The organism is Herbaspirillum sp. 1130 (assembly GCF_017833835.1).
GTDB classification, from domain to species: Bacteria; Pseudomonadota; Gammaproteobacteria; order Burkholderiales; family Burkholderiaceae_D; genus Herbaspirillum; species Herbaspirillum huttiense.
On record NZ_JAFICQ010000001.1, the window covers coordinates 1609918 to 1666025 of the forward strand.

General features: G+C 59.8%; 54 protein-coding genes (1 of these 54 running past the window's edge). 27 read left to right on the top strand and 27 right to left on the bottom strand.

What is annotated here, in order from left to right; genetic code table 11:
• Nucleotides 1–629 precede the first annotated feature (629 nt).
• On the bottom strand, nt 630–1151 hold the full coding sequence (locus JOD78_RS07065) for a hypothetical protein (RefSeq protein WP_209566962.1): 522 nt from the start codon (nt 1149–1151) through the stop codon (nt 630–632).
• A 945-nt stretch (nt 1152–2096) separates the two neighbouring features.
• Here JOD78_RS07065 and JOD78_RS07070 point away from each other — a divergent pair.
• The 6 genes from JOD78_RS07070 (at nt 2097) to JOD78_RS07095 (ending at nt 11160) form a co-directional block, all read left to right on the top strand.
• The gene (locus JOD78_RS07070; RefSeq protein ID WP_209570744.1) at nt 2097–2633 is read left to right on the top strand and encodes a hypothetical protein; all 537 of its coding nucleotides are present in this window, start codon (nt 2097–2099) and stop codon (nt 2631–2633) included.
• Between the two features lie 12 nt (nt 2634–2645).
• A complete protein-coding gene (locus JOD78_RS07075) occupies nt 2646–5654 on the top strand; it encodes a hypothetical protein (protein ID WP_209566966.1) in 3009 nt (1002 codons plus the stop codon).
• A 124-nt stretch (nt 5655–5778) separates the two neighbouring features.
• A complete protein-coding gene (locus tag JOD78_RS07080; RefSeq protein WP_209567645.1) occupies nt 5779–7902 on the top strand; it encodes a type I secretion system permease/ATPase in 2124 nt (707 codons plus the stop codon).
• Between the two features lie 12 nt (nt 7903–7914).
• Nucleotides 7915–9336: an HlyD family type I secretion periplasmic adaptor subunit gene (locus JOD78_RS07085; protein ID WP_209566968.1), complete on the top strand. Its 1422-nt coding sequence runs from the start codon at nt 7915–7917 to the stop codon at nt 9334–9336.
• On the top strand, nt 9326–10795 hold the full coding sequence (locus tag JOD78_RS07090) for a TolC family protein (protein ID WP_348534252.1): 1470 nt from the start codon (nt 9326–9328) through the stop codon (nt 10793–10795). Before JOD78_RS07085 ends, JOD78_RS07090 begins: the two co-directional genes overlap by 11 nt.
• Nucleotides 10796–10947: 152 nt before the next feature.
• Nucleotides 10948–11160, top strand: a complete 213-nt coding sequence (locus JOD78_RS07095) for a hypothetical protein (RefSeq protein WP_209566970.1) — start codon at nt 10948–10950, stop codon at nt 11158–11160.
• Nucleotides 11161–11277: 117 nt separating this feature from the next.
• On the opposite strand, the gene JOD78_RS07100 is transcribed toward JOD78_RS07095, so the two are convergent.
• Both JOD78_RS07100 and JOD78_RS07105 read right to left on the bottom strand, forming a co-directional pair.
• Nucleotides 11278–11805, bottom strand: a complete 528-nt coding sequence (locus JOD78_RS07100; RefSeq protein ID WP_209566972.1) for a hypothetical protein — start codon at nt 11803–11805, stop codon at nt 11278–11280.
• An 88-nt stretch (nt 11806–11893) separates the two neighbouring features.
• Entirely contained in the window at nt 11894–12337 is a 444-nt protein-coding gene (locus JOD78_RS07105; RefSeq protein ID WP_209567649.1) for a helix-turn-helix transcriptional regulator, read from the bottom strand.
• Between the two features lie 85 nt (nt 12338–12422).
• On the opposite strand from JOD78_RS07105, the gene JOD78_RS07110 reads away from it, so the two are divergent.
• From JOD78_RS07110 to xth, 12 genes are all read left to right on the top strand, one after another.
• On the top strand, nt 12423–12623 hold the full coding sequence (locus JOD78_RS07110) for a hypothetical protein (protein WP_209566974.1): 201 nt from the start codon (nt 12423–12425) through the stop codon (nt 12621–12623).
• Nucleotides 12624–12638: 15 nt separating this feature from the next.
• Nucleotides 12639–12881 (top strand): hypothetical protein, encoded by a 243-nt coding sequence (locus JOD78_RS07115; RefSeq protein WP_006461600.1) that lies wholly within the window; start codon nt 12639–12641, stop codon nt 12879–12881.
• The gene (locus tag JOD78_RS07120; RefSeq protein ID WP_209566976.1) at nt 12874–13074 is read left to right on the top strand and encodes a hypothetical protein; all 201 of its coding nucleotides are present in this window, start codon (nt 12874–12876) and stop codon (nt 13072–13074) included. The genes JOD78_RS07115 and JOD78_RS07120 overlap by 8 nt, the downstream gene beginning before the upstream one ends.
• Nucleotides 13065–13310: an ogr/Delta-like zinc finger family protein gene (locus JOD78_RS07125; protein ID WP_006465440.1), complete on the top strand. Its 246-nt coding sequence runs from the start codon at nt 13065–13067 to the stop codon at nt 13308–13310. Before JOD78_RS07120 ends, JOD78_RS07125 begins: the two co-directional genes overlap by 10 nt.
• Nucleotides 13311–13413: 103 nt before the next feature.
• A complete protein-coding gene (locus JOD78_RS07130) occupies nt 13414–13635 on the top strand; it encodes a hypothetical protein (RefSeq protein ID WP_209566979.1) in 222 nt (73 codons plus the stop codon).
• 85 nt (nt 13636–13720) lie between these two features.
• Nucleotides 13721–14077: a hypothetical protein gene (locus JOD78_RS07135; RefSeq protein WP_245201993.1), complete on the top strand. Its 357-nt coding sequence runs from the start codon at nt 13721–13723 to the stop codon at nt 14075–14077.
• Nucleotides 14067–16118 (top strand): replication endonuclease, encoded by a 2052-nt coding sequence (locus JOD78_RS07140; RefSeq protein WP_209566981.1) that lies wholly within the window; start codon nt 14067–14069, stop codon nt 16116–16118. Before JOD78_RS07135 ends, JOD78_RS07140 begins: the two co-directional genes overlap by 11 nt.
• Complete coding sequence (locus tag JOD78_RS07145) at nt 16115–16261, top strand: hypothetical protein (RefSeq protein WP_008331387.1); 147 nt, start codon at nt 16115–16117, stop codon at nt 16259–16261. Before JOD78_RS07140 ends, JOD78_RS07145 begins: the two co-directional genes overlap by 4 nt.
• Entirely contained in the window at nt 16258–16653 is a 396-nt protein-coding gene (locus tag JOD78_RS07150; protein ID WP_348534253.1) for a hypothetical protein, read from the top strand. Before JOD78_RS07145 ends, JOD78_RS07150 begins: the two co-directional genes overlap by 4 nt.
• A 29-nt stretch (nt 16654–16682) precedes the next feature.
• Nucleotides 16683–16901 carry a hypothetical protein gene (locus JOD78_RS07155; protein WP_204725669.1) on the top strand — a complete coding sequence of 73 codons (219 nt, stop codon included), beginning with the start codon at nt 16683–16685 and terminating at the stop codon, nt 16899–16901.
• Nucleotides 16901–17110 carry a helix-turn-helix domain-containing protein gene (locus tag JOD78_RS07160; protein WP_245201994.1) on the top strand — a complete coding sequence of 70 codons (210 nt, stop codon included), beginning with the start codon at nt 16901–16903 and terminating at the stop codon, nt 17108–17110. Before JOD78_RS07155 ends, JOD78_RS07160 begins: the two co-directional genes overlap by 1 nt.
• Before the next feature lie 137 nt (nt 17111–17247).
• Nucleotides 17248–18015, top strand: coding sequence for an exodeoxyribonuclease III (xth, locus tag JOD78_RS07165; protein ID WP_088756982.1), 768 nt, complete (start codon nt 17248–17250; stop codon nt 18013–18015).
• 80 nt (nt 18016–18095) lie between these two features.
• On the opposite strand, the gene JOD78_RS07170 is transcribed toward xth, so the two are convergent.
• From JOD78_RS07170 to prpB, 6 genes are all read right to left on the bottom strand, one after another.
• Nucleotides 18096–18383, bottom strand: a complete 288-nt coding sequence (locus JOD78_RS07170; RefSeq protein WP_209567655.1) for a hypothetical protein — start codon at nt 18381–18383, stop codon at nt 18096–18098.
• Nucleotides 18383–18886 (bottom strand): arsinothricin resistance N-acetyltransferase ArsN1 family B, encoded by a 504-nt coding sequence (locus JOD78_RS07175; protein ID WP_134136096.1) that lies wholly within the window; start codon nt 18884–18886, stop codon nt 18383–18385. Before JOD78_RS07175 ends, JOD78_RS07170 begins: the two co-directional genes overlap by 1 nt.
• Nucleotides 18887–18998: 112 nt before the next feature.
• On the bottom strand, nt 18999–20885 hold the full coding sequence (locus JOD78_RS07180; RefSeq protein WP_209566983.1) for a propionate--CoA ligase: 1887 nt from the start codon (nt 20883–20885) through the stop codon (nt 18999–19001).
• A 320-nt stretch (nt 20886–21205) separates the two neighbouring features.
• Complete coding sequence (locus tag JOD78_RS07185) at nt 21206–21643, bottom strand: hypothetical protein (RefSeq protein WP_121042344.1); 438 nt, start codon at nt 21641–21643, stop codon at nt 21206–21208.
• A gap of 263 nt (nt 21644–21906) precedes the next feature.
• Entirely contained in the window at nt 21907–23061 is a 1155-nt protein-coding gene (gene prpC / locus JOD78_RS07190; RefSeq protein ID WP_039784877.1) for a 2-methylcitrate synthase, read from the bottom strand.
• 73 nt (nt 23062–23134) lie between these two features.
• The gene (prpB, locus tag JOD78_RS07195; protein WP_134224131.1) at nt 23135–24025 is read right to left on the bottom strand and encodes a methylisocitrate lyase; all 891 of its coding nucleotides are present in this window, start codon (nt 24023–24025) and stop codon (nt 23135–23137) included.
• A 318-nt stretch (nt 24026–24343) separates the two neighbouring features.
• On the opposite strand from prpB, the gene prpR reads away from it, so the two are divergent.
• The 3 genes from prpR to JOD78_RS07210 all read left to right on the top strand — a co-directional run bounded on the left by prpR (nt 24344) and on the right by JOD78_RS07210 (nt 29622).
• Nucleotides 24344–26017 (top strand): propionate catabolism operon regulatory protein PrpR, encoded by a 1674-nt coding sequence (gene prpR / locus JOD78_RS07200; RefSeq protein ID WP_209566985.1) that lies wholly within the window; start codon nt 24344–24346, stop codon nt 26015–26017.
• Between the two features lie 242 nt (nt 26018–26259).
• On the top strand, nt 26260–27543 hold the full coding sequence (locus JOD78_RS07205) for an MFS transporter (RefSeq protein ID WP_121042112.1): 1284 nt from the start codon (nt 26260–26262) through the stop codon (nt 27541–27543).
• Between the two features lie 447 nt (nt 27544–27990).
• Nucleotides 27991–29622, top strand: coding sequence for a methyl-accepting chemotaxis protein (locus tag JOD78_RS07210; protein ID WP_209566987.1), 1632 nt, complete (start codon nt 27991–27993; stop codon nt 29620–29622).
• 194 nt (nt 29623–29816) lie between these two features.
• On the opposite strand, the gene ntrC is transcribed toward JOD78_RS07210, so the two are convergent.
• The 3 genes from ntrC to glnA form a co-directional block, all read right to left on the bottom strand.
• Nucleotides 29817–31316: a nitrogen regulation protein NR(I) gene (gene ntrC, locus JOD78_RS07215; protein ID WP_121042117.1), complete on the bottom strand. Its 1500-nt coding sequence runs from the start codon at nt 31314–31316 to the stop codon at nt 29817–29819.
• A 137-nt stretch (nt 31317–31453) separates the two neighbouring features.
• The gene (gene glnL, locus JOD78_RS07220; protein WP_034331333.1) at nt 31454–32527 is read right to left on the bottom strand and encodes a nitrogen regulation protein NR(II); all 1074 of its coding nucleotides are present in this window, start codon (nt 32525–32527) and stop codon (nt 31454–31456) included.
• 196 nt (nt 32528–32723) lie between these two features.
• Nucleotides 32724–34139, bottom strand: a complete 1416-nt coding sequence (glnA, locus tag JOD78_RS07225; RefSeq protein ID WP_034331334.1) for a type I glutamate--ammonia ligase — start codon at nt 34137–34139, stop codon at nt 32724–32726.
• 500 nt (nt 34140–34639) lie between these two features.
• Between glnA and JOD78_RS07230 the strand changes: the two genes are divergently transcribed.
• The gene (locus tag JOD78_RS07230; protein ID WP_121042119.1) at nt 34640–35101 is read left to right on the top strand and encodes a rhodanese-like domain-containing protein; all 462 of its coding nucleotides are present in this window, start codon (nt 34640–34642) and stop codon (nt 35099–35101) included.
• Nucleotides 35102–35116: 15 nt separating this feature from the next.
• On the opposite strand, the gene JOD78_RS07235 is transcribed toward JOD78_RS07230, so the two are convergent.
• Entirely contained in the window at nt 35117–35845 is a 729-nt protein-coding gene (locus JOD78_RS07235; RefSeq protein ID WP_121042121.1) for a response regulator, read from the bottom strand.
• Entirely contained in the window at nt 35846–36571 is a 726-nt protein-coding gene (locus tag JOD78_RS07240; RefSeq protein WP_134136105.1) for a response regulator transcription factor, read from the bottom strand.
• Nucleotides 36572–36997: 426 nt separating this feature from the next.
• Between JOD78_RS07240 and JOD78_RS07245 the strand changes: the two genes are divergently transcribed.
• Both JOD78_RS07245 and JOD78_RS07250 read left to right on the top strand, forming a co-directional pair.
• Nucleotides 36998–38491 (top strand): DUF1800 domain-containing protein, encoded by a 1494-nt coding sequence (locus tag JOD78_RS07245; protein ID WP_245201996.1) that lies wholly within the window; start codon nt 36998–37000, stop codon nt 38489–38491.
• A 15-nt stretch (nt 38492–38506) separates the two neighbouring features.
• Nucleotides 38507–39826, top strand: coding sequence for a DUF1501 domain-containing protein (locus JOD78_RS07250; RefSeq protein WP_209566992.1), 1320 nt, complete (start codon nt 38507–38509; stop codon nt 39824–39826).
• Between the two features lie 86 nt (nt 39827–39912).
• Here the strand turns inward: JOD78_RS07250 and iscX are convergent, their stop codons facing one another.
• The 9 genes from iscX to iscR form a co-directional block, all read right to left on the bottom strand.
• The gene (gene iscX / locus JOD78_RS07255) at nt 39913–40107 is read right to left on the bottom strand and encodes a Fe-S cluster assembly protein IscX (protein ID WP_034331339.1); all 195 of its coding nucleotides are present in this window, start codon (nt 40105–40107) and stop codon (nt 39913–39915) included.
• A gap of 45 nt (nt 40108–40152) precedes the next feature.
• Entirely contained in the window at nt 40153–40491 is a 339-nt protein-coding gene (fdx, locus tag JOD78_RS07260) for an ISC system 2Fe-2S type ferredoxin (protein WP_013235088.1), read from the bottom strand.
• Between the two features lie 55 nt (nt 40492–40546).
• Nucleotides 40547–42412, bottom strand: coding sequence for a Fe-S protein assembly chaperone HscA (gene hscA, locus JOD78_RS07265; protein ID WP_121042129.1), 1866 nt, complete (start codon nt 42410–42412; stop codon nt 40547–40549).
• A 45-nt stretch (nt 42413–42457) separates the two neighbouring features.
• Nucleotides 42458–43084, bottom strand: coding sequence for a LysE family translocator (locus JOD78_RS07270; RefSeq protein ID WP_121042131.1), 627 nt, complete (start codon nt 43082–43084; stop codon nt 42458–42460).
• Between the two features lie 13 nt (nt 43085–43097).
• Nucleotides 43098–43613, bottom strand: coding sequence for a Fe-S protein assembly co-chaperone HscB (gene hscB / locus JOD78_RS07275; RefSeq protein WP_121042133.1), 516 nt, complete (start codon nt 43611–43613; stop codon nt 43098–43100).
• A 190-nt stretch (nt 43614–43803) separates the two neighbouring features.
• A complete protein-coding gene (iscA, locus tag JOD78_RS07280) occupies nt 43804–44127 on the bottom strand; it encodes an iron-sulfur cluster assembly protein IscA (protein WP_006712826.1) in 324 nt (107 codons plus the stop codon).
• Nucleotides 44128–44181: 54 nt separating this feature from the next.
• Complete coding sequence (gene iscU, locus JOD78_RS07285; protein WP_034331342.1) at nt 44182–44580, bottom strand: Fe-S cluster assembly scaffold IscU; 399 nt, start codon at nt 44578–44580, stop codon at nt 44182–44184.
• 81 nt (nt 44581–44661) lie between these two features.
• Nucleotides 44662–45915: an IscS subfamily cysteine desulfurase gene (locus JOD78_RS07290; protein WP_034331343.1), complete on the bottom strand. Its 1254-nt coding sequence runs from the start codon at nt 45913–45915 to the stop codon at nt 44662–44664.
• A 17-nt stretch (nt 45916–45932) separates the two neighbouring features.
• Nucleotides 45933–46427, bottom strand: coding sequence for a Fe-S cluster assembly transcriptional regulator IscR (gene iscR / locus JOD78_RS07295; protein ID WP_034331344.1), 495 nt, complete (start codon nt 46425–46427; stop codon nt 45933–45935).
• Nucleotides 46428–46765: 338 nt separating this feature from the next.
• Here iscR and JOD78_RS07300 point away from each other — a divergent pair, with 338 nt between their 5' ends.
• On the top strand, nt 46766–47533 hold the full coding sequence (locus tag JOD78_RS07300; protein ID WP_121042135.1) for a FadR/GntR family transcriptional regulator: 768 nt from the start codon (nt 46766–46768) through the stop codon (nt 47531–47533).
• Between the two features lie 276 nt (nt 47534–47809).
• Nucleotides 47810–48730 carry a 5-dehydro-4-deoxyglucarate dehydratase gene (kdgD, locus tag JOD78_RS07305; protein WP_088757000.1) on the top strand — a complete coding sequence of 307 codons (921 nt, stop codon included), beginning with the start codon at nt 47810–47812 and terminating at the stop codon, nt 48728–48730.
• A gap of 157 nt (nt 48731–48887) precedes the next feature.
• Here kdgD and JOD78_RS07310 read toward each other — a convergent pair whose 3' ends face one another.
• The 4 genes from JOD78_RS07310 to JOD78_RS07325 all read right to left on the bottom strand — a co-directional run bounded on the left by JOD78_RS07310 (nt 48888) and on the right by JOD78_RS07325 (nt 55143).
• Nucleotides 48888–50663, bottom strand: a complete 1776-nt coding sequence (locus JOD78_RS07310) for a methyl-accepting chemotaxis protein (RefSeq protein WP_121042137.1) — start codon at nt 50661–50663, stop codon at nt 48888–48890.
• Nucleotides 50664–50967: 304 nt separating this feature from the next.
• On the bottom strand, nt 50968–52077 hold the full coding sequence (locus tag JOD78_RS07315) for a beta-propeller fold lactonase family protein (protein ID WP_121042139.1): 1110 nt from the start codon (nt 52075–52077) through the stop codon (nt 50968–50970).
• 80 nt (nt 52078–52157) lie between these two features.
• The gene (garD, locus tag JOD78_RS07320; protein WP_209566994.1) at nt 52158–53726 is read right to left on the bottom strand and encodes a galactarate dehydratase; all 1569 of its coding nucleotides are present in this window, start codon (nt 53724–53726) and stop codon (nt 52158–52160) included.
• A 76-nt stretch (nt 53727–53802) separates the two neighbouring features.
• Nucleotides 53803–55143, bottom strand: coding sequence for an MFS transporter (locus tag JOD78_RS07325; protein ID WP_204725682.1), 1341 nt, complete (start codon nt 55141–55143; stop codon nt 53803–53805).
• Between the two features lie 344 nt (nt 55144–55487).
• Between JOD78_RS07325 and JOD78_RS07330 the strand changes: the two genes are divergently transcribed.
• Nucleotides 55488–56108: the 5' portion of a permease gene (locus JOD78_RS07330; RefSeq protein ID WP_121042145.1), read on the top strand. The gene runs 438 nt beyond the window's last position; 621 of the gene's 1059 nt are visible here — the first part of the coding sequence; its start codon is at nt 55488–55490; its stop codon lies off the right edge, out of view.

Below are 56108 nucleotides of genomic sequence, written 5' to 3' on the forward strand. Positions count from 1 at the left end.
GCCACGACGCGTCGCGCGCCTGCCTCTGTATAGCAGCCTCTGGGGCCAAATCCTAATCGTGAATCACTGTAGGACTTTCCGGCCACAACATACGTATATCGAATATCCACTCTAAAGTTATTGCCGCTGCATCTCTTCGCTGAGACCTTTTCAATTTTCGCTACCGCAATATTGCCTCGGATGCTAGGCCATGTAGCTGATTGCTCGGCCATACGGTAATCTTGGCACCAATCGAATATAACGATGGATAGCGTTAGTCCCAAGCAAATTAAGATGACACTCGCACAAGTGCGGATATCTATACGCGTTGCAATTAATTTTTGGTTCATGACCCGCTTTGCATTGTCGAACTTCTATACATGCTCGCAAAACGGACTGACAAACGACTGACGCAGAGTGGTGTGAATGAATTATTCTGTGTTTAGCTGTGGATTTAAGATGTCGGCTCTTGCCGATAGCGGACATCTTGGCGCAACGAAACAATGAGCATTAGCCGGATGTGGAAACCGGCTATGCTTCCCTGCTAATTATGCGAAAAGGGCTAGATGGGCGTGCGGGCGGGTCTTGTCGGTTGTCTACCCTTCAGAATTAGCGAAATTTACTTTTTTTAAACAAAGACGATGGGGCGATCAACGTCGAAATTTTCTTAATTTGTATCTGCCCAACATCATGGGAATCAAACCGACCAAGGCAAGAAGCAGTCCAAATTTGGCGTCCGCAACATTCTTTTTCCTAGCATCACCAGACGTAACCGCATACACCTCTTTGCCTTCCAACACGACCCGCACCAATGTATTGGCGCATACATTGGATTCGATGCGCATACCGTTCTTAGCATCTTTCAATTCACGTCCAGCGCCGCCGTCGTCCCCGCGACGGGCAGGCCATGCAACGATAAATTCTTGGTTACCATTTACAACGAACATCGCATTTCGCGTCTTCTTCAGGACGCCAATTCTCTTGATGGAATCGCATGGAAGTCCGATCGGCCTTTTGAGATAAGAGTAGGAAGAGAATAAAAGGAAAATTACCGCGAGCGTCATCCCTACCCCCAAATTTGCGTAGCTGGTCTGAATTTCAGCTTCTTTTTCTACTGCCATCTTGAGAGCAAATTTCAATTTAGCGACGGAAACAGTACCCAGCTCTGACAATCGAAACTCCTCATACAGGAGAAAGTTTTTCTCTAGATACCATCTCCGCCGCTTAGATAGATCAAATCATCAACGTACTATTGCGACTCTTTCTACGATACCAAATCCATCTGACAAATAGCTTTCTTCCAGAGACCGAATAGGCTGCTTGTTAAGGGTTCATCACTTTGACTCCAAAGTACGGTTCACGGATTGTAGGGCCGAGTGAATGCCTTCGGAAGGCAATGGAACGTGGGGCAATTCTGCGAGCGACTCAATACCCGGAGCAACCTCTACTGCCGTCACCTAAGTTTTTGAGAAACACGAAAGCTCGGATTTACCGATTTGACCGACATAAAAATTCAATTTCAGCATTGTCAGTCAGTTGTATGTCAGCCATCTTTGCGAAATCTAATTTATGATTTTCTGTATTACGAAATCAATCCGAAATTTGCCTCTTTCTTTATGCACAGCGTTGTTCCAAGCCGCCATAAAAATTGATCTTGAAAGCAACATTAAAGAATCGGGTCGTCATTCTGTCTCGTAATGATGAGCTTTATTAGCGCGATGCATCCGCAAGATGCCCCGTTATGTTTTCCGGCCAAGTAAAAATCTTGGAGAAACACTCGAATTTGATTAATACCGTACTAGAACAGAGCATCTTAAAACGTCAATTGCCGTCGGCACTATAAGGGAAAGTCATAGGATCACGGAGGTTTTTTTTTGAGGCGTGACTATAACGATGGGTTGCACAAAGTGGTACCGATTTACTTTTGGTGCATTTGCATTAAAAAGATCGGAGGTCGAAATGATCTCTATATCCAAATATGGTACGCGTGTATTGGAAAACCAATTGTTCACGTCCGTTATCCCGCCAACATCGCATCGATCATCATGAAACAATCATTTTTTTACAAAATTGCGGTCGTTTCACTATTCGCGGCTTCACTTTTAGGAACCTCATGCATGGCCCACTCTGAAGACACCGATGAAGGTTTTGTCCCTCTCGACGTTGGCAAAGCGGGGGCTAGCGCATCAATTGATGTGCATGTATCCCCCGAGGGGCTTGGTCAGCATGAGCCGAGATTTGTTTTACTGATGATCAAGCCCCCAAAGGGGGGATGGAACACATCTAATGACGCATACAACATTTCTCTGTATCGCAAAGCAGATGATCTAATGGAAAGTCTGACGGGATTTAGACCAATTTTTTCCCCTCCTTTCGATAACCAACAACCTGCGCCACATAAGGGCGTAAAACTCCATATTGTTTGGACCGAAAAGAAATCGGGGAAGGTACTTCAGGACAACATCGTCACTGCAGACACCTACCGAGGCTCTGAAAGCGGACGCATCAAAGTCGGCTTCGGCTATTCGCTGGTTCTTAACGGCATTCAATATGCGCCAGGCGACTATATTGCGACGGTAACCGCAGTAGATAACGATCCCCGCTTTGACGGAACGTTTCGAACTGGAATTATCTCTGGATACACTTGGAAATGAGAGGGGAAAAAAATGGCGGGGAGCATTACGATCAGCGTGGTGGCACCTGGGGCTTTGGAATCAAACGGTAAAAATTCTATACCGGGGCATATTTGGTATACCGTCACAGATAGCAACGGCCACAGCCGTTCATTTGGCTTTGAGCCTTTAAGTCAAGGCACTCCGTTTGGAGCCGGAACGGTTACAGAAACCGATGGCCAAACTTATCTAAGCGGAATAGTTTTTGCTCAAAGTGCGCCACTCACAGATGCTCAGGTGCAAGCAGCACTTACTTATGGAAATAGTATTGAAAACCTGGCGTCTGGTAAAAATCTAAATTCATTATCTGCTGCCGGCGCGCAGAACATCGACACGACCCTCTCTTCCGCCGATACGAATTACAACGTTTTGGGAGGCATGTTTTCCGTCCAAGGTTTTTTCGGAAACAATTGTGAGTCCTTTGTAGACGGAATGTTTGATTACGTAAGCCGCCAGACAGGGACACCTCTAGCCACAAATATTTCTGCATTTTCGCTACCTGAATGGCAAGCGGGAAGCGCGGCAAAAATTCTGAACGGCCTTGAAGCCCAAAATGGCGGTCAAACAATAACGACAACAGAAGAATGCGGAGATAACGACGAATATACTTGCACGATCACGGGTCATTATTCTGCAGCTGATGGAAACGGAAATAGGACTCTACTAAGTGACTCTTGGACATCAAGTGACGGATCAAAAGGGACTGACGTATATTCAGCACCGGGTAACTTCCAGAGTACAGTTACACATACCGATGGTAGCGGAGCAGTGACAACATATAGCAATGGGACCTACAACCAGTCAGTCACTGGAAGTGACGGGAAATTAACGAGCGCAGAACAGATAGATAGCAATAACAATTCAGAGCAGAGCTCGGTGAATAATGCCGACGGATCATCAATAGATGACATTAAAAATTTTCAGACTTCCGGAATCTCAGAAAACGAGCAAGTTATCACCCGCGCCTCCAATGGAGACGTGAATGACGCCATAAGTGGCACATCAGCCGTTGCGAACTTAAGCAACGCGGCTATCAGTCTTGCGGACGGAGCGGATGTAACCATCAACGGTAGTGCTAACGCTATTTCTGTAGGAAATAGTAATGGATTGATTGTCAATGGCAATGGCGACGCTGTAAGCATCGCTGGGATGAATGACCATATCACTCTTAATGGGGCTAGTGACAATATCAACGGCGGTACGAATATCGCCGTGGCGACTGAAGGTGAAGGAGAGCGGATCAATCTAGGTACGGGTAGCACTCTAACCGTCTCAGGCGGATCAGTTACCGCTACGCTCAACAATGGATCTCTAGTAGTCGGCTCTGGCAGCGCCGTAGTTCTGAATGGCTCCACGGACGTAGTTAGTGCGAGCGATAATTCCACGGTAACCGTTGCGGGCGCCGGAAACACTTTAAACGTAAGTGGCGCGGGCGTTACGACGACCGAGTCAGGCTACAGCAACACTCTCAATATCTCTGGGACCAGCGACAGCACGACCGCAACAGGAACTGGGACCTTGGTGAATGTCAGCGGCTGGAAGGATTCTACCGGCATCAACGGTCAAAACGATATTGTCACTGTTACGGGTAGCGGCAACGATAATACTTCTGTCGCGGGTACCAGTGACACAGCGACTGTAAGAGGAAGTTATGATGTGACGACCATCAGCGGCTGGAAGGATAACAGCTCGATTCAAGGCCAAGGCGATTCGACTTACGTAACCGGAAGTGGAAACGACAATACCTACGTTTCCGGCACCAGTGATGGCACGGTGGTTTCAGGAAATTATGATCAGACAGCCGTGAATGGATGGCAGGACACTAGTTTCATTAATGGTCAAGGCGACTCGACCTATGTGACTGGCAGTGGGAACGACAACACCTATGTTTCCGGAACGAGCGATGGAACCGAAGTGTCCGGAAATTACGATCAAACAAACGTCAGCGGCTGGATGGACAACAGTTTCATCAAAGGTCAAGGTGACAGCACCAACGTCTCCGGAAGTGGAAACGACGACACCTATGTAACAGGTACTAGCGATGGGACGACGGTCACTGGAAACTATGACGAAACCGTTGTTGGTGGCTGGAAGGATGACAGCTATATCCAAGGTCAGGGCGATTCAACTTACGTCACAGGCAGCGGAAACGATAATACTTATGTCTCTGGCATATCCGACGGAACTCTTGTCACTGGAAATTATGATGAAACCTTCAGTAGTGGATCAGATGACTCGGAAATTATTGAAGGCCAAGGCGATGTAACTCCAACACCGAGCGGGGACGGCGATACTGTTGATTATGGGGGAACTTTAGATGCGCCTTCGTCTCCAGACATGCCAGACGACCCGTTTAACGACGATGACGATCCCCTTATTCTCAGTCTCAACAAAGATCCGGTTAAAACGCAGGGCCTCAGCAACACCGCTGCTGTTTTCGATATGCAAAATTCAGGGCAAGCGGTCAAGACCGGATGGGGAACTGCGGGAGAAGGTTACCTAGTCTACGACCCTAACGACGCGGCTGATTCTACTGTAGTAAAGCAAGACCATCAGTTAGTAGCAGGGTTCAGCGCCTTGCAAGCGCTTGCTCAAGCAGTCGATGGCACGAGCAAGGGATGGCTAAACGGCAGCGATTCGCTGTGGGGAGACTTGAAGGTCTGGGTAGATACCACTGGTACGGGACAGTTTCAGCAAGGACAACTAATGAGTCTCGACCAACTTGGCATCACGGGGATTGATCTGAATGCGAGCACTGTCCACGAGAATAGCAACGGCAACACTATCTTGAGTGACGGCCGATATATGCTGGCCAGCGGCGAGACCGGCGATATCGCTGGCGTTGATCTTGTCTTCAATACAGACGCTTCGGCTGGCGCAGCAAACAAGGTAACTCAGCTGATTCAGGCAATGGCCTCGTATTCTCCTGAAAGTTCATCCAGTACCGTGATCTCTCCAGATCTATCCACGGCGCAACAGACCCTTCTCGCGACGCCTCATTGAGCATTTCTTCGTAGCGCCACCTTCGAAGTCTTCTGCCTTGCCAACCCTGCTAAGCAGAAGACTTCCTCTCTAAGAAGCTGCCAAATCTTTTGATATCGAGTGGCTAAGGAAAGTCGTGCAGAAAATGGCATCAACACCATTCGGATCGGAATATGATCCGGGTCTCGCCGCGCTCATATTGATCGCCCGATTTCATGGCATCGCGGCCGATGCAGAGCAGCTCCGCCATCAGTTCGCTATCACCAACGGAGCGGCGACAGAATCGGATCTAGTGCTGGCCGCGCGCTCCATTGGCCTGAAGGCACGTAGCGTGAGGCTTGCGTCAGACCGCATTTCCAGTACGCCCTTCCCTGCCCTAGTGCTCTGCCAAAATGGGCAGCACTTCATCCTTGCAGGTGGAACCGAAGAAAAGGCATTGATTCTTGAGCTCAATGAGAATTCCCCTCGACAGGTTCCCGCCGATGAAGTGACGACACGGAGCCTGGGACGCATGCTGCTGTTTGCCTCCCGCGCTTCGCTGGCCGGTGATCTTGCTCGCTTTGATTTCTCCTGGTTCATTCCTGCGGTCGTCAAATACCGTCGATTGCTGCTGGAAGTGTTTGCTGTATCGGCTGTGCTGCAGTTGTTCGGTCTGGTCTCGCCATTGATGTTTCAAGTCGTCATGGACAAGGTGCTTGTCAACCGGGCATTCAGTACCTTGAACGTTGTCTGCTTCGCTCTTCTAGTCAGCGCCATATTCGAAATCCTCCTGACCGGGTTGCGAAACTACGTTTTCTCTCACACGACCAATCGTATTGACGTCGAGCTAGGTGCTCGGCTTTTTCGCCATCTTCTCACCTTGCCCCTCAGCTATTTCGCGGCTAGGCGCGTGGGTGATACGGTGGCACGGGTGCGCGAGCTCGAAAACATCCGCAACTTTCTAACTGGCCAGGCTCTTACCGCTGTGCTGGACTTGATCTTCTCAGTAATCTTCATTGCTGTAATGTGCTTTTACAGTGTCTGGCTCACTCTGATCGTTGTTGTTTCGCTGCCGATATATGCCGTGATCTCTGCAGCGATTAATCCGGCATTACGAACCCGTCTCAATGAAAAGTTTGCTCGCAGCGCCGATAACCAGTCGTTTCTGGTGGAAGCCGTGTCCAGCGCGGAAACAGTTAAGTCGATGGCGGTCGAGCCGCAGTTCATACGACGCTGGGATGACCAACTTTCCGCCTATGTGGCGGCTGGTTTTCGCGTTAGCTCCTTGAGCAATCTGGGGCAACAGCTTATTCAATTCATCGGCAAGCTCGTCACGCTACTGACTTTGTATTTTGGTGCGAAGCTAGTCATCGACGGAAAACTATCGGTCGGTCAGTTGATCGCGTTCAACATGATGTCACAACGCGTTGCCGCTCCCGTATTGCGATTGGCTCAGCTATGGCAGGATTTTCAGCAGGTCGGGCTTTCGATGCGGCGTCTCGGGGACATCCTCAATACTCGGAACGAACTTCCGCAGAGCCGGCAGGCGTTACCGCCGATCAAAGGCGATGTCAGCTTCGAGGACATCCGCTTTCGTTACCGTGCCGATGGTCCACCTATTCTCAACGGAGTTTCACTGCATATCCAGCCGGGCCAAGTCATTGGGATCGTCGGTCGCTCCGGCTCTGGCAAGAGTACCTTGACCAAGCTGCTGCAGCGCCTTTACGTCCCTGAGCATGGACGAGTACGTGTCGACGGCATTGACCTTGCCCTAGCCGATCCGGCATGGTTGCGAAGGCAGATCGGTGTGGTACTTCAGGAAAACATCCTTTTCAATCGTTCGATCAGAGACAACATTGCCGTCACTGATGCAGGCATTCCTCTGGAACAGGTAATGCACGCTGCGACGCTAGCTGGTGCCCATGACTTTATTCTAGAGCTACCGCAAGGTTATGACACGCTTGTGGGCGAGCACGGGGCGGGGTTATCCGGAGGGCAGCGCCAACGAATTGCTATAGCGCGTGCTCTAGTCAGCAATCCACGCATCTTGATTTTTGACGAGGCCACCAGTGCGCTCGACTTCGAAACTGAACGGATCGTCCAGCAGAATATGCGCTCCATGTGCCAGGGCCGTACCGTAATCATCATCGCCCATCGACTGACGGCTGTTCGGTACGCGGACTGCATCATTGCTATGGATAAGGGTGTGATCGTGGAGAGTGGAAGTCATGAGCAGCTCCTTGCACAAGCGGGATATTACGCTCATCTGGTTTCCTTGCAGAATAGTTGAACGAGCTTCCACATGCGATTTATTCAACTCACTGCACTAGCAGATCTAGCTCACCGTTATTACTCCGTATTCAGGGCCGCATGGTCAATACGCCGGCAGCTTGATAGCAAGACCCGGCTCTCGCACGAACTAGCATTTCTCCCCTCGAATCTCGAACTGGTCGAAACACCTGTACATCCGGCACCACGATGGGCGATGCGTATCATCGTCTTGCTGGCAATGATAGTGGTAGTGATAGCACTGTTTGGCCAACTGGACATCGTTGCTGCGGCTAAGGGAAAACTCCTGCCGGATGCACGAGTGAAGATCATTCAACCGGCGATCACTGGCGTGGTTCGGCATATTTGGGTGCATGACGGTCAGCGCGTGGCCGCAGGAGCGACATTAATGGAACTCGATCCGACTCAGGCCGCCGCAGATGCCGACAATGCGCGTTCAGCAAAGATCAGCGCTCAGTTAGCGATGGCCAGATCCCAGGCCCTGCTAGATGCTCAGCGCACCCAACAGTCGCCGAAGGTGTCGATCGTGGTGGGTGCCACGGAGGAGGATCAGCAACAAGCTCAACATTTCGCCGACGGCTTTTATCGTGAATATCAGGACAAATCCGCCAGCGCCGAGGCTGAGCTGGCCAAGCGTGTCGCCGAACTGGATAACACCAACAAGGAAATTGCAAAGCTGGAGGCGACCGCGCCGTTGGCCCGCCAGCAAGCCAACAACTACCAAGCGCTGTTAGCGGACAAGTATGTCGCAAAAAACGACTATCTCGACAAGGAGCAGACCGCGTTGGGACAAGAGCATGAATTGGTAGCGTTGCGCAGTCATGCGCGTCAGCTCAACGCGGCAATACAACAACAAAGAGCAGAAATAGGGGCTTTGAACTCGCAGTTCCGTCGCGAGCAGCTCGATTTCTTGGACAAGGCCAGTCAACAGTTCACCCAGGACGCAAACAATGAGACCAAAGCACAGTCGCGCCAAAATCTCATGCGACTTACCGCGCCGGTGGCGGGTACCGTCCAGCAATTGGCTATCCACACCTTGGGCGGCGTCGCTTCAGCCGCTCAGCAGGTGATGGTGATTGTTCCTGACGATGGCGTAGAGGTAGAGGTCAGTGTCGAAAATAAAGACATTGGCTTCGTCAAGGCTGGACAGCAGGCGGTGGTCAAGCTGGAAGCCTTCCCTTATACCCAATATGGCTACCTGACAGGAACCGTCGTCTCGGTTTCCAACGACGCGGTACAAGATAAGAAGCTCGGCCTTACTTTTCCGGCACGCATTCAGCTAGCCAGCAACAAGATCCGCATCCATGATAAATGGGTCAATTTGACTTCCGGGATGGAAGTAACAGCGGAGATCAAGACAGGAAAGCGCAGTGTGGCACATTACTTCCTTGACCCTCTGGTACAGACGGCGCAGGAGAGCATGCGTGAACGTTAAACGTACCGCACGTCGACATTGGCTCTGGCTCTTGATTGTGAACGCTGTTCTTCTATCGCAGCCAGCACCGGTCAAGGCAGTCGATATATTTCGCACTGACCTGGCGATTCCGCCAGAACCCTCTGGGATGATGCTGGAAGGCACGGACAAGAAGGATACCTGTGTATTCGATGCACTTGGGGAGATGCTGGAGCTTGGTGAGGCACTGGAACGAGCTCTATGTAGCAACCCGAAGACGCGTGCGGCGTGGACCTCCATCAAAGTTCAGGCTGCTGCCGTAGGCGTTGCCAAGGCCCCGTTTTTACCTACCTTGACTGGTTCCTGGCAAAAGACTCGTAACGACAATACAACCAGCGTACAAGATTTCCCTGCACTCAGTTCTCAGCAAAAAGCGACTGAGCGTGCCTACAGCGCATCTTTGAATTTGCTTCTCTATGATTTTGGTGCACGCCGTGCCGCACTAGGAAACGCTGAACAGCTTTTGGCCGCCGCTCAGGCCAACCATGATCAAGTCTTGCAGGAGACCTTCCTGAACGTCGCCAAGGACTTTTACGCAGCTCAGGCTGCCTTTGGCAGCCTGGCGGCATCCACCGATATAGAGAACATCTCCAAGGAAAGTCTTGCCGCTGCGAGCGGCAGAGTGAACAACGGGGTTGCGCCGATCAGCGATCAGCTTCAGGCGCAAACGGTATATGCTCAGGCTGTATTCAGCCGCACCAAAGCGCAGGGGGATTGGCTAATTGCAATCGGCGCACTGATGTCTGACATAGATATGGATCCGAGAGCGGATATCCGGGTGCCAGATATCGAGGAAATGATCATGCCTATCTCCGACTTCAATCGCTCATTGGACGAGCTAATAGCACGAGCGAGGGAAGAGCATCCGAGTGTAAGAACGGCGCTTGCGCAATGGCAAGCTGCGTTAGCCAAGGTTGACCAAGCGAAGGCGGAGGGACTGCCGAACGTCAGCATGATTGGCAAATACAGTTGGAATAATCAACCCGTCAGCCCTTCGATAGGACAACCGGGATTGCCAGCCTGGGCCAGCGAGAAATATCTCGGCATTCAAGTAAATGTGCCAATCTTTGACGGCTTCAACCGGACCTACCAAGTAAAACAAGCTCAGGCTCAAGCTGAACTCGCGAAGGTTACTTTGGATGAGGCTCGGCGTAAGGTCGTATCAAATGTTTGGTCGAGTGAGCAAGCCTTACGCACGGCCACGGAAAACGTCGGCAATAGTGCATCTCTACTGGATATTGCTCAGAAATCCTATGACGCATCTCTGCATCGCTATCTATCAGGTGTAGGCAATGTGATTGAGTTACTTAGTACCCAATCCGCCCTAGCAACTGCGCGCAAACAACGCGTTCAGGCACTAGCTGATTGGCGTACGGCGCGCCTACAACTTGCTGGCGCGCTCGGGCATGTGGGTATGCAGAGCATTAAGGATGGTGATTAGCCTTCACTGTGGAGCCAAGCCAGAATTTACACATATTTTGCCGAAGGGCGTTCGGCCGCCTCAGGCAACTAACACATGAAGCAGCGGTCTATTCAAAGCAACAGAGAAACAGGTCAGCTTGTCTCGTGTAAGCTATCTAAAAGGAGAACCGAATGGGCAGACCAAAAGGATCGAAGAATAAGCTGAAGGAAAAACAACCCGGCTTCATTTCCGAGCCCGGCGGCAGACTTAACGTCCGCGTTAGCCTGACGACGCGTGAGAGTTTAGTTCAACTCAAAGAAGACTTTGGTTTAAATACCCAGGAGGAAGTTTTGGAAAAGACGGTCTCAATCGTTATGGCGCTACGCAACGCGATAGCCTCATAGCTATACGTGATTATTTGAGCACGACTCATTAATGGCAAAAAGTAGGACTCAGGTAATTACTGTGAATTGAGCCTTTAAGAAAAAACACTTAAAGGCTCTAACCGGCTTACAGATAAACTAGCCTTGAGTTGGCATCTTGTAGAGCAGCCACCCGCATAACACTGAGATCGCAAAAGCCAACGCTCGCAGCGCCAATAGCTCCCTTTGAGCTCGTGTAAAAGATGCATCTTTTTCCAGGCAAGTGGGACATCCATGTTGATGCTGCGCTCTTTCACTTTGCACCACTTTTCCGACCTCTGGGACCGCAACAGGGCGCGCCTTGGCAGCGCTAGCCGCAATCCATTCCTCTAGTGTTTCTTTCACGGTTGAATAATGCTCAATCGGGAGCTCGCGAAAATACCGGATTCCAAAATCTTTCATAAAGATCTTATAAATCTCGACTTCCTTTTCACCGGAAATTGCCGACCATTCTTTCACTAATACGTTGATTCTTTTCCGCTGAAATTCAGTGATCCTTTGGGAATTTTCTGTTTCTTTTACGTCACTCGAATTCCGAGTCTCAGTGGTCGTGGGTCCGGTGACACTATGCACATCCCCATTGATCAGCTGAGAAACATTCCCCCGAATATTAATTTTTCTTACCATTCCTACCCTACTTCCCAAAAACAATCTTTAATGCAGCCTTCCGCCGACATCGCAAAGGCAATGTTCTAATTCACGAGAAATTAGAAATCTATTTCTTCTTAGACGGGGCTTTGACCATCTGAGGACCAACGACCTTTTTAAAGGTTTCGCCGTGAATTTGTTGCCCGACTCCGCCGTGGATGGTGATGTTCGCTCGGCCTTTGGGAGCGGGCGCAGATGTATTTGTATCGCTCGCTCCTTCGATCACGCCAAGGACGCGAGCCTTCGCACGAAGATCCAACTTCCGATATCCCACCAGAAGCTCCGACTCGTCTTCCGTCAACCCGTCGGAAGCCGGAACACCAAGTAACACATACTGAGTGTCAACACCAAGCGCTGCAACGGCAATTAGATAGTCCGCGCTTGGAAAGCGCTTGTCTTGCTCATAATTGATTTGCGCTCCCTTTTCCACCCCACCGACGGCAGCAAACTCCGGTTGAGTAAGGCCTAGGCGCTTACGCTCATCTTTTAATCTTTGACCAAAGGTACTCATTGCGCAAATATTTGTTTGACAGGTACGTTTTTGAGAACTAATATTCACGTCATTGCTAAGTGACGTGTACAACCAATTATCCCATATGCCTACTCTCTCCAAGCACGTATCCCGCCCCCATACCGATACTTCGGTGGCCGTTACCTTCCGCCTTGAAGCTGATGAAGAGCAAAGACTGGCTGAGTTGGCCCGCCAGGATTTACGCACGCGCTCTTCTTTTGTGCGTCTGCTGATCTTGCGCGGCATGGCGGCCTACGACAAAGACGTCAAGGCCCAACGGGCTTGAGCATCGGAGGCTGCCATGTACGACGATCCCCGCAAAATCCGTCATCGCCGCATCGTAGTGCGCGTCAACGACGACAACTACGACATCATGAAAGCCCTGGCCCAGTACCAGGGTGAAAACCTGGCCACGCTGGCTCATGATCTGTTGATGCATCAGGCCATCGCCCTGGCGCAATCCTATTCGATGCCGATCTTATCCGAGCAGAATGTGCAAGCCAAGGCGCTCACGAGCCACTTTTCAGTGCCTCGCAATGCCTGATCTCGAACTGCCGTTCACCCATCCTGCGTTAGTCGAAGCCTTGGAAGTGATCATGATGCGAGAAGGCTTCGACACGATTGAACAGGCCGCAGAGTTCGCTCTAGCGCAATCTGTTCGAGAAGGTATCAAACGTGTTACAGGCAAGGGGCGTGCACTCTATGCCATCAAGGGAAAGAAAACAACATGCGTGTAATCAGCCTGCCGTGCCCTCATTGTCAAAGCCCTGTGCGTGCAGCCAAAAGCCGGACCATGTCTACGCTGATGAAGGAAATCACCTATCGATGCCAGAACGTCGATTGCGGCCACACCTTCGTGGCCACGCTGGAGATTTCTCGTACCGTTTCCCTGTCGGCCATGCCCAATCCCGAGGTGAGCCTTCCCATCTCGCCCCGTGCGTACCTCGCCCCACAAGGAACAGGTACTGCCTGACTTGCTGCTGACCGCCTAGCCGGTCGCTGAACCCCAAATTGACTAAGACCTGTCGTGCGCCGTTTGGCGCACGCGGGATTCGCTCACCCTAAAGAAACCTCACATGGCTCTCGATCAGCAACAGACAACGCTTGCCCTCGCCTCGCTGCGGCTTCGCATGGGCGACGACATCAAGGAATTTCAATGCGCCCAACGCATGCTGCTGCGCAAAGCGGTGCTGCAGGACGAACTGCAGTGGAATGTAATCTGGCAAGGGAAGAACGTTATTTCGGCCCGCCTCGTCCAGCGCTTGCAGCGCCTCGGCGGTCTGATGGGGACATGGTAATGCGTACTGTGATCGCTCACGGCATCGCTGTGTTATTGCTGCTTGCTCCCTCACTTCTGGTGGCTCTCGGGCTGGTGCGGGGGTAATGATGCGCGGTGCACGAATTAAGGACCATGCGTCATTCCGTCCGGCATCGGACCTGCTGCGCGAGCGTGCGGCATGGGTGCCCACGCCTCCGGGCAACGAAGCCGCTAAGGCTGAGCTAGAGAAATCCATTTCGCTGCTGCGCAACCGGCGGCGGCCCAATCTCCAAACCGGCATTGCTTATTCCTGGGCGGCGATGGCAAAGCCAGTGCGCCGGCACATCCTGGCCCTGGCGGGCCTTTCGGCGGATCGCTGGGAATCTCCTATTCACTCCTTCACTGAAGCTGAACGCCTGGCCATGCGCCATGCGGTGCTGCGCGCCATTACGACGTATGAAAGAGCTCTCAATGCAGTCTAGAACAGTCGATGCGAAGACACGGCGTCGGCATCGGGCCTTCGTGGAGTCTCGGCAATTTGCCGGGGAGCTGGCACGTATTCCGCTGAAGTGGCGCGGACGTGTCGTGAGCCAGGCACTGGAACTGATGTCGGTATGGCACTGGAACAAGATTTTCGAACCGGTCGCCGTTCAGTTCGTCCGCGAATTCGCTGAGCAGTATGTGCCGGCCGGCGTGGATCTGTCGCAGGATGATGCCGATATTTGCGCCACGGCCGAGAAAGCCGCCGAGAACGTCAAAAAGGTCTTGTGGAAAGCGATTTCTGACACCCACGCACGCGACCTCATCGAGCAGGAGTGTAGTGACTACGGCATTGATATGCCTGAAGTGGATGATGACGATCTGCGCGCCATCATTGCGCGTGTCGTGGATCCGCGCTGGTGGCGCAGGCAACTGCGCAAGGTCGTCGGCCGCGCCTTTGAGGGTGGCAATATCCGCCTGGGCTACGTCCATTACCACGGTGAGCCCTATGCCAGTAACGATGCCGTACTCTCTCGGCTGGCGCAGAACAGAAGAAATGCAGCCGCGCTGGAAGCGACCATTGTGCGCAATGAGGCTGGGCAGGAATTCAGTATTGCCGAGCTGGCCGAGAAGACGACTGCGAACAAGACCATTCGTCGCGGCGAACTCATGCTGCGCATCAATGGTTTCGAGATCATTGCAAAGGAGTGCAACGATCAGGGTCTGTTCCTCACTTGGTCTTGCCCATCGCGCTTCCATGCCACGCTGCATACCGGCAAGCCGAATCCGAAATATGACGGGTCGGACCCGCGCACTGCCAATAAGTACCTCGGAAAGATGACAGCGCTGGCACGCTCGGCGCTGGCTCGCCGCGGCATCGGTCTGTACGGCTTCCGTATCGCTGAACCGCATCACGATGGTTGTCCTCACTGGCACATGCTGGTGTTCGTACGCGCGCTGCCGGACTACACCACACCGCACGTCAAGGACGTTGCCAGCCGCGCTATCCGCGTCATGAAGAGATACGCCTGGCGCGTGGATCGCGGCGAACCGGGCGCATTCAAGCGCCGCCTGGACGTGAAACGCATTGATTGGGCGAAAGGCAGTGCTGCTGGTTATATCGCTAAGTACGTGGCGAAGAACATCGATGGCGTGGCGGACCACAAGACCAAAGAAGGCTACCTCATCACCACCGATATGGCGGGTGATCGTGAGCTGACGCCCTCGGCCCGTGTGGAAGCTTGGGCCGCCCGCTGGGGTATTCGCCAGTTCCAGCAATGGGGTGGCGCACCTGTGAGCGTCTGGCGCGAGCTGCGCCGCGTGCCGGCAGAAATGGTCAAACAGGCTCCTCCGGCCATGGCCGCCGCATGGGATGCCGTACAAAAGGTCGAGGGCGAGAAGCGCGCGTGCTGGGCAAATTATCTGCGTGCACAGGGCGGCGCACTGGTGAAACGCGACGATCTCATGGTCACGCTGGCCAAGGAAACCAAGACTGTGACTGGCCGCTATGAAGAGTGCGAGCGGGTCATGCCCTATGGCGTCCAGTGCCGCCAGATGGTCGGTGTGGTTTTTAAGTCCGTTCGCCACACATGGACGCCAGTTCAAGGAGACGACGCCCGCGCACAGGCGGGTTCGGGGTTCCCTTGGACTCGTGTAAATAACTGTACGCAGCCCGCCGGGCCTGACTTTGCGGCGGATGTGTCCTTCGAACCGAAGACATCACCAGCGCCGGTCATGTTCAAGCCCGACCAGGCCGCGCAGATCAATCATGCCTGGCTCGCCTTGGGCGCATGCCCCTGGCCCCGGCCGGTGATAGACGACATGCCGACATGGCCAGGGCCAGCCATGACCGCCGATGAACAGCGCCGAGCCCTTGCCGCCTGGGATGCCATCAAGGCGTGCCCCTGGCCACGCGTGGTGCCTGTGCCGGACAAGTCACCGCGCCTCGGCACGCCGCGTCAGGTGGCCGACTGGCGCGCCGGCCGGCTCGATGTAACCGAACTTCCGATTGATACCAACCCAACGAAAGGGAACGCCCCATGACCGCGTTTCGTGTCGTCGTGCGCACTGCCAGCGCACGCCATTCTTACACCGCCATCGCAGCCCATAGCTGCGACGTGATCGCCGCCGCCGTCGATCGCTTTGGCGTGTGTTCCGTTACGGCCATTCAGGAGAACCAGAAGTGAACGCAACCACAACCACCAATCCCGCCCTGTCTTACCGCGCCGAAGGCTACGCTGCCAAGTATTTCGCCAAGCAGCCGAAACAGCGTGATTTCGTCATGCTGCCACCGCAGGCCCTGGACCGCATTACGTTCAACACACCCGATGACGGCGTGCTGGCAGGCTATGTGTCGATCATTCGTCAGCACCTGGGGAACGGCGAGCGGTTCGCCTGGGTGGAGCTGGATAACGAGCCGTCCGGAATGTTTCGTGGCGTCCCGCTGGCAGACATCCTCACTTGCGATGATGCTGGTGATCGACGTCGCAATACTCCGAACGGCAAGGCTAGACGTCTCTGCCTGAGCGACTACAGCGCCAATCTCATCGACAGGGGGAGAATCCATGCCAGGGATTAAAAGCCTCACTGCCTTGCCAGCTTCTCCTGATGCTGACCGAAAAAGAGGTGACTGCATCGCGGCAACAGGATTTTGAATACGGGCCGACGCATGACGTAAAGAACACCACCCGCTGGGGAGTTGAGAAACCTCCGCTGATTGAAACTCCGCCCGAGGCATTTTGCTACGTATGGGAAAGCATTGGCGACGCGGGAAGCTGGGATAGAAACCCGTGGGTATGGGTGATTGAATTTCAAAGGATCAAATAATGACTATCGTTACGAAACTGCCGGAGATGAGTGGGCCGCTCCTGTATCGCATCAACGTCGCAGAGGCCAAATTGGGGGTCTCGCGTGCCACGATCTATCGCCTGGCTAAAGAAGGCACCCTAGAACTAGTAAAGATCGGCAAGCGTTCCAGTGGCATCACAGCTGCAAGCATTGCTGCCATGATCGAGAAGAACAAGGTCAGCTGCTGATGCTATAGTGGCGCCTTAGCAACACTTTGCGCGCGCGTCCAAGCCTTCGAGGGTGGGTAGCTAGGTGGGTAGCTAGACAGATTCTTCAGCTACCCATACCGCGCAAATCAGCACTAGATAAGGACTTTGCATATACCATGAAAATCGCCACCTGGAACGTCAACTCCCTCAAGGTCCGCCTGCCGCAAGTGCTGAAATGGCTGGAAGAAAACCCGGTCGACGTGCTCTGCCTGCAGGAAACCAAACTGACCGACGACAAGTTCCCCGCAGCCGAGATCGCCGCCGCCGGCTACCTGGTCGAGTTCTCAGGCCAGAAGACCTACAACGGCGTGGCCATCCTGTCGCGCCATCCGATGACCGACGTGGTCAAGAACAATCCGCTCTTCCCCGACGAACAGCAGCGCATCATCGCCGCCACCATCGAAGGCGTGCGCTATGTCTGTGCCTACATTCCCAACGGCCAGTCGCTGGAATCCGAAAAGTATCCCTACAAGCTCAGCTGGCTGGCCGCCCTGCACGAATGGCTGGCCCAGGAAAAGGCGAAGAACCCGCGCCTGGCCCTGCTGGGCGACTACAACATCGCCCCCGAAGACCGCGACGTGCATGACCCGGTCGCCTGGCAAGGGCAGGTGCTGGTCTCCGAACCGGAACGTGAAGCCTTCCGCAAACTACAGGCCCTGGGCCTGACGGATTCCTATCGCCTCTTCGAACAACCGGAAAAGATGTACAGCTGGTGGGACTACCGCCAGATGGGCTTCCGCCTCAACCGCGGCCTGCGCATCGACCACATCCTGCTGTCTGAAGAACTGGTGCCGCGCTGCACCGCCTGCGTCATCGACAAGGTCCCGCGCAAGTGGGAACAACCCTCGGATCACGCACCGGTGATCGCCACCCTGGCGGACTGAGGCACATACCCCTCCAGCCATAAAAAAAAACGGCAAATGATTTATATCATTTGCCGTTTTGCGTTCAAGCGCATGAGGATTTATTCAACACCACCTTCAGGTGGCGTTTGTTCTTTCTTGTTGCGCATGTTCTTCTCGAACTGCACATCCAGCTTGCTCACGCGCTTGGCCTTTTGCGGTCCCTGGCCATTGACGAAGCGCACGAAATCATCCAGCTCCATGGCCTCGTTGAGCTTCTCCAGCGGCTGCCCGGCCACGCGCCGGGTCAGGATGAAACGTTCATCGGAGGTGCGCAGCATGGAGTACTCGCGCGATTCGGTACGTTCGTTCAGGCGCTCGATGGCGCTGGCGGCTCGGGTCGATCTCATCATTGGGCCTCTTGCAGTTTGAGTTGCCAGTATCCCACGTCGATCCAGCGTCCCATCTTGTAACCCACTTCCGTAAAGACGCCACAGGCCACGAAGCCCACGCTCTCATGCAGCGCCACGCTGGCCGGATTGGGCTGGGCAATGCCCCCGATGACCAGATGCACGCCCAGGGGCTTCAACTGCGCAATGAGTTCGCGATAAAGCTGCTTGCCAATGCCGCGTCCGCCCGCATCGTGGCGCAGGTAGACCGAGCTCTCCACCGAGTGCCGGTAAGCCGCACGCGGCTTCCACTTGCTGGCATAGGCATAGCCGAGCACCTCGCCCTGCTCTTCAAAGACCAGCCAGGGGAAATCAGCCTGCACATCGGCAATGCGCGCGGCCATGGTCTCGACGCTGACCGCTTCGGTCTCGAAGCTGATCACGGTGGTCTGCACGTAATGGTTGTAGATGCCGCAGAGGGCGGGAGCATCGGCAGCGGTGGCCGGGCGGATGGTGGGCGACATGGGCGGGACGCAATCGTGGAAAAGCGAAAGCCGTCAGTGTAACCAAATTACGCCAGGCACGGCGTCCCTGCTCCGCTGCAGGGACGCCGTGCCTTCATGAGGGAAGTGCGAGTCACTCCTTGATGACCGCCCGCACCTGCTCCAGCGCCGCCGGATCCTCGATGGTGGGCAGGTCGCCCGGATCGCGTCCTTCGCAGATGGACTGGATGGCCCGGCGCAAGAGCTTGCCCGAACGCGTCTTGGGCAAGCCGCTGACGAAAAACACCCGCGCTGGGCGGCCCACTGCGCCGATCTGCTTGTCCACCACGCCCATGATTTCCGCTTCCAGCGCACGGCGCCCCTCGGGCGTGGCAATCGCATCGGCCTGCTTGGGAATGGCGAAGGCAATCGCGACTTGCCCCTTGAGCTTGTCTTCCACGCCGACCACGGCCACCTCGGAGACGTTGGGATGGCTGGAGATGCTCTCCTCGATTTCGCGCGTGCCCAGCCGATGGCCAGCCACGTTGATGACGTCATCGGTGCGGCCCAGGATGAAGTAGTAACCGTCCTTGTCCCTGATGCCCCAGTCGAAGGTCGAGTAGACCTCGCGCGGCAGGCTGCGCCAGTAGGTGTTGACGAAGCGCTCATCGTCGCCATAGACGGTCTGCATGCAGCCCGGCGGCAGCGGGCCTTCAATGGCCACCACGCCCTTCTCGTCAGCCGCGCAAGGCTCGCCGGTCGCTTCGTTCAGGATGGCCAGCCGATAGCCCGGCATCGGCACCCCGGGACTGCCCAGGCGCGTGGGCTTGTCGCTGATGCCCTTGGCAATCGAGATGATGGGCCAGCCCGATTCGGTCTGCCAGTAGTTATCGATGACCGGCACCTTCAGCGCGCCCGAGATCCAGCTCGACGTCGTTTCATCCAGCGGCTCGCCGGCCAGATAAAGCGCCTTGAGCGAGGACGTGTCGTAGCGCTCCATGCATTCGGCCGGCTGTTTCTTCAGTACGCGGATGGCCGTCGGTGCGGAGAACATGCGCGTGACCTTGTATTTCTCGACGATGCTCCACCAGATGCCCGCATCGGGCCGGATCGGCAAGCCTTCATAAAGCACCGTCGCCATGCCCGCAATGAGCGGCCCGTAGACGATGTAGGAGTGGCCCACTACCCAGCCAATATCGGAGGTGCAGAAGTAGGTCTCGCCCGGCTTGCCGCAGAAGATGTGTTGCATGGACGAGGCCAGCGCCACCGCGTAGCCGCCCACGTCGCGCTGCACGCCCTTGGGCTTGCCGGTGGTACCGGAGGTATAGAGCACGTAGCTGGTTTCATTCGATTCCAGCCAGGCCACCGGCACCGGCTGGTCCAGGTGTTGTTCACGCAAGGGCGCGTAATCGACGTCGCGTTGCGCCGTGCGCGCCATCTCCGCCAGACCGCGATCCACCAGCAAGACCTTCTGCGGCTTGTGCTGCGCCAGGTTGATCGCTTCGTCCAGCAAACCCTTGTACGGAATCACCTTGCCGCCACGCGAACCGGCATCAGCCGAGACGATCAGGATCGGCTGCGCATCATCGATGCGCGAGGCCAGGCTGTTGGAGGCAAAGCCGCCGAACACCACCGAATGCACCGCACCGATGCGGGCGCAGGCCAGCATGGCGAAGACCGCCTCGGCGATCATCGGCATGTAGATCAGCACGCGGTCGCCGCGCCGCACGCCCAGCGACAGCATGGTGGCGGCCATGGCCTGCACTTCGCGATGCAGCTCGGCGAAGTCGTAGACGCGTTCGGTGTTGGTCTCGGTGGAGATGGCGATCAGCGCCGCCTGATGCGGCCGCTCGCCCAGATGGCGATCCACCGCGTTGTGGCAAAGATTGGTGGTGCCGCCGATGAACCAGCGCGCAAACGGTGCGCGGGAATAATCGAGCGTGCGGGTGAACGGTTTGTCCCAATGAATGCGCTGCGCTTCTTCTGCCCAATAGGCTTCAGGCTGCTCGATGGAACGGCGATAGAAATCCTCGTATTGCATGACGTCTCCTCATGTCTCTCGAATTGAAAACCGCTGTCGGCCTTGCGCAGCGTGGCTTGCAGGCCGATGGTCGCGTGGCTCTGGTGCATGGGCAAAAACCTGTTTGCCATGCGTGGCCCTCATGCGACGATGAAACCAGTCTTGCACCTGAATCTTACGAGGGGCTGAATCCGCCGCTTGCATCAGCGGTCTTCGATGATTCAAATCAAGCAGGAGCGATGCCGACAGCAAGACGCCATCGGCATGACAAGGGAGGAGGAAATGCGAGGTGGAAAGAACGCGCCGACGTCAGACCTGCACGACGGCGCGGCGCTGCATTGTCAGCGCGTGCGGCAGTCGTTGGCCAGCTGCTGCCCGACCTTGGAATTGAGCAGCATGGACTTCGACGGGATCTGGATCCACACCAGGCCTTCGCCCTTGTTCTCCAGACGCACTGCACCGGTCGAGGTGCTGACCGGGTTCATCATGTAACTGCTGCCCTTCCACACCAGCGTGACGCCATCGGTCACGCGGCCATCCATGCGGATTTCGACCTTGTTGCCCATCTCGCAGCTGAAGGCACCGGTCTTCAATTGCGTGGCCCAGCTCGGCTGTGTGGCAGCGGGCGACTGCAGCAGCTGCGGCAGCACCGGCTTGGTCTCGGTGACCGGCACGGGCGTGGAAGAACAGGCGGACAGGGCAACAGCCACAGCACCGGCCAGTGCGAAGGAAGTCAGGGGCAATGCAGAAAGACGGCGGGAAACGATGGCAGCAATCATCGGATGATCCATGGAGAGTCAGGGGTGGACGCGGGGGTGAAAAAGATCCGACCGCATCTTAGCAAGTTATTGCATCTGACTCGACCACATGTAACGCTTGTTACAAATCTGCCTGCGCACTGCCACTGTCCCGGGGAATGCTGCGGCCGACACGCGCCGGCCGCCGCTTCCTTCTTCTTGCTGCTCCCTCTCCCTCTCTTGCCCCTCATGCCCGCGCCATCCGCTGATGACTCAACTGCGCGGGCACTTCGTCTTGCTTGGTCTTACTTGCGCTTGCTGATCGGCACGAACTTCAGGTCTTCCGGTCCCACGTAGTTGGCCGAGGGGCGGATGATCTTGTTGTCGATGCGCTGTTCGATGATGTGCGCCGCCCAGCCCGAGGTGCGGGCAATGACGAACAGCGGCGTGAACATCGCTGTCGGTACGCCCATCATGTGGTAGGACACGGCCGAGAACCAGTCCAGGTTGGGGAACATCTTCTTGATGTCCCACATGACCGTTTCCAGGCGTTCGGCGATGTCGAACATCTTGGTCGAACCAGCTTCCTTGGAGAGCTTGCGCGCCACTTCCTTGATGACCTTGTTGCGCGGGTCGGAGATGGTGTAGACCGGGTGGCCGAAACCGATCACCACTTCCTTGTTCTCGACGCGGCGGCGGATGTCGGCCTCGGCTTCGTCGGGGTTGTCGTAGCGCTTCTGGATCTCGAAGGCCACTTCATTGGCGCCGCCGTGCTTGGGGCCGCGCAGTGCGCCGATGGCACCGGTGATGGCCGAATACATGTCCGAACCGGTGCCGGCGATGACGCGGCCGGTGAAGGTGGAGGCGTTGAATTCGTGTTCCGCGTACAGGATCAGCGAGGTGTGCATGGCCTTCTCCCAGGCGTCGGAAGGCTTCTCGCCGTGCAGCAGGTGCAGGAAGTGCGCGCCGATGGAATCGTCATCGGTCTCCACTTCGATGCGGTTGCCGTTGTGGCTGTAGTGATACCAGTACAGCAGCATGGAACCGAGCGACGCCATCAGGCGGTCGGCGATGTCGCGCGCGCCGGGGGTGTTGTGGTCATCCTTCTCCGGCAGCACGCAACCCAGCGCCGAGACGCCGGTGCGCATCACGTCCATCGGATGCGAGGCCGCAGGCAGCCATTCCAGCGCCGCCTTGACGTTGGCCGGCAGACCGCGCAGGGCCTTGAGCTTGGCCTTGTAGGCGCGCAGTTCGGCGGCGGTGGGCAGCTTGCCGTGCACCAGCAGGTGAGCGATTTCCTCGAACTCGCAGCTGTCGGCCACGTCCAGGATGTCGTAGCCGCGATAGTGCAGGTCATTGCCGGTCTTGCCGACGGTACACAGGGCGGTGTTGCCGGCGGTCACGCCAGAGAGGGCAACGGATTTCTTGGGCTTGAAACCGGGGGCTTGCTGATCGCTCATCGTGTTCTCCTCGTAGTCTGTATTGGCTCGAAACTGATTATCGGAAGGGGGTATTCGGTCTTGCGGTAATGTTTTACTTGTTCTTCTGCTGGGCAAACAGCGCATCCAGACGCTGCTCGTAGCTGTGGTAATCGATGCGGTCATAGAGCTCCATGCGGGTCTGCATGGTATCGACCACGTTCTTCTGGGTGCCGTCGCGGCGAATCGCCTGGTAGACGTTTTCGGCGGCCTTGTTCATGGCGCGGAAGGCCGAGAGCGGATAGAGCACCAGGCCCACATCGGCCTCCTTCAATTCGTCGACGGTGAACAGCGGCGTCGAGCCGAATTCGGTGATGTTGGCCAGGATCGGCACCTTCACCGCATTGGCGAACTGCTTGTACATGGCGAGGTCGGTGATGGCTTCCGGGAAGATCATGTCGGCACCGGCTTCGACGCAGGCCACGGCGCGCTCGATGGCGGCGTCCAGCCCTTCGACCGCCAGCGCATCGGTGCGCGCCATGATGACGAAGTTCTCATCGGTACGGGCATCGACGGCGGCCTTGATGCGGTCCACCATTTCCTGTTTGGTGACGATTTCCTTGTTGGGACGATGGCCGCAGCGCTTGGCGCCGACCTGGTCTTCGATGTGCATGGCGGCCGCGCCGAACTTGATCATGGACTTCACGGTGCGCGCCACGTTGAAGGCCGAGGCACCGAATCCGGTATCGACGTCCACCAGCAGCGGCAGGTCGCACACGTCAGTGATGCGGCGCACGTCGGTGAGCACGTCATCCAGGTTGGAGATGCCCAGGTCAGGCAGGCCCAGCGAACCCGCAGCCACGCCGCCGCCGGACAGGTAGATCGCGCGGAAGCCGGCACGCTTGGCCAGCAGGGCGTGATTGGCGTTGATCGCGCCGATGACTTGCAAGGGGGATTCTTCCTGGACGGCCTGGCGGAACGCTGCGCCTGCGGAGTGGAGAGCCATGGTGAACACCTTCTCGATGAGGTTGAAATACGGAAAGTCTGGATTGCCTGACTGCGGCGGGCGGGGCTGCATCACACCCGTCCTGCGACATGTGCGTTCACCATTGCAACGGCCGTGCCATCGCAGTGCAGCATTGCATGGCGCAAGGCATGAAAAAACCTTCATATCGTCTGAAACCAGCGCCGGACAAGGCTGGCAGGCTTCCCTTCCGGTGCGCTCTCCGGGCGTACCCGCCTTCTGTCGGGTTGATGTTCCACAACCTTGGCCGTTTCATCAGTGTTACATTAACGTTTCACAGAAACGCCGCGAACGCCCACCATGAAACGCCCTGCTCCCGCTGACCGCCTGGCCGACAAGCCCGTGATCTGGACCGTGTCCGTGTCGCGCCTCTCCGAACTCTTCCGCGACATCACGCTGGAATTCGACGGCGTGGCCGATATCGAGCCCATACATCTGGGCTTCGACGAGGCCGTGCGCGCCATCCGCGAGCGCCTGGCCAGCGAGCGCTGCGACGTGGTGATCTCGGCCGGCTCCAACGGTGCCTATCTCAAAAGCCGCCTGCCAGTGCCGGTGGTGGTGGCGCGCGCCAGCGGCTTCGACGTGATGCAGGCACTGGCCCGTGCCCGCCAGATCAGCGCGCGCATCGGGCTGGTCACTTATCAGGAGGCGATGCCGGCCCTAACCGAATTCCAGCAGATGTTCGGACTCGACATTGCCCAGCGCACCTATGCCACCGAAGAAGACGCGCGCGCCGTAGTGCAGGAACTGAAAGCCGGCGGCGTGCAGGCGGTGGTCGGGGCCGGGCTCATCACCGACCTGGCCGAGGAAGCGGGGATGCAGGGGATCTTCCTCTACTCCTCGGCCACGGTGCGGCAGGCCTTTGAAGATGCGCTGGAACTGGCGCGGCTGACGCAACTGGAAAGCACGCGCGGCCCCAGCCTGCCGGTGGCCGACAGCCTGCGCGCACGGCATCACCTCAAGGATCTGCGAGGCGATTCGGAGGTGATGGAAACGGTGCGTCAGTCGATCACGCTCTTTGCGCGCTCGCCGGCCAATGTACTGATCCAGGGCGAGACCGGCACCGGCAAGGAACTGGCGGCACAAGCCATCCATCGTGCTCATCCGCGCATGCAGGGCAAGACCCAGGCAGCCCACCCTTTCGTGGCCATCAATTGCGGCGCACTGGCCGAATCGCTGCTGGAATCCGAACTGTTCGGTTATGAGGAAGGCGCTTTCACCGGGTCGCGCCGTGGCGGACGGGCCGGTGTCTTTGAAGCGGCCCATCGCGGCACGCTGCTGCTCGATGAAATTGGCGAGATGCCGCTGCCGCTGCAGACGCGATTGCTGCGCGTGCTGGAAGAGCGCGAAGTCGTGCGCGTGGGCGGCACGCGGCCCATTGCGGTCCAGGTGCGCATCATCAGCGCCACCCACTGCGATCTGGAAGCGCGGGTGCGTGAAGGACGTTTTCGCGCAGACCTGTATTACCGGCTCAGCGTACTGCGTTTGCAGTTGCCGCCCTTGCGGGCGCGCCGCGAGGATATTGCCGCACTGGCTGAATGGCATCTCAAGCATGCGCTGGCGGCACTGGATACGCGGCCGCACGCCAACCTGGGCGCGGAGCTGCTGCGCTGTGCGCCACTGCTGGCCGCGTATGACTGGCCGGGCAATGTGCGCGAGCTGCGCAACCTGATGGAACGGCTGGCCTTGTTCCTGGCCGCAGAGCCGCTGCAGGCGCTGACACCCGCGCTGATCCAGCGGGTGGCGCCGGAGCTGGCGGGGATGGCGCAGCCGCTGCTGTCGAACACGGCGGAAACGGTGGCACCCCATGAGCTGATCACGTCCGACATCGTCCCCGACGCTGATGCCATTGAAGCTGCACTGCGCCGCTTCCGTGGCAACCGTGCCGCGGCTGCGCGCCATCTCGGGATCAGCCGCACGACCTTGTGGCGCAAGCTCAAGGAAACGGAAGCGCAGAACAGGGAGCCATCATGAGGCTGCGGGCACGGGAAACGAGAAAATGATTTCGCAAAATCAGGTGCGCGTCCTGCCTCCTGATAATCCCCCGCACTGCGCCTTGACAGTGCCGCATCGCGCCGCCTATCCTCGCCCGCTGTAACGGCCCCGGCCGTCACAGGGAGCCCACAACCATCCATACACAGCCAGGCAGCCTTCTGCTCCGCCAGGGTCAGAACGGCGTGCTGCTCCTCCATCCACGTATCCATCAGGGAGTCTCCATGACCAGCAACACCGCGGCGCCTGGCGCCGGCACCACGCATCCGCAAGCGCGGCGTGCGATCATCTCGTCCTCCATCGGCAATGCGCTCGAATGGTTCGACATCCTCATCTATGGCGCTTTCGCCGTGGTCATCGCCAAGCAGTTCTTCCCGACCGGCGACGACAGCGTCTCGCTGCTGCTGACCTTCGCCACCTTCGGCGTCTCCTTCTTCATGCGTCCGCTGGGCGCGGTGGTGCTGGGTGCCTATTCCGACCGCGCAGGCCGCAAGGCGGCGCTGATGCTGTCCATCATGCTGATGACGGTCGGCACGGCGATGATCGCCTTCATGCCCAGCTACGCCAGCATCGGCCTGCTGGCGCCGGCCGGCATCGCACTGGGCAAGATGATCCAGGGCTTCTCCGCCGGTGGCGAGTTCGGCAGCTCCACCGCCTTCCTGGTGGAACATGCCCCGCATCGCCGTGGTTTCTTCTCCAGCTGGCAGGTGGCCAGCCAGGGCATCAGCCTGCTGCTGGCGGCCATCTTCGGCGCCGTGCTCAACAACATGCTCACGCCCGAGCAACTGGCCTCGTGGGGCTGGCGCGTGCCGTTCATCTTCGGCTTGCTGATCGCACCGGCCGGCATCTACATCCGCCGCCATCTGGATGAAGCACCCGAGTTCAAGGAATCCAGCGAAAAGACCGATGCGCCCCTGCGCGATACCTTCGCCCACCAGAAGATGCGCCTCTTGATCGGTGCCGGCAGCGTCATCATGGCGACCGTCTCGGTGTACCTGTCGCTGTATATCCCGACCTATGCGGTCAAGCAGCTGGGCCTGCCGGCCTGGTCCTCGTTTGCCGCCATGTCGGTGGCCGGCCTGATCATGTTCATCGGCTCGCCGCTGGTGGGCGCGATGTCCGACAAGATCGGCCGCACGCCCTTCATGATCACCAGCAGCGCGCTGTACATCGTGCTGACCTATCCGATGTTCGTGTTCCTGACCAACTCGCCGGGCTTCCTGCAACTGCTGTTGCTGCAGACCGTCATCGGCGTGCTCATGACCATGTATTTCGCCTCCATGCCGGCCCTGCTGGCCGACATCTTCCCGGTGGCCACGCGCGGCACCGGCATGTCGCTGGCGTATAACATCGCCGTCACCATCTTCGGCGGCTTCGCCGGCCTCATCATCACCTGGCTGATCGACTTCACCGGCAACAAGCTGTCGGTGAGCTACTTCGTCATCTTCGGCGCAGTGCTGAGCCTGATCGCCACGCTGGCCGCGCGCTTCGTGTTGCGCCTGCGCTGACCGACAACAGATAAATGATATAAATCATTTACTGCTTTTTCAGCGGATCGGCAGGCGCTGCTGCAGCGACTTCCGCTCCGTACATGGCACATCCGCCAAATGGCCAGGATCACCCGATCCTGGCCATTTTTCTTGATGGACTCGTCACGGGTGCACACCACGCAATTTGTCAGTTTTGATCGAGATGCGGTGGCACTTCGGTCAACTTGTTGCCAATCCATATTTATGCATTGATAAGCATAATTGAAAGAGTGTTTCCGTTTGGCGTCATCCTGCCAAATTCATCTTGAATTTGGGCAAGACTGCCATTAAAGTTCATGGCGCTTCCCCCGGAGCTCATCCTGACGGCACTGCCGCTCACCCTTGCAGGCCATGCGCCTGCGTCGGAATCATCATCCACCCTTCGTCTGCCGTCAGTGGCGGCAGGCCAGCCCCCTGAGGCATATCGTGAATTTCAGACAGACCAAAGTTGCCACCCAGCTTATGTTGGGTTTTTCCGTTTTGATCCTGTTCATGGCCGTGCTCGGTGCGGCGGCCTGGTACGGACTCAATACCGTCGACGCACAGCTCAACGAAGTGCAGACCAACCTCATGCCCAGCGTCGCCACGGCCAAGACCATGCAGGCCGAGATCCGCGCCTTCAACCTGGCCCAGTATCGTGCGCTCACCGCCAATGATGCGCAGCGCATGCAGGATGCCCGCACGCGCCTGACCGCCTCGCTGGGACGCTACACCAGCGCCGCCGACCAGTATCGTCCGCTCATCCATACGTCTGAGGAACAAGCCGCCTACGACGAGCTGCAGGCCCTGCTGCCCAAGTACCTTGCCGTGAGCCAGCAGATGCTGGCCGCCCTTGAGCAAGGCAAGCAGGAGCAGGCCGTGGACATCATGAAAGACCAGCTCTTCCCGCTGCGCGCGGCGATGGAAGTGCAGATCCAGCGTCTCATCACCGTCAACGAAAAGGGCGTCGCCGAGGCCGCCACCAGCGCGCGCGAAGCCTATGCCGGCAGCCGCATGCTGATCATCGGCCTGACCCTGGCGTCGGCGCTGATCGGCCTGCTGATCGCGCTGCTGATCAGCCGCCGCCTGACGCGCCAGCTGGGTGGCGAGCCGGCCGAAGCGATGTGGCTGTCGGGCCAGATCGCCGCCGGCAACCTGAGCGCGCAACTGCAACTGCGCAAGGGTGACCGCGCCAGCCTGATGCATTCGCTCATGACCATGCGCGAACAGCTGGCCGGCCTGGTCGGCCAGATCCAGCAGGCCAGCGGTGCCATCCACGTGGCCGCACGCGAAATCGCCCAGGGCAATACCGATCTCTCGCAACGTACCGAAGAACAGGCCGCCTCGCTGGAGGAAACCGCCTCCAGCATGGAACAGCTGACCAGCACCGTGCAGCAGAATACCGACCACGCCCGCAAGGCCAGCCACGTTGCCAGTGCCGGTGCCGATGTGGCCCGCCGTGGTGAAACGGAAATCGCGCAAGTGGTCAGCACCATGCGCGAGATCGCCGTCAGCTCGCACCAGATGTCGGACATCATCAGCGTCATCGAAGGCATCGCCTTCCAGACCAATATCCTGGCCCTCAATGCCGCCGTGGAAGCGGCACGCGCCGGCGAGAACGGCCGCGGCTTCGCCGTGGTGGCCACCGAAGTGCGCGCGCTGGCCCAGCGCAGCGCCGGTGCTGCCAAGGAAATCAAGGGACTCATTGAAGGCTCTGTGGGGCGCATCCAGAGCGGCACGACGCTGGTGGAAAAGGCCGGCGGCACCATCGCCGAAGTCATGCGCGCCTCGGTCGATACCACCCGCATCATCAGCGACATCGCGCATGCTTCGGAAGAGCAAAGCGCCGGCATCACGCAAATCAATGCAGCCATCTTGCAGATGGACCAGGTCACGCAGCAAAACGCCGCCCTGGTGGAACAGGCCGCTGCTGCCGCCCAGGCCATGATGCAACAGGCCGAACAATTGACGGCGGCGGCGTCGGTGTTCCGCATCGACGCGCAGCTCCTGCAGGCTGCGCCGCTCATGCCCGCTCTGGCGACCAATGGCCAGCCTCACATGCCGCGCCTGGCCATGTGAACGCGCCCCTCTTGCTGAATTGACTAAATGATTTAAATTTTATAAATCGTTTATCAGCAGCATCAATAAAAATGGCCTGGATCTCGCGATCCAGGCCATTTCCTTTTTTGTGGCCGCCGCCTCTTCCCCTTGCTGATGCTGCCCACGCGGCGGCACGCGGGCAGACCTCCCCTGCTTGACGGTTGCGCTGCGGATCAGTCGTCTTCCGCGCCGCCGATCCCCAGTTCTTGGATCTTGCGGGTGATGGTGTTGCGGCCGATGCCCAGGCGCACGGCAGCATCGTTCTTGCGGCCGTGGGTATGTTTCAGGGCGATCTTGATGAGCGCTGCTTCAAACTGGCGACCGAGGATGTCCATCACCTCGGGCTGTTCGGAGGCCAGCATCTGCGCCGCCTCCACTTCCAGCAGCGAGATCCAGTTGCCAGCGGCTGCATCCGCCGGTGCAGCGGCGGACGCCGGATCGGCATACGCCACCGGAGCGGCCACGGCAGCCGCCGAGGCGGGCGCGGAAACGGTCTGCGCCGGTTGCGGTGCATGGACGCGTTCTTCCACCAGATCCTGCGGCAGGTCCTTGATCTCGACCGTCTGGCCCGGGGCCATCACGGTGATCCAGTTGCACAGGTTTTCCAGCTGGCGCACGTTGCCGGGGAATTCCAGCTGCGACAGGAACTGCATCGCCTGCGGCGACAGGCGCTTGGCTTCCACGCCCAGCTGGCGCGCGCTCTGTGCCAGGAAGTAGCGGGCCAGGATGGGAATGTCTTCGCTGCGTTCGCGCAGGCTGGGCAGGCGCAGGCGGATCACGTTCAGGCGGTGGTACAAGTCTTCCCGGAACAAACCTTCACGTACACGCTGCTCCAGGTTCTGGTGAGTGGCCGCAATGACGCGTACATTGGCCTTCAGCGACTGATGGCCGCCGACACGATAGAAGTGCCCGTCGGACAGCACGCGCAACAGGCGCGTCTGCAGGTCCAGCGGCATGTCGCCGATTTCATCGAGGAACAGCGTGCCGCCCTCGGCCTGTTCGAAACGGCCACGGCGCATCGCTTGCGCGCCGGTGAAGGCACCGCGTTCATGGCCGAACAGTTCGGATTCCAGCAGGTCCTTGGGAATCGCCGCCGTGTTGAGCGCCACGAACGGCTGGCTGGCGCGCGGGCTGTGCTTGTGCAGGGCACGCGCCACCAGCTCCTTGCCGGAACCGGATTCGCCGGTGATGAGCACCGTCACGTTGGATTGCGACAGGCGGCCGATGGCGCGGAACACGTCCTGCATCGCAGGGGCCTGCCCGAGGATTTCGGGGGTCTGGGCCGCGCCCTGTTCGATATCGGTTTCGCGCAGGCTCTCGTCGAGCGCGCGGCGAATCAGTTCGACCGCCTTGTCGACGTCGAAGGGCTTGGCCAGGTATTCGAAGGCGCCGCCCTGGAAGGCGGAGACCGCCGAATCCAGGTCCGAGAAGGCGGTGATGATGATCACCGGGATGCCGGGGTGCTTGGCCTTGATGGTCTGCAGCAGTTCCAGGCCGGAGGCACCGGGCATGCGGATGTCGGACACCAGCACTTGCGGCGTGCCGTTCTGCAGGGCTGCCATCGCATCGCGTGCGCTGGAAAAACTCTGCGTGGCGAGATTTTCTCGGGCCAGGGCTTTTTCGAGCACCCAGCGTATCGATTCGTCGTCGTCAACAATCCAGATTGGCTTCATAAATAACTTCTTCCTGCGTTGGTCATGCTGTTAATGCTCCCGCGATCCACGGCGCTTCTGACGCCATGTCCGCAGCCCCCTTGGTGGACCGGATGCTCTGCATCCACTCGGCTTTGGCGCGCCGCCTGCGGCCATGCTCACGGCAGCGGTATAAGTATTCTGAAATCGGTACAACCGGGCCGGCTGTCGCATTCGATGACACCCATGTGCTGATGCACGAAGGTCTGCGCCAGGGTCAGCCCCAGTCCGCTGCCTCCCTCGCGACCCGACACCAGCGGATAGAAGATTCTTTCCTGGATGTCGGGAGGAATGCCCGGACCGTTATCGATGATATGCAAGTCTAGTGCCAGCCGGTATCTGACCTTGGATAGCGTCACCTGGCGCGAGACGCGCGTGCGCAGAATCAGCTCGCCATCACCGGCACGGATGCGGTCGGCCAGCGCTTGCGCTGCGTTGTGGACGATGTTCAGGACGGCCTGGATCAGTTGCTCCTTGTCGCCCCGGAATTCGGGGATCGACAGGTCATAGTCGCGCTTGATGGTCAGCCCCTGCGGGAACTCGGCCATCACCAGGCTGCGCACGCGTTCGCAGACTTCGTGGATGTTGACGTCGCCCACGATGTGCGGGTGGCGGTGCGGGGCCAGCAGCCGATCCACCAGGGTCTGCAGGCGGTCGGCTTCCTTGATGATGACCTGGGTGTATTCGCGCAATTCCTTGAGGTGGCGCTCGGGCAGCTCCAGCTCCAGCAGCTGGGCGGCGCCACGGATACCGCCCAGCGGATTCTTGATCTCGTGGGCCAGGTTGCGGATCAGTTCCTTGTTGGCCTGGCTCTGGTCGAACATGCGCTCTTCGCGGTCCAGCTTGAGTTGCTGGACGTTCTCGCGCAGCTCCAGCAGCACCGGCCAGTCGGTGCTGTCCAGGGGCGTGACGATGGTGTGGACCTGCAGCGGCTCGCGGTTGGCACGCTCCAGCACCAGGTCCAGGCGCTTGTCGGCGAACTGGTGTTCGATGGCCTGGTAGAACAGCGCGGTCAGCTCCTTGCCATTGAGGAAGAGCTCCGAGAGCTTCTGCTGCGAGAGCACCTTGAAGGAGCTCTCCAGCAGGTTCTCGGCGGCGGCATTGGCGTAGACGATGCCGCCATTGGCATCGAGGATGATCACGGCCGAGGCCAGCAGGTCGAGGCCATCGAGGGATGGGAGCGGTGTCTTCATGGGAGGATTCTTGATGCCTGGGGTCATGTCGTCTCGTGCCGGTCTGGCTGCATCTTGCAAAGGCTTGCCGCGGCGGATGTTGTACTGGATCTGTTTTGACTAGCAATTTTCGGGCGCACTGCCCTGCAGCAGGCGGTGCGCCGCGCATAAAAAAAGGGGAAGCAAGCTTCCCCTTTTTCTCCGGATGCGGATTCGATTACAGCGAGTAGTACATGTCGAATTCGATCGGGTGCGTGGTCATGCGGAAGCGTTGGACTTCCTGCATCTTCAGCTCGATGTAGGCATCGATCATGCTGTCGGTGAACACGCCGCCACGGGTCAGGAACTCGCGGTCCTTGTCCAGGTGCTCCAGGGCTTCATCCAGCGAAGCACAGACGGTCGGGATCAGCTTGTCTTCTTCCGGCGGCAGGTGGTACAGGTCCTTGGTGGCAGCTTCGCCCGGGTGGATCTTGTTCTGCACGCCATCCAGACCGGCCATCAGCAGGGCCGAGAAGCACAGGTACGGGTTGGCCAGGGGATCCGGGAAACGGGTCTCGATGCGGCGGCCCTTCGGGTTCGCCACGTGCGGGATACGGATCGAAGCGGAACGGTTGCGGGCCGAGTAGGCCAGCTTGACCGGAGCTTCGAAGCCGGGGACCAGACGCTTGTACGAGTTGGTGCCGGGGTTGGTGATCGCGTTCAGGGCCTTGGCGTGCTTGATGATGCCGCCGATGTAGTACAGCGCGAACTCGGACAGGCCGGCATAGCCGTCGCCAGCGAACAGGTTCTTGCCATCCTTCCAGACCGACTGGTGCACGTGCATGCCGGAGCCGTTGTCGCCAACCAGCGGCTTGGGCATGAAGGTTGCGGTCTTGCCGTAGGTGTGGGCGACGTTCCAGATCACGTACTTCAGGGTCTGGGTCCAGTCAGCGCGCTCGACCAGGGTCGAGAACTTGGTGCCCAGTTCGTTCTGGCCAGCGCCAGCAACTTCGTGGTGGTGCACTTCGACGGGGATGCCCAGGGATTCCAGGATCAGGGACATTTCCGAACGCATGTCCTGGAAGCTGTCGACCGGGGGAACCGGGAAGTAGCCGCCCTTGACGGTCGGACGGTGGCCGGAGTTGCCGCCTTCGATCTTGGCGCCGGTGCTCCAGGAAGCTTCTTCGGAGTCGATCTTGACGAAGGAACCGGACATGTCAGCACCCCAACGGACGCCGTCGAAGATGAAGAATTCGGGTTCCGGACCGAAGTAGGCGGTGTCGCCCAGGCCGGAGGACTTCAGGTAGGCTTCAGCGCGCTTGGCGATGGAGCGCGGATCGCGGTCGTAGCCCTTGCCGTCGGACGGCTCGATCACGTCACATTGCATGAAGAGGGTGGTCTCTTCCATGAACGGGTCGATGTTGGCGGTGTTCGGGTCCGGGATCAGCAGCATGTCGGAGGCTTCGATACCCTTCCAGCCGGCGATCGACGAACCGTCGAAGGCGTGACCGGATTCGAACTTGTCGATGTCGAAATGCGAAACAGGCACGGAAACGTGCTGTTCCTTGCCACGGGTGTCAGCGAAACGGAAGTCGACAAACTTGACTTCGTTGTCCTTCACCATCTTCAAAACCTCTGCGGCCGTCCTTGCCATGCGAATCTCCTAAAACGAGGAAGTAGTATAAATTGGGGTGTTGAGCCGTTTTCTGCGACTGGATCTTTGCATTTGATACAACGGTCTTGCGCCGAACTCAGTCGCGGATGATAGCAGATTCCATGCCACCAACCTTTCGGGTGCGCCAATAATGGAAGTTTTTAGGGAGGACGCGCCAGTTGGGGCGCTGCGCGCGGTGCAGAGGCACTGCAGATATGCATTATTTTAGTGCGATTTACCAATAACGCACCAATAAAATGCATATTCGTGGATTTGGATATGAATTGCACCACTATAGCGCATGCGCCGTGTTGGGGCAGCCCCCGGATGAACTGCCATGCGTGCACCAGCTTGGGAAAATTGCCTAACTGTTTATATTGTTTAAAATCATCTCCCCTGGGTGCACATTGCCTTCACTGGCTTCGTTGCGCTTCAGGGGCTTTCACCGGCATTCCTGCGCTTCCTTGTACGCGCTTCTTTCTTCTTCAGAGGCTTTACCCATGAGCAACGATTCGATTCTCAGCACTGCCATCCAACGCGCGACCGACGGGCAACTGCCCTATGCCGGTGCCGTGACCCCGCAGGAAGCCCTGGCCCTGCTGCAGTCCGATCCCGCCATCAAGCTGGTCGACGTGCGCACCCGCGCCGAGCGTGACTGGGTCGGCGTGGTCCAGATCCCGTCCGGACAGCATCTGGCCGTGCAATGGAATCTCTACCCCGAGGGCAAGCCCAATCCGCAGTTCCTCGAACAACTGCAGGAAGTCGCCCGGCCCGGTGAAGTGCTGCTGTTCCTGTGCCGCTCGGGCGTGCGTTCCAAGCATGCCGCCAAGCTGGCCACGGAAAACGGCTACACGCAGTGCTTCGATATCCTGGAAGGCTTTGAAGGCAACAAGGACGCCGACGGCCACCGCAAGACCATCGAGGGCTGGTGCAAGGCCGGCCTGCCGTGGGTGGGTGCCTGAACGAATCGGACGGAATCAGGCCTGCAGGCTCCGCGCCTGCAGGGCACTGGCCAGCGACTGCAGCAGCAGGCTGATGGCGGCCTGGCCATCGGCCTCGGCGCGCAGCGCTTCTTCCACGCAATCCAGCAGCGCCACCAGTTCCAGCCGGCCCATGGTCAGGGCGGCTCCCTTCATGCGATGTGCGAGCTGCACCATCCTTCCTCTGTCGCCCTGCAGGCTGGCCTGTTCGAGCGCCGCCAGATCGTTGCGGGTGGTTTGCAGGAAGAGCCGGTCCAGATCCTGTCCATATTCCTGTTCAGGCGTCATGGCCTGGCCATCCTCCTCATTGTCGAGATCGCACCAGAGGGCCAGCAGGCGCCGGATGGCCTGGGTCTGCAAGGGCTTGGGAAGCATGCCGTCCATGCCGCTGTCCAGACAGCGCTGCACATGCAGGGCATCGGTTTCGGCGGAAATGCCGATCAGCGGCGTATAAGGACGCTGGCGCTGCGTCTGTTCCAGCTGCCGCACCTGGCGGGCGACTTCCTGACCGGGAATGTCGGGCAGGAAGCAATCCAGCAGCACCAGCCCGTAGGGCCGCGCCCGGATGGCGGCCAATGCGCTGCCGCCATCGGCCACGCAATCGACCTGACAGCCGAGCCGCTGCAGGCGGTTCTGGATGGCGTAACGAATGGTGACGGAATCATCGACCAGCAGCACGGCCGGTTCACGTTGCCCGGTAGTGGCGCTTTCCCTCTGGTGCGGCATTTACAGCTCCTTGATCTGGTATTCGATCTTGAACAGTTCGTTGTCACTGCGCACGCCCAGCTTGCGGAAGGCCGATTGCTTCTGCCCGCTGATGGTCTTGACGCTGCGTGCGAATTTTTCCGCGATGTCGGTGACCGACATGCCGTCCAGGCAGCAGCGCAGGACTTCCCGTTCGCGCGGCGACAGGCTGGGCATGTCCGACAGCGAGTCCGGCGAGACGTCAGTGCCGCGCGGTCGCCGGCGCGGCGGGCGCACTTCGGGCTGGCTGCGCGTGGCCGCTTCGGCGGCCTGCATGATGGCCAGCTCGCGGGTCATGGTGCTGTTGAGATATTCGCGTCCCCGGCTGATGGTGCGGATGGCCAGGATCAGTTCGGCCAGCTCCTGCGATTTGCTGACGAAACCGCGTGCCCCCGCCTTCATCGCCATGGCCACCGTCGCCGGGCTGCTGTGGGCCGAGGTCACCAGGATCTTGGAACGCGGAAAGCGCACGCGCAAGGCGCGGATCAGGTTGAGACCGTCGATGTCATTGCTGCCCAGCGAATAATCGATCAGCAGCAGATCGGCCGGCGAGGCGCGCAAGGCTGCCATGAGCTCCTTGCTGGTGGCGAAAGCGCCGACCACGGTGAAATCCGGCTCCTCGGCCAGACGCTTGGCCAGGCCGTAACGCACCACGGCGTGGTCGTCCAGCAGCGCGATGCGCAACGCCGATGCCAAGGTCCATGTCATGCGCTATCCCCTCGTATTCTGATCATGTGAAGCCGCTGCGGTGCATCATCAGCCCCCCTTCTGATGCAGCCGCTGACGAAGGCGTTATTGTGGTCGAGCGCCGCCTTCCGGCGCATAAGAATCGTCTGAAAAACAGTGACAAATCGCAGAATTTTTATACTTTACCGCGCTTGCGGGAAGCTGACGCAGGCGTCAGCTTTGTAACACCCTGTATGAAGAACAATGCTTGCTGCGCTACAGTGGCGCTCGGCCGCAGCAGCACGGGATCGCGGTGCGGCCAGACCCGCGCATTACACTTTATTACAGCCCGCGTGCAAGTCCATCACCATACTGGCCTGCAGCTGTTCTCCCCAATTTTCGACCTCGCGAGGCTCGTCGATGCAAGCGCCCTTCAAGCAGCTTTTTCCTTCACGTTCAGCCTGGCTGATGCTGGCACTGGTTGCCTGCACCTTGGGGCAGGCCCAGGCGGCTGGGCCGACTTCCGCCAGTGCCCCGCTGTCGGAACAGGAGCGCGCCCTGCACGTACTCAACCGGCTCGCCTATGGGCCGCGTCCCGGCGATCTGGAGCAGGTGGAGCGCATGGGCGTGAAACGCTACATCGACCAGCAACTGCATCCAGAGCGCATCCCCCTGCCCGATGATTTGCAGGCGCGCCTGGCGGCGCTGCCGGGCCTGCAGATGACGCCGGCACAGTTGTTCGTCGACTATGGCCCGCCCTCCTTCGACCGCAGCGCCAGCAAGGAAGACCAGCAGGCCGCGCGCCAGCGTGCGCCGCGCGAACTGACGCCGCAGTTCCACATGGCGCGGCTGCTGCAGGCCAGCGAAAGCCCGCGCCAGCTGGAAGAAGTCATGACGGAATTCTGGGCAAATCACTTCAACGTCTTCGAAGGCAAGGAGTGGGTGCGCTACTGGGTGGGCGACTATGAAAAGAACGCCATCCGCCCCTATGCCCTGGGCAACTTCCGCGATCTGCTGGGGGCGGTGGCGCATCATCCGGCGATGCTCTACTACCTCGACAACTGGCTCTCCAGCGGTGCCGGCACGCCCGGTGCGCGCGGGCGTTTCAAGGGGCTCAACGAGAACTACGCACGCGAGCTGATGGAGCTGCATACGCTGGGCGTAAATGGTGGCTATCAGCAGGCCGACGTGATCACGCTGGCGCGCATTCTCTCCGGCTGGACCATCGATGTGGACGCCATGAAGGCCGGTGCCTCGCCCTTCCGCTTCGCCGCGCAACGGCATGACAACGGCCCCAAGATCTTCCTCGGCAAACCGCTGCAGGCGAGCGGCTATCAGGAAGGCGAAGCGGCGCTGGACATCCTGGCCAATCATCCGTCGACGGCACGCTTCATCTCGACCCAGCTGGCGGAATACTTCGTCGCCGACCAACCCGATCCGGCGCTGGTGAACAAGCTGGCGCAGAAATTCCTGGCCAGCCATGGCGATATCCGGGCCGTGTTGCAGACCCTGTTCGACAGTCCGCAATTCTGGGCCCGCAGCAATTACCAGACGCAATTCAAGACGCCGTACCAGTTCGTGGTCTCGGCCCTGCGCGCGGGTGATATTCCGGTGCGCAATCCCAAGCCGGTCAATGGCGAACTGGGGCAGTTCGGCATGCCGCTGTATGGCTGGCTCACGCCCGAGGGCTACAAGTATTCGCAGGCGGCCTGGCTCAATCCCGGCGCGCTGCTGCGGCGGATCAATCTGGCCGGCAACCTGGCCAGCGGCAAGTCGCCGATCGCCCGCGTGGAAGGCGCGCCTGCGCCCTCCAATACGGAGGCTCCGCCGCTGGACGCAGCGGCCTTGCTGCGCACCCTCGGCCCGGCCATCACGCCGGCCACCGCCGCACAGATCAATGCCGCACCTGAGAACCAGCGTGCCGGCCTGGTCCTGGGCAGTCCCGATTTCATGAAACGCTAACCGCTGGAGGCCAGCATGAACCGCCGCCATTTTCTCCGTTATCTGGGCGCTGCCGGCAGCGGCGCCATCCTGGTGCCGATCGGCTTGTCCGGCTGTGCTGTCGTGCCGACCGGCGACCAGACCATCAGCCGCAGCAACCACACGCCCGGCAAGGTGGCCTACGGCTCCCCTGCCCCGCGCGCGCATGCCCAGGGTGACGGTGCGCCGCGCATGGTGGTGGTGTTCCTGCGCGGGGCCGTCGATGGCCTCAACGTGGTGGTGCCGCATGGCGATCCGCTGTACTACCAGGCGCGTCCGACCATTGCGGTGGCACGTCCCGGCCAGGCCAACGGCGCGCTGGACCTGACCGGTTACTTCGGTTTGCATCCGGCGCTGCAGCCGCTGATGCCGTACTGGGAAAGCGGGCAGCTGGCCTTCGTGCATGCATCGGGTTCGCCCGATGGCTCGCGCTCGCACTTCGAAGCGCAGGACTATATGGAAACCGGCACACCCGGCCAGCACAGCACGCGCGACGGCTGGCTCAACCGGGTGATGGATTACCTGCCGCCGGCCGAGTCGCCACTGCAGGCCATCAACGTCGGCAGCGCCACGCCGCGCATCCTGAGCGGCCACAACGTGGCGGCCAATCTGCAGACCGGGCGCGATGCCACGCGTCCGAGCATGATTGACCAGCCGCGCTGGAGCCAGGTCTTCGATCCGCTGTATGGCGGTGATGATGCGCTGGGCAAGGCCTATCGCGATGGCATGGCCGCGCGCAAGCAGCTCATGGCCGAGATCAACAGCCAGGAGCAGCAGATGGCCAACAACGGCGCGCCGCTGCCCAATGGGCTCTCCATGGATACGGCACGCTTGGGCCGGCTGATGCGGCATGATCCGCGCATCCGGCTGGCCTTCCTGGCCGTGGGGGGCTGGGATACGCACATTGCACAAGGCAACGGCACCGGCCAGCTGGCCGGGCGTCTGTCGCCACTGGCCACGGGCCTGGCCACGCTGGCGCGTGAACTGGGGCCGGCATTCAATGACACGGTCATCGTGGTGATGTCTGAATTCGGCCGCACCTTCAAGGAGAATGGCAACGGCGGGACCGATCATGGCCACGGCAATGCGATGTGGCTGATGGGGGGCAATCTGCGCGGCGGCAAGATTTATGGTCAGTGGCCGGGGCTGAATCAGACAGCCTTGAACGAGGGGCGCGACCTAGCGATCACGACGGATTTCCGGGCGGTCTTGTGTGCGCTGTCGGAGCGGCATATGCGCATCCCGGATCAGGCATTGGAGAAAATTTTTCCACAATATGCTGCGGGGGCAAGAGGGATTCCTGATCTCTTCGTCTGATATTTTGCAGAGATCGCAGATACGTCAAACGTAAAAAAACCGCATCGAATCGATGCGGCTTTTCGCTTTTACCGCAGCTGTCCGAGTCATTCCGCCTCGGCAATCCACGCTGCCTGAATGGCTTCCAGAATGCGCTCACCAGAGCGATTGGGATCATCCTCAAACCCCTCCAGCTCCATCACCCAACGATGCAGGTCGGTAAAGCGGATGGTCTTGGGATCGACCTCGGGAAACTTGTCGTAGAGTTCCTCGGCGATCTGCTGGGTATCAGTCCATTTCATGTCAGTCTCCCCGGTGCCATGGCACCGAACGAAAACCTCGGAAGATCAGTGATTCTCCGAAGCGTGGTTGATGGTGTACTTGGGGATTTCGACGGTCAGGTCGTCTTCGCCCAGCACCACCTGGCAAGACAGGCGGGACGTCGCTTCCAGGCCCCAGGCCATGTCCAGCAGGTCTTCTTCCTTGTCGGTCGGATCATCGAGGGTCTCGAAACCTTCGCGGATGACCACGTGGCAGGTGGTACAGGCGCAGGACTTTTCGCAGGCGTGCTCGATGTCGATGTCGCTGTCCAGCAGCGCATCGCACAGGGTCTTGCCGGCGGGGGCATCGATCACCGAGCCTTCAGGGCAAAGGACCGGATGGGGGAGGATGACGATCTGGGGCATGGTGGCTCTCGTGTCTTGTCTATCGTGTCTACAGTATTCGGGGGGACGCAATCGCTTACGCGACTTCGTCCAGTTTCTTGCCGGCCAGCGCGGCGTGCACGCTGCGGTCCATGCGCCGTGCAGCGAATTCTTCGGTGCCATGCGCGAGTGCATCTACCGCTGCCTTGATGGCGAGGTGATCCGTACCTTGCGCGGCGGCCGTCACGGCGTCGATCTGCGCTTCGATGGCCACGCGCTCGTCTTCCGACAGCAGCGCGGCATCGGCCTGCAGGGCCGAACGGGTGGCCAGGACGATGCGCTCGGCTTCGACCTGTTCTTCGCGCAGGGCGCGGCGTTGCATGTCTTCATCGGCCGAGCTGAAGGATTCCTGCAGCATGCGGGCGATTTCATCATCGCCCAGGCCATACGAAGGCTTGACGGTGATGGAGGCTTCCACGCCCGAGGTCATCTCGCGCGCCGACACCGCCAGCAAGCCATCGGCATCGACCTGGTAGGTCACGCGGATGCGCGCCGCACCGGCGGCCATCGGCGGAATGCCGCGCAGCTCGAAGCGGGCCAGTGAACGGCAGTCGGCCACCAGCTCACGCTCGCCCTGCACCACGTGGATCGCCATGGCGGTCTGGCCATCCTTGAAGGTGGTGAATTCCTGGGCGCGGGCACAGGGGATGGTGGAATTGCGCGGGATGACCTTCTCGGCCAAGCCACCCATGGTCTCGATGCCCAGCGACAGCGGGATCACGTCCAGCAGCAGCCAGTCGTCACCCGGCGCACGGTTGCCGGCCAGCAGATTGGCCTGCACGGCCGCACCCAGCGCCACCACCTTGTCGGGGTCGATGTTGGACAGCGGATTGGTCTTGAAGAACTCGCCCACCGCGCGGCGGATGTGCGGCATGCGGGTAGCACCGCCGACCAGCACCACGCCATCCACGTCTTCCACGGTCAGGCTGGCATCGCGCAGGGCCTTGCGGACCGGGGCCATGGTCTTGGCGACCAGGTGCTGGGTGATCTCGTTGAATTGTGCGGCGGTAATCGACAGGTGCACTTCTTCGCCGGACTTGAGCACGGCATCGATCTGCACTTCATCCTTGGTGGAGAGCAGCTCCTTGACTTCGCGCGCCTTGACCATCAGGAGGCGCGTGTCTTCATCCGACAGCGGCTGCAGTTGCGCCTCGTGGCTGATCCAGCAGAACAGGCGATGATCGAAATCATCCCCGCCCAAGGCCGAATCGCCGCCTGTCGCCAGCACTTCGAAGACGCCGCGCGTGAGCTTGAGGATGGAAATATCGAAGGTACCGCCACCCAGGTCATAGACCGCGAAGATCCCTTCGGAGGCATTGTCCAGGCCGTAGGCGATCGCGGCCGCCGTCGGTTCATTGAGCAGGCGCAGGACATTGAGACCGGCCAGTTGCGCCGCGTCCTTGGTGGCCTGGCGCTGGGCATCATCGAAGTAGGCAGGCACGGTGATGACAGCACCCACCAGGTCGTCGCCCAGGGCATCTTCAGCGGTCTGGCGCAGTGTGGCCAGGATCTGGGCCGAGACTTCCACCGGGCTCTTCACGCCGGCCACGGTCTTGATCTGCACCATGCCGGGCTGGTCCTGGAAGTCATAGGGCATGTTCTCGGCGTGGGCGATGTCCTTGAGGCCACGGCCCATGAAACGCTTGACCGAGACGATGGTATTGCGCGGATCAATGGTCTGCGCGGCCTGGGCCTTGTAGCCGATGTTGGCATGGCCGTTGGGCAGGTAGCGCACGATCGAGGGCAGCAGCACGCGGCCGTCATCATCGGCCAGGACTTCGGGAATGCTGTTGCGTACGGTCGCCACCAGCGAATTGGTGGTGCCCAGGTCGATGCCGACGGCCAGACGACGCTGGTGTGGCGCGGTGGACATGCCCGGTTCGGAAATCTGCAGTAAAGCCATAAGGTGTGGACTCGTCGTGGAGCGTTGGGGCGAAGTGACTCGCCGTTATTCAGGTAAGGCCATCCGGATGCCCAGGCCGATGAAGGCACAGCCTGCCAGGCGATTCAGATGAACGGAAGCGGAAGCGCGACGGCGGAAGACCGCACCGACGGCACCGGAAAAGAGCGCGATGGCGCTGAAGATGACGAAGGCCTGGACAATGAACACCAGCGCCAATATCAGCATCTGCAGTGCTTCATGACCAGCCTCGCGCTGCACGAACTGCGGCAGGAAAGCGATGAAGAACAACGTCACCTTCGGGTTGAGCATATTGGCCAGCACGCTCTGCCAATAGATGCGGCGCAGCGGGACCGCCGCAGCGCCCTGCCCGTCTGCCGACATCGCGATGCCGCTGGAAGCCGAACGCAACGTGCGCACACCCAGATAGGCCAGATAGGCGGCACCCGCGTATTGCAGCGCGTGGTAGGCCGGCGGATAAGCCTTGATGAGGGCAGCAAAACCCAGCACGGCCAGCAGCGTATGAAAGATCAGTCCCGAACAGAACCCGGCAGCAGCCACAAGCCCGGCCTTGCGCCCTTGGGCGATGCCGCGCGTGAGCACGTAGATGTTGTCCGGACCCGGTGCCAGGGTCAGCGTCATCGCGGCCAGCAGGAACAGGAACAGATCGGGCATCGTGCGTCTCCGGTCAGCCTTCGATCAGGGCAAAGGCATCGCCGATCTCGGCCCCGAACTTGTCGAGGAACATCAGCTGGCGCACCAGCTTGCCGGCACCGGCGTAGTCGCCCACATCCAGCAGCGCTTCGATGCGCGCGATCTCGGCTTTCTTCTCGGTCAGCAGTTCGGTATTGAGCTGCTCCAGGGCATCGATGTCCTTGCCGGCCTTGGCGTCGTCAAGCGTCTCGCGCCATTCCATCTGCTGCATCAGGAAAGCGGGGGCCATGGCGGTGTTGGATTCGGTCTGCAGGTCTACGCCGTGCAGCTCGCACAGGTAGCGTGCGCGCTTCAACGGGTTCTTCAGCGTCTGGTAAGCCTCGTTGGCCCGTGTGGCCCACTGCATGGCTACGCGCTTTTCCGCATCGCTGGCGTGCGCGAATTTGTCCGGATGCGCCTGGCCCTGCACGCTGTGGAAAGCCTGCTCCAGCGCCTTCTGGTCGATGGCGAAACGTTGCGGCAGCTGGAACAGATCGAAGTGGTTTTGCATGGCTGAAAAATAAAAAGCCTGTCGGACTGCAACAGGCTTGGCACATCAGGGACGGCGGACGGTGACCAGGCCGGCCCCGCAGGGAGCAATCACGAGGCTGTCACAGGGCTATCACGGTCCGGCTAAGCACTGGGGCCGCCTGCACCACAAAGCCGGTACGACGGCATCGACAAGAAACTGAAAATGCAGCTCAGATGCGGAAGCTTTCGCCGCAGCCACATTCATCCTTGACGTTCGGATTCTGGAACTTGAATCCTTCGTTCAGTCCCTCCCGGGCGAAGTCCAGCTCGGTACCATCGATGTAGGGCAAGCTCTTGGGATCGACGAAGACGCGCACGCCGTGCGACTCGAAGACGGTGTCTTCGGACGATTGTTCATCCACATACTCCAGCTTGTAGGCCAGGCCGGAGCAGCCGGTGGTGCGCACACCCAGGCGCAGGCCGATGCCCTTGCCACGGCGCTCCATGTAGCGGCTGATGTGTTTTGCTGCCTTCTCTGTCAACGTGATTGCCATGATGCTTGCCTTACGAAATCGAAAACGGCCTTGCTGTCCTGCCCGTCAAGCCGCTCAGGCGGCTTGCTGCTGTTCGCCGTGCTTGGCCTTGTAGTCCTGCACGGCAGCCTTGATGGCGTCTTCGGCCAGGATCGAGCAGTGGATCTTCACCGGCGGCAGGGCCAGTTCTTCAGCGATCTGGGTGTTCTTGATGGACAGGGCTTCGTCCAAGGTCTTGCCCTTGACCCATTCGGTCACCAGCGAAGACGAAGCGATGGCCGAACCGCAGCCGTAGGTCTTGAACTTGGCATCCTGAATGACGCCATCCGCGCCCACCTTGATCTGCAGCTTCATCACGTCGCCGCAGGCCGGCGCGCCGACCATGCCGGTGCCCACGGTGTCGTCGCCCTTTTCGAAGGCGCCGACGTTGCGGGGGTTTTCATAGTGGTCGAGTACTTTTTCGGAATAAGACATGTTCTTTGCTCCCTAGATGATGGTTTCGGCCATCGCCCCTGCCCTGCTGCGGCTGCTGGCGATGGCTGGCAGAATCCTGGTTTAGTGGGCCGCCCACTGGATGGTGGACAGGTCCACGCCGTCCTTGTACATGTCCCACAGCGGGGACAGCTCGCGCAGCTTGCCGACCTTGCTCTTGATCAGCTCGATGGTGAAATCGATATCTTCCTCGGTGGTGAAGCGGCCGATGGTGAAGCGGATCGAGCTGTGCGCCAGTTCGTCGCTGCGGCCCAGGGCGCGCAGCACGTAGGACGGCTCCAGGCTGGCCGAGGTGCAGGCCGAACCGGACGAAACGGCGATGTCCTTGATGGCCATGATCAGCGATTCACCTTCAACGTAGTTGAAGCTCACGTTCAGGTTGTGCGGCACGCGATGATCCATGTCGCCGTTGATGTAGGTCTCTTCGATCTCTTGCAGGCCCTTGGCCAGGCGATCACGCAGCGCGCGGATGCGGGACAGCTCGCTGTCCATTTCTTCACGCGCCAGGCGGAAGGCTTCACCCATGCCCACGATCTGGTGGGTAGCCAGGGTGCCCGAACGCAGGCCGCGCTCGTGGCCACCGCCGTGCATCTGTGCTTCGATGCGCACGCGCGGCTTGCGGCGCACATACAGCGCACCGATACCCTTGGGGCCGTAGCTCTTGTGAGCCGAGAAGCTCATCAGGTCGACCTTCCAGTTTTCCAGGTCGATCTTGACCTTGCCGGTCGCCTGGGCGGCGTCGCTGTGGAAGATGATGCCCTTGGAGCGGCAGAACTCGCCGATTTCCGGCACCGGCTGGATCACGCCGATTTCATTGTTCACCAGCATGACCGACACCAGGATGGTATCCGGACGCACGGCGGCAGCGATCTGCTCGACCGTGACCAGGCCATTGTCCTGAGGCTGCAGGTAGGTGGCTTCGAAGCCCACGCGTTCCAGCTCGCGGAAGGTATCCAGCACCGCCTTGTGCTCGGTCTTGACGGTGATGATGTGCTTGCCCTTGGACTTGTAGAACTGCGCCGCGCCCTTGATAGCCAGGTTGTTGCTCTCGGTGGCACCGGAGGTCCAGATGATCTCGCGCGAATCCGCGTTGACCAGCTTGGCCACTTCTTCACGCGCCTCTTCCACGGCCTTTTCAGCAGTCCAGCCGTACATGTGGCTGCGCGAAGCGGGGTTGCCGAACTGCTCGCGCAGGTAGGGGATCATCTTGTCGGCCACGCGCGGATCGACCGGGGTGGTCGCCGAGTAGTCCATGTAGATCGGGAAGTGCGGAGCCTTGATGGTCTCCAGCAGGCTTTTTTCCAGGGGTGCGTTCATAAGGTCCTTGCTCCAAATCAGGCTGCGGCTTGCGGGCGGTGCATCACCACCACGCTCTGCGAGTCGGCGGCACGGTGTTCGGCCGCCTTGGGTTCTTTTTGCTGGTCCACCAGGTCCTGGAGGGATACCGAATCCAGGTACTCGACCATCTTCTCGTTCAGGGTGGACCACAGCTCATGCGTCATACAGCGTGCGCCGCCCGGATGCGCCGCGCTGTGGCAATTTTCCTTGCCACCGCACTGGGTTGCATCCAGGGGTTCGTCCACCGCGATGATGATGTCGGCGACCGATACGTCAGCCGCCTTGCGGGCGAGATTGTAACCACCGCCGGGCCCCCTCACGGACTCGACGATCTGGTGACGCCGCAACTTGCCGAACAACTGCTCCAGATATGATAAAGAAATTTCCTGGCGCTCGCTGATGGCCGACAGCGTGACGGGGCCCTTGCCCTGGCGCAAAGCCAGGTCAATCATCGCTGTCACGGCAAAACGGCCTTTGGTGGTAAGACGCATGAAGTTCGCTCCAGAAACAAATGCACCGGCGGGGCCGGTTACCCTGAATTCCCGAATATTTGAGTCAAGTATAGCAAACCCGAGTAATTCTGTCAGGTACCCTGCCTTTTCCTTCATATCGGCCAAAACCCGGCCTGGCGCAAGCCGTCGACAAATTCACCTGAAACTTGTCTGACCTCTTGCGCAAAGTGCGCTACTCTCACGGCTACGGCTGGTCCTGGCGTCGTGGCGGCTTATCGATCTGGTAAGATGGCGCGACTATGTTCACCCCGCCTGATGCGGACCGATCACAACCATTCACAATCCGGTCTGCCAGCGCTCCCGAGAAATAAAACGATATGGATGTAAGCGATACCCCCAACCCGCTGCTGCGCCCGCGCCGCAAGCCCCAGAGCCTGTCGCAGGAAGTGGTGGCGGCGCTGACCGCAATGATCTCCAACGGCAGCCTCAAGCCGGGCGACAAGCTGCCCACCGAATCCGAGATCATGCAGACCCAGGGCGTCTCGCGCACCGTGGTGCGTGAAGCCATCTCGCGCCTGCAGGCGGCCGGACTGGTGGAGACGCGGCACGGCATCGGCACCTTCGTGCTGGAGGTCAAGAAGGGTTCCAACATCAACATCGACCCGGCCACCATCACCACCATGCGCGACCTGCTGGCGCTGCTGGAGCTGCGCATCAGCCTGGAGACCGAAACCGCCGGCCTGGCCGCATCGCGCCGCAGCGATGCCCAGCTGCAGGAAATCCGCGAGGCGCTGGACCTGTTCCACGCCAACCAGAAAAGCGGCGGCGACACCGTGGGCCCGGACTTCCGTTTCCACTTCGCCATCGCCAACGCCACCGGCAACCGCTATTTCATCGAGATCATCAGCCATCTCGGCATGGGTGTGATCCCGCGCAAGCGCATCAATACCGCCGAGCTGGCGCATGACCAGCAGGCCAGCTACCTGGAGCGGGTACAGCGCGAGCACGAAGACATCTATGAGGCGATCGCCCGCGGCGATGCTGAAGCCGCCCGCGCCGCCATGCGCAATCACCTCACCAACAGCCGCGAGCGCCTGCGCCGCGCCCAGCAGGAAGCCGAATCGGGCACCGCCGGCAACGCCTGATCCCGCGCAAGTCCGGCCGGCCCGTGCTGCACGGACCGGCCGCTTCCGTTCCCTCCCCCTCTTCAGCAAGCCTCCGCCATCCGACGATCTCCTCGGCCCGGCCGGCCGGGAATCCCGCCCTCCACCCTGCGCAAACCATCACAACAAAGTACTGGCTTTCTGAAATCTTATGTTGTACGATGACTGATATCCTAATTGGATACAAGAAGATCAGAGACAACATTCATCCTATTTGCCTCGTTTTCCAACCCATTCCTAACGGCGTCGAGCGAAACCATGTCCCAGTACACACCCCAAGACCTCAAACAGATCCTCTCTTCCGGCCTGCTGTCGTTCCCGCTGACGGACTTCGACGAGCAAGGCGACTTCCGCCCCAAGACCTACATCGAACGTCTGGAATGGCTGGCGCCCTATGGCGCGAGCGCGCTGTTCGCCGCCGGTGGCACGGGTGAGTTCTTCTCGCTGGTCCCGGGTGAATATTCGGACATCATCCGCACCGCCGTCGACACCTGCCGCGGCAAGGTGCCCATCATCGCCGGCGCCGGCGGCTCCACCCGCGCGGCCATCGCCTACGCCCAGGAAGCCGAGCGCCTGGGTGCCCACGGCATCCTGCTGATGCCCCACTACCTGACAGAAGCCAGCCAGGACGGCATCGCCGCCCACGTGGAAGCGGTCTGCAAATCGGTCAACTTCGGCGTCATCATCTACAACCGTGCAGTCTGCAAGCTCAATGCCGAGACCCTGCAACGCCTGGCTGACCGCTGCCCCAACCTGATCGGTTTCAAGGACGGCATCGGCGAGATCGAACCGATGGTGCATATCCGCCGCAAGCTGGGTGACCGTTTCACCTACCTGGGTGGCCTGCCGACTGCGGAAGTCTATGCTGCCGCCTACAAGGCGCTGGGCGTGCCGGTGTACTCCTCGGCGGTCTTCAACTTCATCCCCAAGACCGCCGTCGAGTTCTATCAGGCCATCGCCAAGGAAGACCACGACACCGTGGGCAAGCTGATCGATGACTTCTTCCTGCCCTACCTCGCCATCCGCAATCGCAAGGCCGGTTATGCCGTCTCCATCGTCAAGGCCGGTGCCAAGATCGTCGGCCACGATGCCGGACCGGTGCGTACGCCCCTGACCGACTGCACGCCGGAAGAGCACGAAGAACTGGCTGCACTGATCAAGAAGCTGGGTCCGCAATAAAGACGGCATGATCTGATCGGCAGTACCCGAGGGAGGGGCCGCAGGCAGCTGCGGCCCCTCCCTTTTTGGGCGATATGAAAGAAAGTGCAGGCCCTGGCCGAAAAAAAACCTCCGTGGCCTGAGCGACGGAGGTTTTCGTGAAGGGAAGCACCAATAATCAGAACTCTTCCCAATCCTGTGCATCGTCCTTGATGCGGCTGCCCGGCGCAGGCGGCGCGGCCTTGGCCGGCTTGGCAGGTGGCAGCTTGGGAGCAGCCTTCGGTGCAGCAGCAACGGGGGCGGGCGGCGCAGGCTTCAAGGCAGGCGCAGCGGGCGCAGCCGGGGCCGGCGGCGGTGCCATCGGTGCCGGGCGCGGCTTGGCCGCCGGGCTGGCGACCTGATGCGCATCGATCTTGAAGATGCTGACCGCGCCGACCAGATTGGTCGCCTGCGCCTGCAGCGATTGGGCCGCAGCGGCTGCTTGCTCCACCAACGCAGCATTCTGCTGGGTCACTTCATCCATCTGCGTAATGGCGCGGTTGACCTGTTCGATGCCGGTGCTCTGCTCACGGCTGGCTTCGGCGATTTCACCCACGATGTCGGTGACGCGCTGCACGCTGGTGACGACTTCGCCCATGGTGGCACCGGCCTGTTCCACCAGTTGGCTGCCGGCTTCGACCTTCTCCACCGAAGCATCGATGAGCGACTTGATTTCCTTGGCGGCGGCGGCTGAACGCTGGGCCAGCGAGCGCACTTCCGAAGCCACCACGGCAAAGCCGCGGCCCTGCTCGCCGGCACGGGCGGCTTCCACCGCGGCGTTGAGCGCCAGGATGTTGGTCTGGAAGGCGATGCCGTCGATCACGCTGATGATGTCCACGATCCTGCGCGAGGATTCATTGATGGCCTGCATGGTATCGACCACCTGCGATACCACTTCCCCGCCCTTGCTGGCGGTGGAGGACGCCGAATGCGCCAGCTGGTTGGCTTGCAGGGCATTGTCGGCATTCTGCTTGACGGTGCCGGTCAGCTGCTCCATGGAGGCCGCGGTTTCTTCCAGCGAGCTGGCCTGCTGCTCGGTGCGCGAGGACAGGTCCATGTTGCCGGCGGCGATTTCCTTGGCATTGGTATCGATGCTGTCCGAACTGCTGCGTACGCGCGAGACCGTGGTCAGCAGTGCCTGCTGCATGCTGCGGATGGCCGAGAACAGGCGGCCGATCTCGTTGTTGCTGTGGACGTCAACCTTGGTCGTCAGGTCGCCATTGGCCACCAGATCCAGCAGATGCACGGCGCGGTTCAGGGGCGTCAAGACGATGTTGCGCAGCAGGAAATGCACGCCGATGACCAGGAACATGGCGCCGATCAGGCCTGCGATCACCATCCAGACCACCATGCTGTACTCACGCTCGCGTTCTTCGGTGGCCACGTCGTTGATCTCGATGGCGCGCTTCTGGAAAGTATCCAATGCCTTCGAAAAGCGCGAGCCTGCCGGAGCGATGAATTTGTTGTTGAGCTGGGAATAGGCCGCAGCATCACCGGTCTTGAGAATATCGCCGGCCTTCTTCAGCAACTCGTTCAAGGCCTTGCCCGATTCAAGCAGTTCAGTCTTGATGGCGGGATCCTCTCCCTCCAGAAGAGGCAACTTGGCAAACTCGTCCAGATACTTGAGGCTGCTCTCATAGGTCCGCGCAGCACTGGTGAAGGCGGCGTCAACCACTGCTGGCTCGCCCTTCTCCATCAGGACCGAATAAATCCGCCCCTGCGCAGAACGCGTGCGGGTGGTGTCCTTGTACGCATCATTGATGAGGATGACATGCTCGGCAATCTCATGCACAAAAACGGTGGCATGGTTGGCGCGGCCCAGCGCAAAGATGCCCACTGCAGCACCTACCACGATCATCACTGAAAACAGCGCAAGCGCGCTCATCAGGCTGAAGCGAACCGTCAGATTTCGCATTCCCTCTCTCCGCTTAATATTGATACAACACGTGAAATGAACAACATGGCGCAGACGATACAACACCGCGTCGCGCTTCATATCGGCGGCAAACCAACCAAAACTCCCCCAATTCCCGGTTAGGGCAGTCAGCAAATGTCCGTTTTCGCATTGTGCACCGGCAACACCCGGGGCTGGCTGTCCTGGATCAAGCCTGATTCATATGGAAGGGCACAGATGTGAAAAAGCTTGCCGAAATGACATTCGGCAAGCCCGAAAAACAACATATTGAGGTTTCTGAGGGTGAATCAAAACCCTTCAGGGATCAGCGTACGCCGGGCAAGTCGATGATCTCGACCCAGTTCGGATTGCGTCCGAGGGTGTAGCGGAAGACCGGCGTGAGCGCCCCGCTGTCGCGGTCGATGGCATAGCTGGTCAGCCCGGCCTTCTGGCCGACGGCCAGCAGGTAACGCCCTTGCGGATCGATGTTGAAGCCGCGCGGCTGGGTTTCGGTGGGAATGTTGAGGATGCGGGTGAGCTTGCCGCTGGCCGGGTCCACGCGATAAGCGCTGAGCGTGTTGGAGGCGCGCTCGGTGGCATAAAGAAAACGGCCATCCGGCGTCAGGTGCAGGTCGGCGGCCGCCAGCTGTTCACTGGTCTTGAAGCCTTCCGGCAAGGCCGAGTCGCTGGCCAGCAGGGTCAGGGTGCCGGACTGGCGATCGTAGGCGTAGGTGTTGACAGTGGCGTCCAGCTCATTGGTCGAATAGACGAAGCGCTGGTCCGGCGAGAACACGAAATGGCGCGGCCCGGCACCGGCCTTGGTGGCGACCGACGGCGGACTGTTGGGCGTGACGGTGCCGGTGGCCGGGTCGAAACGGTATTGCAGGATCACGTCGCTGCCCAGGTTGCTGGCAAAGACGAAAGCATTGTCAGGAGAAACCTGCACGGAATGCGCGTTCTTCCCGGTCGGGATCACCGCCAGCGGCGGGGCCTGCACGGTACCGTCCGTCCCGATGGCATTGACCGAGATCCTGTTGCCGGAGTAGGACGCGGCCAGCAGGTAGCGCCCGCTGCGGTCTGTGGCGACGTTGGCCATGTTGTCGGCCAGCGGCACCTTGGACAGCGCCTTGAGCTTGCCGCTGGCGGGATCAATGGCATAGCTCACCACCGAATACGGCTGGCCGCGCAACGCGGCATAGAGGAATTTGTGATCGGGACTCAGGGCCAGCGGCATCACGGTGCTGCCGGTATCGACCTTGTCGATCAGGTTGACGCTGCCATCGCCATTGAGCCGGAGCACGTAGATGTCCTGGCTGTCCGCATTGGAGACGTAGGCGACAGTGGCCGCACCGGCATGCGCGGCGGCCAGGCTGAGGACTGAAGTGGCAATCAAGGTGGCGAAGCGGGAAGAAGGTGAAGAAAGGGTGTTGCTCATGCGGTCTCCTGGCGAATCATCTTGTTGTTGGCATGACGATGGAACAAAAAAAAGACCCGCAAGCGGGCCCCAAGGGAGGATCAGGTCACGGGTGCCGGATTGAACAGGGTCAGTGCATTGTGCAGCTTCCACTGTTCGGCCCAGGTGCGCTTCTTGCCGCTGGCCACGTCCAGCATCAGTTGGAACAGCTCCCAGCCGACCTGTTCGATGGTGGCTTCGCCGCTGGCGATACGCCCGGCGTTGACATCCATCAGGTCATGCCAGCGCCGCGCCAGGTCATTGCGGGTCGCGACCTTGATGACCGGCACAGCGGCCAGGCCATACGGCGTACCCCGGCCCGTGGTGAAGATATGAAGATTCATGCCGGCCGCCAGTTGCAAGGTGCCGCAGATGAAGTCGGAGGCTGGCGTGGCCGCATAGATCAGGCCCTTCTGCTGAAGCTTGTCGCCCGGCGAGAGCACGCCCGAAATCGGGCTGGAGCCGGACTTGACGATGGAGCCCATGGCCTTCTCGACGATGTTGGCCAAGCCGCCCTTCTTGTTGCCGGGGGTGGTGTTGGCGCTGCGGTCGACACCGCCCTGCTTCAGGTAATTGTCGTACCAGTCCATCTCGCGGATCATGGCCTGGGCCACTTCCTCGTTGACCGCGCGCGAGGTCAGCTGGTCGATGCCGTCGCGCACTTCAGTCACTTCCGAGAACATCACCGAGGCGCCCGCGCGCACCAGCAGGTCGGTCGCAAAGCCCACTGCAGGGTTGGCCGTCACGCCCGAGAAGGCATCGCTGCCACCGCATTGCACCCCCACCACCAGGTCCGAGGCCGGGCAGGTTTCGCGGCGGCGCTTGTCCAGTTCGGTCAGGCGCGCCTCGGCCATCTTCATGATGGAATCGATCATGGAGTTGAAACCGACGTGTTCCGCATCCTGCAGGCAGACCACATAGGGCTCGCCGGCCTCGTGGATGGGGATCATGTTTTCCGGCAGCAGGCGGTTGGGCTGCAGCTTTTCGCAGCCCAGGCTCACCACCATGGCCTGGCCGCCGAAGTTGGGGTTCAGGCTGATGTTGCGCAGCGTACGGATGGGGATGCCGGCGTTGGGCGCATCGATGGCCACGCCGCAGCCATAGGTATGCTCCAGCGCCACCACGTCTTCCACATTGGGATACTTGGGCAGCAGCTCGGCGCGGATGCGCTTGACCGCATGCTCCACAACACCGGCCACGCATTGCACCGTGGTGGTGATGGCCAGCAGGTTGCGGGTGCCCACCGAGCCATCAGCGTTGCGATAGCCCTCGAAGGTATAGCCTTCCAGAGGCGGCTGCGGCGCCGGCTTTTTGGTGGCGATGGGCAGATTGTCGAGACCGCGCGCCGGGGGCATCTGCACCAGCGATTCCTCGATCCAGCTGCCCTTGGGGATGTCACGCACGGCGTAGCCGATGGCCACGTCATAACGCACGATGGCCTCGCCCTGCTTGAGATCGCGCAGCGCGATCTTGTGGCCCTGGGGCACGCGGTCGACGAGGGTCAGGCCGTCGGGGAAGACGGTGCCGGCAGGCAGGCCTCCGTCATTGACGACGATGGCGACATTGTCGGTGTCGTTCATCATGATGTAGCGCGGTGTGAATGCCTGGCTGGCGGCGGTATCGGTGCTCATGCTAAGTCCCATGCGACAGAATGCTGCAATTCAAATGAAGGGCGGCCACTGCAACAGCGGCCGCCCGTAAAACGGATCAGGCGTCCTTGAGTTCGACGCGCTTGATTTCCTTGACGATGACAAGATAGCTGATCACGGTCACCAGTGCATTGATGCCCACGAAGACCAGCGCACCGGAGAAGGAACCGGTCTCCTTGACGATATAGCCGATCACGATCGGGGTCGTGATGCCGGCCACATTGCCGAACATGTTGAAGAGGCCACCCGACAGGCCCACGATCTGCTTGGGCGCGGTATCGGCCACCACCGCCCAGCCCAGCGCGCCCACGCCCTTGCCGAAGAAGGCCAGGGCCATGATGCCCACCACCATCCACTGTGCATCGACGTAATTGCACAGGATCATGGTCATCGACAGCAGCATGCCGCCCACGATGGGGATCTTGCGCGCCCAGGTCACCGACATGCCGCTCTTGATCAGGCGGTCCGAGATCAGGCCGCCGACCACGCCGCCAATGAAGCCGCACACCGCCGGGATCGAGGCCACGAAACCGGCCTTGAGGATGGACATGCCGCGCTCCTGCACCAGGTACACCGGGAACCAGGTCAGGAAGAAGTAAGTAATCACGTTGATGCAGTACTGGCCGATGTAGACGCCCAGGAGCATGCGGTTGGACAGCAACTGGCGAATGTAGCCTTTACCCTTGGTGGAAGGGGCGGCGACCTTCTTGTTGTCCATGTCGACCAGGCCGCCACCGGATTCGATGTGCTCCAGTTCAGCCGGGTTGATGCGCGGATGGTCCTTGGGACTGTAGATGATCTTGCCCCAGACCATGGCCAGCAGGATGCCGACCACGCCCATGACGGTGAAAACATGGTGCCAGCTGTAGGTGTGCACGATCCAGGCCATCAGCGGGGTGAAGATCACGGCCGCGAAATACTGTGCCGAATTGAAGATGGCCGAAGCGGTACCGCGTTCCTTGGTCGGGAACCAGGCGGCGACGATGCGGCCATTGGCCGGGAAGGACGGCGCTTCGGCCAGGCCCACCATGAAGCGCAGCAGGAACAGCGCGATCACGGCCGCACCCGTGCTCATCCACGTCACACCGGCCTGCAGGAAGGTGAAGAAAGACCACAGGGCAATGCTCCACATGTAGATCTTCTTGGAACCGAAGCGGTCCAGCAGCCAGCCGCCCGGCAGCTGGGCCAGCACGTAGGCCCAGCTGAAGGCCGAGAAGATGTAGCCCATGGTGACCGGGTCCAGCGACAGCTCGGTCTTCATGGCCGAACCGGCAATGGAAAGCGTGGCGCGGTCAGCGTAGTTGACGGTGGTGACGACGAACAGCAGGAACAGGATCAGGTAGCGGATATGGGTCGGCTTGCCGGCCGCTGCCCCGCTGGGGGTGTTGCTTTGCGCCAATTGGATTCTCCAGGTCTCTCGCCATCCGCTCCGCCTGGCCGGCCCCGAAGCGCCGCCGCAGGAACGCGGGCGGACTGGCATCGGGGCTTGCCGGAAGTGTCTCTTGGCGTATTGTTGTGTGTTGGGGTGATTGTTATAAGACGTCATACAACAGCAAGCGCAGTATAACAGGACACGAAACGGACGCAAGCGGTGAATGTGAAGGAATCTGCACTTCCGGCCGCTGGCACGGGGCGACACGGTTGTCTGACATGTCCTTATGGCGCACTGACGAAGTGGCGCGCGGCAGGTATCATGCGCGCACTCTCCTGCTCTCCCACGATTCTTTACCACCAGATCTTCCCATGACCTTCTCATCCTCCGCCTCGCGCGGCTCTTCTGCCTGGCTCAAGCCGCTGCTGTTCATCCTGGTGGCGGCCATCGGCCTCTACTATGTGAAGTGGTCGCCCTACTACCTGAAATCCTTCGTGGCCGCCGACAAGCACAGCATTGGCGCCTCCATCCTGGCCAATGCGCCCGCCGCCCCGTGGTCGGCTGCGCTGGAATATGCCACGGTCTACTTCCTGGCCATCTGGAAAGCCGCCGTGCTGGGGGTGCTGCTGGGTTCGCTGGTGCAGGTGCTGGTGCCGCGCGACTGGCTGCTGCGGGTGTTCGGCCGCGCCGGCCTCGGCTCGACCCTGCGTGGCGGCCTGTTCGCCCTGCCCGGCATGATGTGCAGCTGCTGCGCCGCACCGGTGGTGGCGGGCATGCGCCGCCAGCAGGTGTCGGTCGGGGCTGCGCTGGCCTTCTGGATCGCCAACCCGGTGCTCAATCCGGCCACGCTGGTGTTCATGGGCTTCGTGCTGGGCTGGCATTTTGCCGCGCTGCGTCTGGTGGCCGGCGTGCTGCTGGTAGTGGGTGTGTCGCTGATCGCGCAACGTGTGGCGCAGACCGAGACCCTGCCGCAGGCCGCCCTCGATGCGGTG

What these genes read in the sequence shown, in the direction of transcription:
- JOD78_RS07125 (WP_006465440.1), top strand. Translation starts at nt 13,065, where the DNA reads ATGCGTGTAATCAGCCTGCCGTGCCCTCATTGTCAAAGCCCTGTGCGT.
- JOD78_RS07105 (WP_209567649.1), bottom strand. Translation starts at nt 12,337, where the DNA reads ATGAGTACCTTTGGTCAAAGATTAAAAGATGAGCGTAAGCGCCTAGGC.
- prpC (WP_039784877.1), bottom strand. Translation starts at nt 23,061, where the DNA reads ATGAGCGATCAGCAAGCCCCCGGTTTCAAGCCCAAGAAATCCGTTGCC.
- JOD78_RS07110 (WP_209566974.1), top strand. Translation starts at nt 12,423, where the DNA reads ATGCCTACTCTCTCCAAGCACGTATCCCGCCCCCATACCGATACTTCG.
- JOD78_RS07120 (WP_209566976.1), top strand. Translation starts at nt 12,874, where the DNA reads ATGCCTGATCTCGAACTGCCGTTCACCCATCCTGCGTTAGTCGAAGCC.
- JOD78_RS07180 (WP_209566983.1), bottom strand. Translation starts at nt 20,885, where the DNA reads ATGCAATACGAGGATTTCTATCGCCGTTCCATCGAGCAGCCTGAAGCC.
- glnA (WP_034331334.1), bottom strand. Translation starts at nt 34,139, where the DNA reads ATGGCAAGGACGGCCGCAGAGGTTTTGAAGATGGTGAAGGACAACGAA.
- JOD78_RS07175 (WP_134136096.1), bottom strand. Translation starts at nt 18,886, where the DNA reads ATGTCGCCCACCATCCGCCCGGCCACCGCTGCCGATGCTCCCGCCCTC.
- glnL (WP_034331333.1), bottom strand. Translation starts at nt 32,527, where the DNA reads ATGAAGACACCGCTCCCATCCCTCGATGGCCTCGACCTGCTGGCCTCG.
- prpR (WP_209566985.1), top strand. Translation starts at nt 24,344, where the DNA reads ATGAAACGCCCTGCTCCCGCTGACCGCCTGGCCGACAAGCCCGTGATC.
- JOD78_RS07135 (WP_245201993.1), top strand. Translation starts at nt 13,721, where the DNA reads ATGATGCGCGGTGCACGAATTAAGGACCATGCGTCATTCCGTCCGGCA.
- JOD78_RS07300 (WP_121042135.1), top strand. Translation starts at nt 46,766, where the DNA reads ATGGATGTAAGCGATACCCCCAACCCGCTGCTGCGCCCGCGCCGCAAG.
- xth (WP_088756982.1), top strand. Translation starts at nt 17,248, where the DNA reads ATGAAAATCGCCACCTGGAACGTCAACTCCCTCAAGGTCCGCCTGCCG.
- iscU (WP_034331342.1), bottom strand. Translation starts at nt 44,580, where the DNA reads ATGTCTTATTCCGAAAAAGTACTCGACCACTATGAAAACCCCCGCAAC.
- iscX (WP_034331339.1), bottom strand. Translation starts at nt 40,107, where the DNA reads ATGAAATGGACTGATACCCAGCAGATCGCCGAGGAACTCTACGACAAG.
- garD (WP_209566994.1), bottom strand. Translation starts at nt 53,726, where the DNA reads ATGAGCACCGATACCGCCGCCAGCCAGGCATTCACACCGCGCTACATC.
- JOD78_RS07145 (WP_008331387.1), top strand. Translation starts at nt 16,115, where the DNA reads ATGACCGCGTTTCGTGTCGTCGTGCGCACTGCCAGCGCACGCCATTCT.
- JOD78_RS07075 (WP_209566966.1), top strand. Translation starts at nt 2,646, where the DNA reads ATGGCGGGGAGCATTACGATCAGCGTGGTGGCACCTGGGGCTTTGGAA.
- JOD78_RS07170 (WP_209567655.1), bottom strand. Translation starts at nt 18,383, where the DNA reads ATGAGATCGACCCGAGCCGCCAGCGCCATCGAGCGCCTGAACGAACGT.
- JOD78_RS07070 (WP_209570744.1), top strand. Translation starts at nt 2,097, where the DNA reads ATGGCCCACTCTGAAGACACCGATGAAGGTTTTGTCCCTCTCGACGTT.
- JOD78_RS07315 (WP_121042139.1), bottom strand. Translation starts at nt 52,077, where the DNA reads ATGAGCAACACCCTTTCTTCACCTTCTTCCCGCTTCGCCACCTTGATT.
- kdgD (WP_088757000.1), top strand. Translation starts at nt 47,810, where the DNA reads ATGTCCCAGTACACACCCCAAGACCTCAAACAGATCCTCTCTTCCGGC.
- JOD78_RS07140 (WP_209566981.1), top strand. Translation starts at nt 14,067, where the DNA reads ATGCAGTCTAGAACAGTCGATGCGAAGACACGGCGTCGGCATCGGGCC.
- JOD78_RS07245 (WP_245201996.1), top strand. Translation starts at nt 36,998, where the DNA reads ATGCTGGCACTGGTTGCCTGCACCTTGGGGCAGGCCCAGGCGGCTGGG.
- fdx (WP_013235088.1), bottom strand. Translation starts at nt 40,491, where the DNA reads ATGCCCCAGATCGTCATCCTCCCCCATCCGGTCCTTTGCCCTGAAGGC.
- JOD78_RS07100 (WP_209566972.1), bottom strand. Translation starts at nt 11,805, where the DNA reads ATGGTAAGAAAAATTAATATTCGGGGGAATGTTTCTCAGCTGATCAAT.
- JOD78_RS07270 (WP_121042131.1), bottom strand. Translation starts at nt 43,084, where the DNA reads ATGCCCGATCTGTTCCTGTTCCTGCTGGCCGCGATGACGCTGACCCTG.
- hscA (WP_121042129.1), bottom strand. Translation starts at nt 42,412, where the DNA reads ATGGCTTTACTGCAGATTTCCGAACCGGGCATGTCCACCGCGCCACAC.
- JOD78_RS07085 (WP_209566968.1), top strand. Translation starts at nt 7,915, where the DNA reads ATGCGATTTATTCAACTCACTGCACTAGCAGATCTAGCTCACCGTTAT.
- JOD78_RS07250 (WP_209566992.1), top strand. Translation starts at nt 38,507, where the DNA reads ATGAACCGCCGCCATTTTCTCCGTTATCTGGGCGCTGCCGGCAGCGGC.
- JOD78_RS07290 (WP_034331343.1), bottom strand. Translation starts at nt 45,915, where the DNA reads ATGAACGCACCCCTGGAAAAAAGCCTGCTGGAGACCATCAAGGCTCCG.
- JOD78_RS07130 (WP_209566979.1), top strand. Translation starts at nt 13,414, where the DNA reads ATGGCTCTCGATCAGCAACAGACAACGCTTGCCCTCGCCTCGCTGCGG.
- prpB (WP_134224131.1), bottom strand. Translation starts at nt 24,025, where the DNA reads ATGGCTCTCCACTCCGCAGGCGCAGCGTTCCGCCAGGCCGTCCAGGAA.
- JOD78_RS07095 (WP_209566970.1), top strand. Translation starts at nt 10,948, where the DNA reads ATGGGCAGACCAAAAGGATCGAAGAATAAGCTGAAGGAAAAACAACCC.
- JOD78_RS07080 (WP_209567645.1), top strand. Translation starts at nt 5,779, where the DNA reads ATGGCATCAACACCATTCGGATCGGAATATGATCCGGGTCTCGCCGCG.
- JOD78_RS07230 (WP_121042119.1), top strand. Translation starts at nt 34,640, where the DNA reads ATGAGCAACGATTCGATTCTCAGCACTGCCATCCAACGCGCGACCGAC.
- hscB (WP_121042133.1), bottom strand. Translation starts at nt 43,613, where the DNA reads ATGCAAAACCACTTCGATCTGTTCCAGCTGCCGCAACGTTTCGCCATC.
- JOD78_RS07160 (WP_245201994.1), top strand. Translation starts at nt 16,901, where the DNA reads ATGACTATCGTTACGAAACTGCCGGAGATGAGTGGGCCGCTCCTGTAT.
- JOD78_RS07185 (WP_121042344.1), bottom strand. Translation starts at nt 21,643, where the DNA reads ATGATTGCTGCCATCGTTTCCCGCCGTCTTTCTGCATTGCCCCTGACT.
- JOD78_RS07310 (WP_121042137.1), bottom strand. Translation starts at nt 50,663, where the DNA reads ATGCGAAATCTGACGGTTCGCTTCAGCCTGATGAGCGCGCTTGCGCTG.
- iscA (WP_006712826.1), bottom strand. Translation starts at nt 44,127, where the DNA reads ATGGCAATCACGTTGACAGAGAAGGCAGCAAAACACATCAGCCGCTAC.
- JOD78_RS07115 (WP_006461600.1), top strand. Translation starts at nt 12,639, where the DNA reads ATGTACGACGATCCCCGCAAAATCCGTCATCGCCGCATCGTAGTGCGC.
- JOD78_RS07235 (WP_121042121.1), bottom strand. Translation starts at nt 35,845, where the DNA reads ATGCCGCACCAGAGGGAAAGCGCCACTACCGGGCAACGTGAACCGGCC.
- ntrC (WP_121042117.1), bottom strand. Translation starts at nt 31,316, where the DNA reads ATGAAGCCAATCTGGATTGTTGACGACGACGAATCGATACGCTGGGTG.
- JOD78_RS07155 (WP_204725669.1), top strand. Translation starts at nt 16,683, where the DNA reads ATGCTGACCGAAAAAGAGGTGACTGCATCGCGGCAACAGGATTTTGAA.
- JOD78_RS07240 (WP_134136105.1), bottom strand. Translation starts at nt 36,571, where the DNA reads ATGACATGGACCTTGGCATCGGCGTTGCGCATCGCGCTGCTGGACGAC.
- iscR (WP_034331344.1), bottom strand. Translation starts at nt 46,427, where the DNA reads ATGCGTCTTACCACCAAAGGCCGTTTTGCCGTGACAGCGATGATTGAC.
- JOD78_RS07205 (WP_121042112.1), top strand. Translation starts at nt 26,260, where the DNA reads ATGACCAGCAACACCGCGGCGCCTGGCGCCGGCACCACGCATCCGCAA.